The 42459-nt window shown below is 41.1% G+C and carries 47 protein-coding genes and 1 riboswitch; of the genes, 32 read left to right on the top strand and 15 right to left on the bottom strand.

The window, feature by feature from the left end:
* The first annotated feature begins 381 nt into the window (after positions 1–381).
* The 4 genes from ACRX5O_RS14865 (at position 382) to ACRX5O_RS14850 (ending at position 5610) form a co-directional block, all read left to right on the top strand.
* A complete protein-coding gene (locus ACRX5O_RS14865) occupies positions 382–1713 on the top strand; it encodes a hypothetical protein (RefSeq protein ID WP_433906645.1) in 1332 nt (443 codons plus the stop codon).
* 143 nt (positions 1714–1856) lie between these two features.
* Positions 1857–2624 (top strand): VOC family protein, encoded by a 768-nt coding sequence (locus ACRX5O_RS14860; protein ID WP_433906644.1) that lies wholly within the window; start codon positions 1857–1859, stop codon positions 2622–2624.
* A 22-nt stretch (positions 2625–2646) separates the two neighbouring features.
* The gene (locus tag ACRX5O_RS14855) at positions 2647–3813 is read left to right on the top strand and encodes an acyl-CoA dehydrogenase family protein (RefSeq protein WP_433906643.1); all 1167 of its coding nucleotides are present in this window, start codon (positions 2647–2649) and stop codon (positions 3811–3813) included.
* A 120-nt stretch (positions 3814–3933) separates the two neighbouring features.
* Positions 3934–5610, top strand: coding sequence for a glycoside hydrolase family 13 protein (locus tag ACRX5O_RS14850; protein ID WP_433906642.1), 1677 nt, complete (start codon positions 3934–3936; stop codon positions 5608–5610).
* Positions 5611–5637: 27 nt separating this feature from the next.
* Here ACRX5O_RS14850 and ACRX5O_RS14845 read toward each other — a convergent pair whose 3' ends face one another.
* A complete protein-coding gene (locus ACRX5O_RS14845) occupies positions 5638–7290 on the bottom strand; it encodes a M20/M25/M40 family metallo-hydrolase (RefSeq protein WP_433906641.1) in 1653 nt (550 codons plus the stop codon).
* Positions 7291–7459: 169 nt separating this feature from the next.
* Here ACRX5O_RS14845 and ACRX5O_RS14840 point away from each other — a divergent pair, with 169 nt between their 5' ends.
* Complete coding sequence (locus ACRX5O_RS14840; RefSeq protein ID WP_433906640.1) at positions 7460–8575, top strand: TIGR04053 family radical SAM/SPASM domain-containing protein; 1116 nt, start codon at positions 7460–7462, stop codon at positions 8573–8575.
* Between the two features lie 62 nt (positions 8576–8637).
* On the opposite strand, the gene ACRX5O_RS14835 is transcribed toward ACRX5O_RS14840, so the two are convergent.
* Positions 8638–8775: a hypothetical protein gene (locus ACRX5O_RS14835; protein ID WP_433906639.1), complete on the bottom strand. Its 138-nt coding sequence runs from the start codon at positions 8773–8775 to the stop codon at positions 8638–8640.
* Positions 8765–8950 carry a hypothetical protein gene (locus ACRX5O_RS14830; RefSeq protein WP_119710325.1) on the bottom strand — a complete coding sequence of 62 codons (186 nt, stop codon included), beginning with the start codon at positions 8948–8950 and terminating at the stop codon, positions 8765–8767. Before ACRX5O_RS14830 ends, ACRX5O_RS14835 begins: the two co-directional genes overlap by 11 nt.
* Before the next feature lie 189 nt (positions 8951–9139).
* Here ACRX5O_RS14830 and ACRX5O_RS14825 point away from each other — a divergent pair, with 189 nt between their 5' ends.
* From ACRX5O_RS14825 to ACRX5O_RS14810, 4 genes are all read left to right on the top strand, one after another.
* Positions 9140–9469 (top strand): MerR family transcriptional regulator, encoded by a 330-nt coding sequence (locus ACRX5O_RS14825; RefSeq protein WP_066057067.1) that lies wholly within the window; start codon positions 9140–9142, stop codon positions 9467–9469.
* 150 nt (positions 9470–9619) lie between these two features.
* Positions 9620–11350: an ABC transporter ATP-binding protein gene (locus ACRX5O_RS14820; protein ID WP_433906638.1), complete on the top strand. Its 1731-nt coding sequence runs from the start codon at positions 9620–9622 to the stop codon at positions 11348–11350.
* A 28-nt stretch (positions 11351–11378) separates the two neighbouring features.
* Positions 11379–13112 (top strand): ABC transporter ATP-binding protein, encoded by a 1734-nt coding sequence (locus ACRX5O_RS14815; RefSeq protein WP_433906658.1) that lies wholly within the window; start codon positions 11379–11381, stop codon positions 13110–13112.
* 93 nt (positions 13113–13205) lie between these two features.
* Positions 13206–14105 (top strand): NAD(P)/FAD-dependent oxidoreductase, encoded by a 900-nt coding sequence (locus ACRX5O_RS14810; protein ID WP_433906637.1) that lies wholly within the window; start codon positions 13206–13208, stop codon positions 14103–14105.
* Positions 14106–14419: 314 nt separating this feature from the next.
* Here the strand turns inward: ACRX5O_RS14810 and ACRX5O_RS14805 are convergent, their stop codons facing one another.
* Both ACRX5O_RS14805 and ACRX5O_RS14800 read right to left on the bottom strand, forming a co-directional pair.
* Positions 14420–14572 (bottom strand): hypothetical protein, encoded by a 153-nt coding sequence (locus ACRX5O_RS14805; RefSeq protein WP_433906636.1) that lies wholly within the window; start codon positions 14570–14572, stop codon positions 14420–14422.
* 79 nt (positions 14573–14651) lie between these two features.
* Positions 14652–15149 (bottom strand): class I SAM-dependent methyltransferase, encoded by a 498-nt coding sequence (locus ACRX5O_RS14800; RefSeq protein ID WP_433906635.1) that lies wholly within the window; start codon positions 15147–15149, stop codon positions 14652–14654.
* 226 nt (positions 15150–15375) lie between these two features.
* Between ACRX5O_RS14800 and ACRX5O_RS14795 the strand changes: the two genes are divergently transcribed.
* The 8 genes from ACRX5O_RS14795 to ACRX5O_RS14760 all read left to right on the top strand — a co-directional run bounded on the left by ACRX5O_RS14795 (position 15376) and on the right by ACRX5O_RS14760 (position 23129).
* The gene (locus ACRX5O_RS14795; RefSeq protein WP_433906634.1) at positions 15376–17040 is read left to right on the top strand and encodes an alpha-glucosidase; all 1665 of its coding nucleotides are present in this window, start codon (positions 15376–15378) and stop codon (positions 17038–17040) included.
* Between the two features lie 130 nt (positions 17041–17170).
* Positions 17171–18490 (top strand): UDP-glucose dehydrogenase family protein, encoded by a 1320-nt coding sequence (locus ACRX5O_RS14790; RefSeq protein ID WP_433906633.1) that lies wholly within the window; start codon positions 17171–17173, stop codon positions 18488–18490.
* A 75-nt stretch (positions 18491–18565) separates the two neighbouring features.
* Positions 18566–19048 carry a Cys-tRNA(Pro) deacylase gene (gene ybaK, locus ACRX5O_RS14785; protein WP_433906632.1) on the top strand — a complete coding sequence of 161 codons (483 nt, stop codon included), beginning with the start codon at positions 18566–18568 and terminating at the stop codon, positions 19046–19048.
* Between the two features lie 112 nt (positions 19049–19160).
* Entirely contained in the window at positions 19161–20255 is a 1095-nt protein-coding gene (locus tag ACRX5O_RS14780; RefSeq protein WP_433906631.1) for a PRK06851 family protein, read from the top strand.
* Between the two features lie 63 nt (positions 20256–20318).
* Positions 20319–20819: a hypothetical protein gene (locus ACRX5O_RS14775; RefSeq protein ID WP_433906630.1), complete on the top strand. Its 501-nt coding sequence runs from the start codon at positions 20319–20321 to the stop codon at positions 20817–20819.
* 107 nt (positions 20820–20926) lie between these two features.
* Positions 20927–21055, top strand: a complete 129-nt coding sequence (locus tag ACRX5O_RS14770) for a hypothetical protein (RefSeq protein ID WP_433906629.1) — start codon at positions 20927–20929, stop codon at positions 21053–21055.
* Between the two features lie 539 nt (positions 21056–21594).
* Positions 21595–22257, top strand: a complete 663-nt coding sequence (locus ACRX5O_RS14765; RefSeq protein ID WP_433906628.1) for a DNA alkylation repair protein — start codon at positions 21595–21597, stop codon at positions 22255–22257.
* 14 nt (positions 22258–22271) lie between these two features.
* Positions 22272–23129, top strand: a complete 858-nt coding sequence (locus tag ACRX5O_RS14760; protein WP_433906627.1) for a Cof-type HAD-IIB family hydrolase — start codon at positions 22272–22274, stop codon at positions 23127–23129.
* 27 nt (positions 23130–23156) lie between these two features.
* On the opposite strand, the gene ACRX5O_RS14755 is transcribed toward ACRX5O_RS14760, so the two are convergent.
* From ACRX5O_RS14755 to ACRX5O_RS14745, 3 genes are read right to left on the bottom strand one after another with little or no spacing between them, the layout of a single operon-like run.
* Positions 23157–23810, bottom strand: coding sequence for a TetR/AcrR family transcriptional regulator (locus ACRX5O_RS14755; RefSeq protein ID WP_433906626.1), 654 nt, complete (start codon positions 23808–23810; stop codon positions 23157–23159).
* Between the two features lie 12 nt (positions 23811–23822).
* Positions 23823–24851, bottom strand: a complete 1029-nt coding sequence (locus ACRX5O_RS14750; protein ID WP_433906625.1) for an ABC transporter permease — start codon at positions 24849–24851, stop codon at positions 23823–23825.
* Positions 24851–25576 (bottom strand): ABC transporter ATP-binding protein, encoded by a 726-nt coding sequence (locus tag ACRX5O_RS14745; RefSeq protein ID WP_433906657.1) that lies wholly within the window; start codon positions 25574–25576, stop codon positions 24851–24853. The genes ACRX5O_RS14750 and ACRX5O_RS14745 overlap by 1 nt, the downstream gene beginning before the upstream one ends.
* A 151-nt stretch (positions 25577–25727) precedes the next feature.
* Here ACRX5O_RS14745 and ACRX5O_RS14740 point away from each other — a divergent pair, with 151 nt between their 5' ends.
* Positions 25728–26177 (top strand): SRPBCC family protein, encoded by a 450-nt coding sequence (locus ACRX5O_RS14740; protein WP_433906624.1) that lies wholly within the window; start codon positions 25728–25730, stop codon positions 26175–26177.
* 40 nt (positions 26178–26217) lie between these two features.
* Here the strand turns inward: ACRX5O_RS14740 and bshB2 are convergent, their stop codons facing one another.
* Positions 26218–26883 (bottom strand): bacillithiol biosynthesis deacetylase BshB2, encoded by a 666-nt coding sequence (gene bshB2 / locus ACRX5O_RS14735; RefSeq protein WP_433906623.1) that lies wholly within the window; start codon positions 26881–26883, stop codon positions 26218–26220.
* A gap of 13 nt (positions 26884–26896) precedes the next feature.
* A complete protein-coding gene (locus tag ACRX5O_RS14730) occupies positions 26897–27244 on the bottom strand; it encodes a YojF family protein (RefSeq protein WP_119710310.1) in 348 nt (115 codons plus the stop codon).
* 166 nt (positions 27245–27410) lie between these two features.
* Positions 27411–27558, top strand: a riboswitch (FMN riboswitch).
* A 596-nt stretch (positions 27559–28154) separates the two neighbouring features.
* Here ACRX5O_RS14730 and ribE point away from each other — a divergent pair.
* Genes ribE through ribH form a run of 3 tightly spaced genes read left to right on the top strand, consistent with a single transcriptional unit; the run spans position 28155 to position 30498 of the window.
* Positions 28155–28811 (top strand): riboflavin synthase, encoded by a 657-nt coding sequence (gene ribE, locus ACRX5O_RS14725; RefSeq protein WP_433906622.1) that lies wholly within the window; start codon positions 28155–28157, stop codon positions 28809–28811.
* A gap of 13 nt (positions 28812–28824) precedes the next feature.
* Complete coding sequence (locus tag ACRX5O_RS14720) at positions 28825–30018, top strand: bifunctional 3,4-dihydroxy-2-butanone-4-phosphate synthase/GTP cyclohydrolase II (protein WP_433906621.1); 1194 nt, start codon at positions 28825–28827, stop codon at positions 30016–30018.
* A gap of 12 nt (positions 30019–30030) precedes the next feature.
* Positions 30031–30498, top strand: a complete 468-nt coding sequence (ribH, locus tag ACRX5O_RS14715; protein ID WP_433906620.1) for a 6,7-dimethyl-8-ribityllumazine synthase — start codon at positions 30031–30033, stop codon at positions 30496–30498.
* Between the two features lie 43 nt (positions 30499–30541).
* Here the strand turns inward: ribH and pdxK are convergent, their stop codons facing one another.
* Positions 30542–31363, bottom strand: coding sequence for a pyridoxine/pyridoxal/pyridoxamine kinase (gene pdxK, locus ACRX5O_RS14710; protein WP_433906619.1), 822 nt, complete (start codon positions 31361–31363; stop codon positions 30542–30544).
* Positions 31364–31554: 191 nt separating this feature from the next.
* Here pdxK and mobA point away from each other — a divergent pair, with 191 nt between their 5' ends.
* The 9 genes from mobA (at position 31555) to ACRX5O_RS14665 (ending at position 36993) form a co-directional block, all read left to right on the top strand.
* Positions 31555–32187 carry a molybdenum cofactor guanylyltransferase gene (gene mobA, locus ACRX5O_RS14705; RefSeq protein WP_433906618.1) on the top strand — a complete coding sequence of 211 codons (633 nt, stop codon included), beginning with the start codon at positions 31555–31557 and terminating at the stop codon, positions 32185–32187.
* A gap of 46 nt (positions 32188–32233) precedes the next feature.
* A complete protein-coding gene (locus ACRX5O_RS14700) occupies positions 32234–32698 on the top strand; it encodes a molybdenum cofactor biosynthesis protein MoaE (protein ID WP_433906617.1) in 465 nt (154 codons plus the stop codon).
* Positions 32691–32921, top strand: a complete 231-nt coding sequence (moaD, locus tag ACRX5O_RS14695; RefSeq protein ID WP_433906616.1) for a molybdopterin converting factor subunit 1 — start codon at positions 32691–32693, stop codon at positions 32919–32921. Before ACRX5O_RS14700 ends, moaD begins: the two co-directional genes overlap by 8 nt.
* A 135-nt stretch (positions 32922–33056) precedes the next feature.
* Complete coding sequence (locus tag ACRX5O_RS14690; protein WP_433906615.1) at positions 33057–34076, top strand: MoeB/ThiF family adenylyltransferase; 1020 nt, start codon at positions 33057–33059, stop codon at positions 34074–34076.
* A 598-nt stretch (positions 34077–34674) separates the two neighbouring features.
* Positions 34675–35409, top strand: a complete 735-nt coding sequence (locus ACRX5O_RS14685; RefSeq protein ID WP_433906614.1) for a DUF4230 domain-containing protein — start codon at positions 34675–34677, stop codon at positions 35407–35409.
* Positions 35399–36064, top strand: a complete 666-nt coding sequence (locus ACRX5O_RS14680; protein WP_433906613.1) for a uracil-DNA glycosylase — start codon at positions 35399–35401, stop codon at positions 36062–36064. Before ACRX5O_RS14685 ends, ACRX5O_RS14680 begins: the two co-directional genes overlap by 11 nt.
* A gap of 14 nt (positions 36065–36078) precedes the next feature.
* Complete coding sequence (locus tag ACRX5O_RS14675; RefSeq protein WP_391557972.1) at positions 36079–36246, top strand: uracil-DNA glycosylase; 168 nt, start codon at positions 36079–36081, stop codon at positions 36244–36246.
* A gap of 69 nt (positions 36247–36315) precedes the next feature.
* A complete protein-coding gene (locus ACRX5O_RS14670; protein ID WP_433906612.1) occupies positions 36316–36603 on the top strand; it encodes a YwdI family protein in 288 nt (95 codons plus the stop codon).
* An 18-nt stretch (positions 36604–36621) separates the two neighbouring features.
* Entirely contained in the window at positions 36622–36993 is a 372-nt protein-coding gene (locus tag ACRX5O_RS14665) for a DUF423 domain-containing protein (protein WP_433906611.1), read from the top strand.
* 149 nt (positions 36994–37142) lie between these two features.
* Here the strand turns inward: ACRX5O_RS14665 and gerQ are convergent, their stop codons facing one another.
* The 3 genes from gerQ to hemQ form a co-directional block, all read right to left on the bottom strand.
* A complete protein-coding gene (gerQ, locus tag ACRX5O_RS14660; RefSeq protein WP_433906610.1) occupies positions 37143–37685 on the bottom strand; it encodes a spore coat protein GerQ in 543 nt (180 codons plus the stop codon).
* A 30-nt stretch (positions 37686–37715) separates the two neighbouring features.
* Positions 37716–38138: a cell wall hydrolase gene (locus ACRX5O_RS14655; protein WP_433906609.1), complete on the bottom strand. Its 423-nt coding sequence runs from the start codon at positions 38136–38138 to the stop codon at positions 37716–37718.
* A gap of 156 nt (positions 38139–38294) precedes the next feature.
* Positions 38295–39041: a hydrogen peroxide-dependent heme synthase gene (gene hemQ, locus ACRX5O_RS14650; protein ID WP_433906608.1), complete on the bottom strand. Its 747-nt coding sequence runs from the start codon at positions 39039–39041 to the stop codon at positions 38295–38297.
* Between the two features lie 274 nt (positions 39042–39315).
* Between hemQ and pta the strand changes: the two genes are divergently transcribed.
* Together pta and lipL are read left to right on the top strand one after the other, a co-directional pair.
* On the top strand, positions 39316–40293 hold the full coding sequence (gene pta, locus ACRX5O_RS14645) for a phosphate acetyltransferase (RefSeq protein ID WP_433906607.1): 978 nt from the start codon (positions 39316–39318) through the stop codon (positions 40291–40293).
* 79 nt (positions 40294–40372) lie between these two features.
* The gene (lipL, locus tag ACRX5O_RS14640) at positions 40373–41221 is read left to right on the top strand and encodes an octanoyl-[GcvH]:protein N-octanoyltransferase (RefSeq protein WP_433906606.1); all 849 of its coding nucleotides are present in this window, start codon (positions 40373–40375) and stop codon (positions 41219–41221) included.
* Between the two features lie 267 nt (positions 41222–41488).
* Here the strand turns inward: lipL and ACRX5O_RS14635 are convergent, their stop codons facing one another.
* Positions 41489–42244, bottom strand: coding sequence for an RsfA family transcriptional regulator (locus ACRX5O_RS14635; protein WP_433906605.1), 756 nt, complete (start codon positions 42242–42244; stop codon positions 41489–41491).
* Positions 42245–42459 lie beyond the last annotated feature (215 nt).

Here is a 42459-nt window from a genome sequence, read left to right as displayed (position 1 = left end):
AGTAAATTTCTAGAATAGCAAATAAATTTTTATAATCGCAAGTAAATTTCTAGAATAGCAAATAAATTTTTATAATCGCAAGTAAATTTCTAGAATAGCAAATAAATTTTTATAATCGCAAGTAAATTTCTAGAATAGCAAATAAAATTTTATAATCGCAAACAAATCTCAGAAATAGCAAATTAATTTTTATAATCGCAAAAAAACCTCCAGAATCGCAAATAAGTCACGAGAAGATGCTTAGAAAGACCAGAAAGTTAGCCTAAATTAGAAAAATGGATTTAAATTGACACATTTTCTGTAGAAGAATCGAGTGAATCTATCGAATGATAGGAGTACGATGGAACCTAAGATTACTAGTTCATTAGGAGAAGTTGACCTATGCGAAGCTACCTCATTTTAGCGATGTGTGGCCTTTATTTGATTCAATATTTTGTAGAGCTTACCTGGCTTCGATATGTTGTGGTGGCTCTAGCTTTGATTGCGTTTGTCGGTAGTGCTCCGAAGGCAGACCCTCTACCAAGACTTCTTGGCTTTTTTATGATGGGACTTGGAATCATTCTTGAAATGGGGAAGGGGACAGGTGTCGAAGGAATAAGTGATGGCCTGTTTCTTATTTTCCCTCTTCTTTGTTTAATTACGTTAGCACCTCTATTATCCATTCCATTACGATTCGGAGGATACTTTGAGGCGGTAGCTCTTCTTCTAAAAAAGCTGATGCAGCAGCCAAAGAAACTATATGCCGGAATTACGGGTACTTTGTTTTTATTAAGTCCGGTCTTAAATCTTGGCTCCGTGCGGATTATCAATGAATTTTTAGATGAGTTAAAGCTTCCATCGATGATGTCCGCGAAAAGCTATCTCGTGGGCTTTACGACCGCCATTTATTGGTCGCCGTATTTTGCATCGGTTTCTTTAGTGCTTCATTATTTGCATGTTCCTTTCACTCAGTACATTGGATATGGAATGGCTCTGTCATCTTTGTCTTTACTAATCGGAAATGTTTTATTTGCCCTTTGGCAGAAGAGAAACCCTATGAATGTGGAATCAACACAATTTCATTTACTAGATAAGAAGATTCGTAATCAGCTTATTCGACTCGTTTTCTTCGTTGTTTTGTTAATGGGCTCTTGTCTTTTGATTGAGTTGGCTACCCACTGGTCGATGATCGTCATTGTTTGTCTGATCTCTGTTTTTGTTCCGGCAGCATTTGCGGTTCTCCCTCGCAACTGGGAGAAAATGCGTCCACTGTTAATTGATTATCGCGATCGTACTGTTCCGCTGATGAACAATGAAATGATGCTCTTTATGAGTGCAGGTATGCTTGCTTTTGCCATAAAAGGAACCGCGCTAGCAGAGGGAGTCAATTCTGTTCTTACTGGGTTTGCGAAGGAGTCCTTTATCCTCTTTGCATTAGCAGTCATTGTGATCGTACTTGTACTCACCTATATGGGAATTCACCAGATTGCTGTTGTGGGAGCACTAGCGATGCAGCTTCAGCCAGCTGAGCTCGGTATAACGAGTATTTCTCTGGCGTTATTATTGTTACTCACCTGGGCGATGTCAACGGCGCTTAGTCCGTTCTCAGGCTTAAATTTAATGGTTAGCCGATTTGCAGGGATTTCTGGTGTTCAGGTGGGATTGCGAGCGAATGGCATGCATATGTCCCTCGTTGCGATCGTAGGAGTCACAATTATTTCATTTGTTAGTTAACTAGTCATCAATTTTAGCTTAAGTAATTAAGAGGCTAAATTGATGACCTAACCTCTTAGATATTCTAAGGGGTTCTTTTTTTACAAGGAAAGAGCCGTACCGTTATACTTATATAAAAAGCAGGAACGATAGGAGAGTTGAATGTGGCCAACTTAAGCTGGGATCATACCGTTCATTATGTGAGAAACCTAGATGCAGCAGTGGAGATCTTTACAAATAAACACCTTCACGCCTTTAGAGGGGGATCTCATACAACATGGGGAACGTACAATGCTTTAAGCTACTTCGGACTGTGTTATCTTGAATTTCTAGCGATTGAAGATGCCAAACTTGTTGAGAAGAATAAGAATGTAAATGCGGTTGTTCATGATGCGGCAAGACTTTTACCTGAAAAAGAAGTGATTGCACGATTGGCCATTCGTACAGATCATATCGAAGAAACGGTCCATTCCTTGAAAGAGAAGGGATTGAAGCTGTCACCCATTGTAGAGGGAAGCCGAATCAACCATTTAGGGAAAAAGATTGAGTGGAAAATGGCGTCCGTTGAGGGAGACTTTGAAGGAGTGGTTTATCCGTTTTTCATACATTGGAAGGAATCTGATGAGGAACGATTTCGATCTTTAAAAGATTCTGGAGCCATTCAACCTCATCGTGCCGGGAAGGTTACTTTACACGAAGCCATTATTTATTGCGATGATCCACATAAAACAGCCTCCCATTGGTGTGAGGTATTTGGGTTGAAAATGGAAGAAACGGGTAAAGACTTTATTAAAATTCGTATACAAGAACAATTTTTCACGTTTCAAAAAGGTTCGGTTGATCAATCTATGAAGCTTGTTTTCCATACAGATAGGGTTGAAGTAAAAGGAACAACCTTCTTCATTGGTGAAGGAGAGTATGTGTTTCAATAGGCAGGGAAGGGAGTTTTTTTAAATGGGTTATCATGAGCAATATTTTCTAAGAACAAACCGTCACAAAGAGCTCTATAGCATGGTGAGTAAGCTAGCTGATTCCTTTCAAGAAAGATCAGAACAATATGACCGGGAGGGGAGCTTCCCCTATGAAAATATCGAAGAGTTAAAGAAAAGTGGCTACACGAAGCTTTCTGTACCAAAAGAATTGGGAGGGGAAGGGATTTCACTTTATGAGCTTGTGCTTCTACAGGAAAGACTCGCCCAGGGAGATGCCTCGACTGCTCTTTCTATCGGCTGGCATTTAGGAATTGTCATGGATACCGCAGAAAAGAAGTTATGGAAAAATGGCGCTTTTGAGAAAATCGCAAAAGACATCGTACATAATGGAGCGTTATTAAACAGTGCCGTATCCGAGGCAGCAACAGGGAGTCCAACAAGAGGAGGCAGACCGCAAACTCTTGCCATACAAGAAGGAGAGCATTGGGTATTGAACGGTCGAAAAACGTTTACGACGATGTCTCCTGTACTTGATTATTTTATTGTCGTTGCAGCGGTGGAGAAAAATGGGGAAATTGCTCAGTTTATTGTTCCACGTGAAACAAAAGGGTTGGAAATCGTCGAAACATGGGACACCATGGCGATGCGTGGAACAGGAAGTCATGACATTCTTTTACAAGATGTGAGAGTTCCTCACGATGCACTTGTACAAGTTCTTGATCAGGAATCAAAGAAGAAGGCGACTGGTTGGCTTTTGCATATACCGGCCTGTTATATGGGAATTGCCTTAGCAGCAAGAAATTATGCGGTGAAATATGCAAACAATTACAAACCAAACTCTATAAAAGGTCCCATCAGTGAGCTTCCTAATATTCGTCAGCTTATCGGGGATATGGAGCTTAAGTTAATGAGTGCAAGAACCTTTCTTTATTCCGTAGCGGAAAGATGGGATCAAGATGTTGAACATCGCTATGAACTACATGCGGAGCTTGCAGCAGTGAAACATGTGGTTACCAATGCAGCAATGGAGATTGTTGACAAAGCCATGCGCATCGTAGGAGCGCAAAGCCTTTATCATAAAAGTCCACTGCAAAGATATTACCGAGATGTTCGGGCCGGCCTTCATAATCCGCCAATGGATGATGCGGTTGTTTCGCTGCTTGCACAAAGAGCGAGTAATGAGAAATAGATATGTCAAAAAATAGCCTTTCTTTCTTGCGAAAGGTTATTTTTTTTCGAGCCATTTAATGCTATCCTAGTAAAAAGCAAACGTTTGCACAAATCAGTGCATATGAGAGGAGATATACATATGGATCAATCATGGTGGAAAGAGAGTGTCGTTTATCAAATCTATCCTCGAAGCTTTAAGGATAGCAATGGAGATGGAATTGGTGACCTTCAAGGTATTATTGAAAAGCTTGATTATTTAAAGGAGCTCGGTGTTGATATCATTTGGCTGTCTCCTGTATATAAGTCACCAAACGACGATAATGGGTATGATGTAAGCGATTACCAAGATATTATGGATGAGTTTGGAACGATAACAGATTGGGAGCATTTGATTCAGGAGATGCATGACCGTGAAATGAAGCTCATGATGGACCTAGTAGTAAACCACTCATCAGATGAGCATCATTGGTTCCTTGAAGCGAAAAAGTCCCAGGACAATCCATACCGGAATTATTATATTTGGCGTAAGGGAAAGGATGGCAAAGAGCCGACGAACTGGGAATCATTCTTTAGCGGTTCGGCATGGGAGTATGATGAAACGACCGATGAATACTTTCTCCATCTTTTTAGCAAGAAACAACCTGATTTAAATTGGGAAAATCCAAAGCTTCGTAGAGAAGTGTACGATATGATGAATTGGTGGATTGACAAGGGTGTTGATGGCTTCCGAATGGATGTGATCAATCTAATTTCTAAGGCAGGATACCAGAATGCACCAAATTTAGAAGGGAAAAAGTATGTTTCAGGTGCAGAGTATTTCTTCAACGGTCCTAAAATACATGAATACTTACAGGAAATGAATAAAGAGGTGCTTTCAAGAGGTGTTGTTACGGTAGGTGAGACGCCAGGTGTAGACGTGGAGCAGGCAAAGCTTTATACAGGTTCAGATCGAAACGAGCTGAATATGGTGTTCCAATTTGAACATATGGATCTTGATTCAGGGCCAGGTGGGAAATGGGATTTGCGTCCGTTAAAGCTAAAAGACTTGAGAGACAATTTTACAAAATGGCAAAAGGGACTTGAAGGGGAAGGCTGGAATAGCTTGTACTTAAACAATCATGACCAGCCTCGTATGGTTTCTCGATTTGGAAATGACGGGAAGTATCGAGTAGAATCGGCAAAAATGCTTGCTACCTTCCTTCACACTTTACAAGGAACTCCTTATATTTATCAAGGTGAAGAAATTGGCATGACGAATGTCAAATTTGACTCCATTGAAGAGTATAAAGATATTGAAACACTGAATATGTACAACGAAAAGGTCAAAGAAAATAGCGAAGATGAAGCAAAAGTAATGGAATCAATTTATGTGAAAGGGCGAGACAATGCACGAACACCAGTACAGTGGAATGCTAGTGAACATGCTGGTTTTACAACAGGAACGCCATGGATCACCGTAAATCCAAATTATAAAGAAGTGAATGTAGAACAAGCAGTGGCTGATCCGGATTCTATTTTCCATTATTACAAAAAGCTGATCAAGTTAAGAAAAGAGAATGATGTTATCGTGTATGGGACATATGATTTACTTCTTGATGATCATGAACAAATCTATGCCTATACGAGAACGCTTAAGAAAGAAAAGTTACTGGTTATCCTGAATTTCTCTGATCATCGACCAGAGTTTAGACTTCCAGAGGATATGATTTGCCGTGATGTAGAAGTATTAATCAGCAATTACGAGCAGCCAGGTGAACCAGATGTTTCTTCGATCAAGCTTCGTCCATACGAGGCAGTGGTGTATAAATACAGATAAGAAAACAGGCGAGGGATGAACCCTCGCCTATTTTAATACACGCTCAATCACTTGTTTGGTAAGTGTAGGAACTACTTCTAAGGAGTATGTCATTTCTAGTCTTTCTAAGCGCTTATGTGCGTCAATTCCGTATGGTCCAATATTGACGACAGGAACATTGATATCTCGTATATCTTGGAAATTGATAAAGTGCTTCCGTCCCCAGCTTGGATTGTTATTTGTGACTGCTTGAAGCCCTGCATCATCATCGCTTAATGCAACAAAGCTCATATCAGATATATACGGGAAAAAGTTACGTGTGACGATCGGATATGGGTAGTCTGGCTGTACTTCAGCAACGGCTTCATCGAGTGCATGAATAAGGGTTGATTCATCAGATGTTTTCCCTGTTAGTTCAATTCTTGGTGAATACAAAGATGAATAAAACAAAATCATGGCAGGGCTCTTGTCCTTCATCCATTTCCATGTTTCCTCAACCACACGCGCAGCATACATCCGGCTATCCAATGATTTGTCTTGCTGCAGTTGATCTTTAAATTGGTTCATATGTTCTTTGTATGTGTCACCATGTTCAGCAAGCAGCTTTTCTTCCATCTGTTCATAAGTAAATACTCTTGTTTTCCACGGAATCGGTCGGTATGCTTCTCCGCTAATTTTACAATAATTTTTATAGCGCTCTTCATATGTTCGTAAGGCACGATCGAAAGCAATTGTCGCTTGTTCGGTAAGCTTGTCGATGACATCCTTTGGAGTCCACGAATGAATAAAAAAGTTATAGTACACATAAGCAGCTAAGGCGGTTTGTACGTCATACGAAGGCTTCATATCCATTTGTTTTAGCGATACGGGAGGTACGGTTGTTTCCCCTAATGCCTCGTTGCAAAGCTCCGGATTATAATTGATTTGCTGAGTTAATTCTGCTGCTAAAAAATTGGGGTCTAATCCTTCAAAGCAAGAGCCGACATGTGTTTCCGCACCGGTGATGAAAAAGGAAGGCAGGAGCTTTCCGACGGTTCCTTTGTATATGTATCGATTTTGATCTCCTTTGAACCGGGGAGCTACGAAATCAGCGTTGATCGCCGCAACATAGTCGAAGTGATGCTCAGTCTTCCATCTTTTTAATGTTTTTAACGACGATAGAATTCCGTTTGAACTGTCCTCCTCGTCACATTCTGCCAAGAAGACAAGATTTCCATCAAGTTCGTCAGGATGTTCTGAGTAATATTTTAGTAGATAAAGGTGGCTGGCAAGTCCGCTCTTCATATCAAGGGTGCCTCTGCCGAAGAGCCAGTCGCCAGATTCAAGCTGTTCCTTTACCTCTTCTGCTAGGTCTTCTTTCTTCAAAGCTTCAGCTAGCTCGTCCGGATAACAAGCAAGGCTTTTTAATTGATTGAAATCGTCTATCCCAACGGTATCCACATGACCCATCAGAATGACGGTGCGGTTACTTGTGCCTTTTGTTCCTTTTACATAGGCAAGAACATTATATCTTTCGTAATCGTCATCAATGGTTGGTTCGATTACGAGGTGTGAAGGGTTTTCTTGAAAATAAGGAAATGAATTCAGGAGTGTATGCAATGAATGAGAGATAACTTTTTCTCCATCTGTATTGACGACACTTTCAATATGAACGAGCTGTTTGGTGAAAGCTAACACATCTGTGCGACAAGGTAATAGCATGGGTTTTCTCCTTTTTCCTTGAAATAATCATCTACTTTCACTATACGACAATGAATTCTCATTAGAAAGTAGCAAGTGTAAGAGGATTGTAACAATATGGATGATTCATTGAGTTTGTTAACTCCTATAATGAGAACATTGAAAAATTAAAAGATAGTTAGGTGATACGATGCATGGGAAACATGTTCCTGTTGATTACAGCCAAAATCCGTTTATTGTCATCTGGGAAGTAACGAGAGCTTGTCAGCTTAAATGTGTGCACTGTCGAGCGGACGCACAGCTGACGCCAGACCCAAATGAGCTAACCCATGAGGAAGGGATCGCTTTAATCGATGAAATTTATGAAATGAATAACCCGATGCTAGTTTTTAGTGGTGGTGATTGCATGATGCGTGACGATCTACTGGAGCTAGCAGATTATGCGGTTAAAAAAGGAATGCGTGTTTCTATGACTCCTAGTGCAACAGCCAATGTGACAAAGGAGAAGATGAGACTAGCAAAGCAGGTGGGGTTATCAAGGTGGGGATTTAGCTTGGATGGACCGACTGCTGATATCCATGACCAATTTCGTGGCATCCCCGGTTCATTTGACTTAACGCTTGAGAAGGTTGCGTACTTGCGTGAGTTAAACATGCCGCTTCAAATCAACACAGTGATATCGCGTTACAATTACGACCATCTCGAGCAAATGGCCAAGCTAATGGAAGAGCTCGATGTGGTAATGTGGTATATTTTTTTACTCGTACCCACGGGAAGAGGCCAAGTGGATGATTGTTTAACGCCGCTTGAACACGAAAAGGTATTTAGGTGGCTGTACGACTTAAGTAAAAAAGTCCCTTATGATATTAAAACAACGGCAGCGCAGCATTATCGACGTGTGGTTCTTCAGCAAAAAGTGAAAGAGCATAAAGTAGAAACAGGTCATATTCGCTACGAAGATACCATGACGATGGATCAGGACAGAATCCGGGATGGTTTAAAGCGAGCACCAAAGGGTGTGAATGATGGAAATGGTTTTATCTTTGTTTCTCATACGGGAGATGTGTTTCCAAGTGGATTGCTGCCAATAAAAGTCGGTAATATCCGTGAGAATCGGTTAGATCATATTTACCGAACATCACCAGTCTTAAAGGAACTTCGTAATCCAGACCTCTACAAAGGAAAATGTGGGATGTGTGAGTATCGTCAAATTTGTGGAGGTTCCCGTTCTAGGGCATATGCTATGACAGGGGACTACTTAGCGAGTGAACCGTTTTGCGTATATGTACCACAAAGCTTACGATAGCTGCTTGTATAGAGTAAGAAAAAAGGAAAGCCTGCTGATTCATGACAGCAGGCTTTCCTGAGTTAACTATTTTGAACGTATCGAAGAATTTCAAATGCTTTATCACCGGCTTCACTTGTTAGACTCTCCCAGATTTCGTCTCGAAGTAGATCTAGTTCAATAATCATCTTGGCTAAGGTAATCGCATCTTCATTTTTCATCATCATTCTTCCTTTCCTTTTCCTTTCTTGATGCTACCCATTTTCTATAGACCTCTTCCATTTCGGTAAGAGTGAAATCAGCTGAGTCTTTACGAACTGTGAGGGCACCGGCTTTTGTTAGGAGACTCTCATACTCTTTTCGCCTTTTCTCAACCATTTCTCTTAGAAGCGCCATGGGGAGTTCATCCTTTCTGATTGGTATTAACGTAATTGTAAGCGGGTTGGAAGTAATTATCACTTCAACTGTTAGTTTAATTAACATCATTTTTTAAACTTGTCAGAAAATCTTACAAGTTAGACGTCTATTGTGTAAGGTAATGGTATAATCTAGAAGCAAACGGTGTGGGAAACGGAGGAATAAACCATGGGGGAAGATACATCATATAAAAGCCGAAAAGTCATAACGATTGGTGTAGTTAGTGAATTAACAGGCCTTTCCGAGAGGCAAATCCGTTATTACGAGGAAAGAAAGCTCATTTTCCCTGAGCGGTCTGAACGAGGAAACCGAAAATATTCATTCTCTGATGTAGAAACGCTAATAGAAATAGCTAATAAGCGCGAAGAAGGCGTTCGAACGTACGAAATTAGGCAGGATATGATTAAGAAAAATAATTTAGCAAAAGATGAAAAACTCCGTAACAAAATGCTTCGTGGTCAAATTAATGCTAGGTTTGGAATTCAAAAAAATCAATAACCCTACATGAAGAGCCTGCATAAGGCTTTTTTGTTTGCCATGAAAGATGACTGAATATTTTGTACACTCTATTAATATGTTACAATTAATATATTAAGGGTGACTAAATAATTTGTAGATTTTTCTGTAATGGAAACGGAGGGATCCACCATGAAGAAGCTTTTTAAATACATATTTCCCTATAAATACGCCACGATTATTGCTTTATCACTTACTGGCTTTGAGCTGGTGGTTGAGCTGATACAGCCTGTACTCATGGCCAAAATCATAGATGAGGGCATCACAAACGGAGACATGAATCCCGTCTACCTATGGGGAGGCATTCTCCTACTTCTTTCTTTTATCGCCTTTGTTGCAGGAATTGTAAACTCCTTTTATTCCTCCCAAGTAGGTCAAGGGGTCGGTTACGATCTTAGGAGAGACCTGTTTGGAAAGATCCAGCAATTTGCCTTTAAGGATTTTCAGGATATTCCCACCTCTTCCTTAATTACGAGGCTCACAAATGATGTGACTCAAATACAAAACTTCCTATTTATGAGCCTGCGTATTGCACTCCGAGCCCCTTTATTTATATTGGGTGGAATGATTATGGCGTTCACGGTAAACGTGAAGCTAGCTACGATTCTTCTTATTTCCGTTCCTCTTTTAATGGTGATTGTTTTAACTCTTATTCGAAAGGGAGTCACTCTTTTTCAGCTTGTTCAAAAAAAGATTGATACAGTGAACGGTATCATCCAGGAAAATTTAGTAGGTATTCGGCTTATTAAAGCATTTACAAGAGGTAACCATGAGCAGGGAAGGTTTGAAAAAGTAAACAAGCTGCTAAGAGAAGACAATAAGAAAGCCCTTCAAATAATGGAGATGACGATGCCCATTCTTATGTTCGGAATGAATGTTGCGATGGTTATCATTCTTTGGTTTGGCTCTCTTCATCTGGATATGGGTGGGGCACAAGCGGGAGAAATCGTCGCTGTGCTTAATTACGGAACGAAAATTATGTTTGCTTTTACCGTTTTTTCATTTGTTATGATGAATTACTCAAGAGCACAGGCTTCTTCAGGAAGGCTTGTTGAAATACTTGAGCAAGAGACAGATGCTGAACAGATGAAGACTCCTTCAACAACAGGAAAAATCATAGACGGACGAGTGGAGTTCCAGCACGTGAGTTTCCGCTATCCACAATCGGTCAAGCCAACACTGAGAGACATCAGCTTTACCGCCGAGGCAGGTCAAAGAATCGGAATCTTAGGGGAAACAGGGTCAGGAAAAACATCATTATTTCAGTTAATCCCTCGTTTGTTTGAGGCAACTGAAGGACATATAACGATTGATGACGAGAATATCAAGAAATATGAAAAGGAAGAACTAAGAAAGCAAATTGGAATGGTCCCTCAAGAAGCACATTTATTTACGGGGACAGTAAAAGAGAATATTGGCTGGGGGAAGGAGAATGCCACTTTTGATGAGATCATAGAAGCTGCGAAAAAGGCGGAAATTCATAACTTCATCATGACTCTCCCGAATCAATACGAAACCATGGTAGGACAGCGTGGGGTAAATTTATCAGGTGGTCAAAAACAACGTCTCTCCATCGCACGGGCAATTGTAAGACAGCCAAGCATCTTGTTAATGGATGATAGTACGAGTGCGCTTGATGCCAAAACAGAGGCAAATATACTAGCTTCGATTAAGGACCAAGCATGTACCACTTTTATCATAGCTCAAAAAATTAGCTCGGTTATAAAAGCAGACCAAATCCTTCTCCTCGAAGAAGGCCGATTAGTCGCAAAAGGGACGCATGAACAATTGCTGAAAGAAAGCGACAGCTACCGTAGAATATACAAGTCCCAGATGCAAAAGGAGTTGGAGCAGCTTGCATAAACCTCAAACAAAGCCAAAAGCAAAGAATATGAAGGGAACACTGCTTAGAGTTCTTGGCTACGCAAACAAAGAAAAGACACTGCTATCTTGGGTTCTTTTTATGGTGATTGCAAGCTCTGTTTTTTCCTTGATTGGTCCTTATTTATTAGGAGTTGCGGTTGACGATGTTATTGCAGGAACCAATAAAGAACGATTTTTGTTATTGTTATTTGGAGTCATCATCGTCTTTCTTTTACAATCAGGGGCCCTATTTTTCCAGAACTATTGGATGATTGGAATCGCTCAAGAAATTGTTTTTCGAATGAGAAACCAGCTTTTCAAAAAGCTGCATATGCTCCCCATTTCCTTTTTTCAAAAGCGACAGCATGGTGAGCTTATGAGCCGCTTAACAAACGATATGGAAAATGTCAGTCGAACATTAAACTCAGCTATTATACAAGTCGTTACAAGTACATTAACGATTGTAGGAACCGTTGCCATGATGCTATGGCTGAGCCCATTGTTAACGGTATTAACATTAACGATCGTCCCAGTCATGTTTGCTGGACTGAAATGGATTACGAACCGAACAGGAAAGTTTTTTAAGGAGCAGCAAAAAACACTCGGAGACATGAACGGCTTCATTGAGGAAACACTGTCGGGTCAAAAAATTGTGAAAATGTACTCGCAGGAACGGAAAGTGATCCAACAGTTTGCGGAGAAAAACGATGCATTAAAAGAATCAAATTATTGGGCTCAAACCTACTCGGGCTTTATTCCGAAACTGATGAATATGCTAAACAACGTCAGCTTTGCGATCATTGTTGGGATTGGTGGAATTCTTGCCATCAAGGGATCCGTTTCAATCGGTATCATTGTTACTTTCACTACATACTCTAGGCAGTTCACGAGACCATTAAATGATCTCGCTAACCAGTTCAACATGATCTTATCAGCTGTAGCTGGTGCAGAGCGTGTGTTTCAAATTGTGGATGAAAAAGAAGAACAGGATGATGAAGGGAAAGCAAACTCCATTGAACATTTGTGTGGAGAGATTGTATTTGATCAGGTTGGTTTTTCCTATGATAAGGGCCTTGCTACATTAAGGGATGTCAGTTTTCAAGCAAGAGCTGGTGAGACGGTTGCTCTAGTTGGACCAACGGGAGCGGGGAAAACGACGGTGATCTCCTTGCTTGCTCGTTTTTACGACAGTGATCAGGGTACGGTTTGGATTGATGGAAGAGATAGCAAGGAAATTACACGAGACAGCTTAAGAAAGCAAATGGGTTTTGTTTTACAGGACTCTATTTTATTTGAATCAACCGTTCGGGAAAATATTCGGTTTGGCCGTCTAGATGCTACTGACGAAGAAGTTCTTCAGGCAGCGAAAGAGGCAAACGCGCATGATTTTATCATGAAGCTTCCAAATGGTTATGATACCGTGCTAAATGGGGAGGGTGCCGGAATTAGTCACGGACAGCGGCAATTGTTATCCATTGCTCGTGCGTTACTAGCAGACCCTGCTCTGTTGATTTTAGACGAGGCGACAAGCAGTATTGATACGATTACGGAAATGAAAATTATTGAGGCGTTAGAAAGGCTGATGAAGGGCCGAACCACCTTTGTGATTGCCCACCGCCTAAACACGATTCAAAATGCAGACTTAATCGTTGTGTTAAAGGATGGTCAAGTCATTGAAAAAGGCTCAAACAAAGAACTCCTAAAGCAAAATGGATTTTATGCAGACTTAGTTCGTACACAGCAACAAAAGGCAATCATGTGAGAGTTGGCCCTTAGTGGGTCAGCTTTTTCTTTTTTATAGAAAAAAATACGAGTTAGTTGGGCAAGGTAAGGAGGTAGAAAGGAGCGGAAAACAGTGGTGTATGATTGCGTGATTATTGGTGGAGGAATTGCTGGATTACAGTGTGCGATTCAGTTAGGAAGATATATGTATAAGGTGCTTGTGATTGATTCAGGTGACGGAAGGTCTACTCTGTGCCGAAGTTATCACAATGTGCTTGGCTATCCATCCGGAGTGAGCGGTGAGTATTTACGTTCGATTGGGGAGAAACAGGCTAAGCAGTATGGAGTCGAGTTTTTACTAGAAAAAGTTGAAAAAGTAGAGAAGAAAAAAGAGATATTTCATGTAACCACTTATCATGGGGATGAGAAAAAGGCAAAGAGATTGTTAATTGCAACCGGGGTAATGGACCGGATTCCGCCTATCCCTGAGCTGTACCCATGCCTAGGGAAGAGTGTGTATATTTGCCCTGATTGTGATGGATACGAAATCAAAGACGAGGAATGTATCGTGATTGGCTCTGGTAATGTCGGAGCAAATGCGGCATTAACTTTAATGTTTTGGTCGAAAAAGCTTATTTATGTGAATCACGAGCGAAAAGCAGTGGATGAGAAACTCCTTAAAAAGCTTAAAAAGGAGAATATTGAGTACTATGAACAGTCGATTGAACAGGTACAGGCGAAGGACGGTCAGTTTCAAGGGGTCACTTTGGCAGATGGAACTCAGTTAGTTTCGAACCACGGATTTGTCGCATTTGGAAACAATGAGGTTCGTTCCGAACTTGCTGCTCAGCTCGGAGTGGAACGCATGGAAAATAAACATATTCTTGTTGATCCTCGTTCAAAAATGACGAATATCAAACATGTATGGGCAGCAGGGGATGTGGTCGCTCATTCCGAGCAAGTGACTGTTGCAATGGGAGAAGGGCTTCAAGCGGCGATTTTTATTCATAAATCATTGATGAGTGAATCCTGAATGGGAAACTGGCCGTTTTTTAGAACGGCCAGAAGATTTTTGGGGTTATATGGCTGGATTTTAAGTCATTTAGCTTTAATCTTGTTCATTTTTCTGGTTAAGTTGGTTGGTTATTTGCGATTCCTGTGAATTACTTGCGATGTTAAAAATATATTTGCTATTTTAGAAATTTGTTTGCGATTTTAAAATTTTGTTTGCGATTTAAAAACTTTTTTTGCGATTCACCAAATATACTTGCGGCCCTGAAGACTTACTTGCGATTCTCCCACTTTACTTGCGATTAGATTAACGAAATTCCAGCAAAAAACCCACATTCACTTCAAACAACGAAACACTCGGTATCCTAGCCGATCTCCATAAAACCCGAGCAGCTGTTGATGGGCTGCCATGACTTGATCGTATACCGGGTGACTACCTGCTGTCATTGAAGGAGGGGCTTCGGATATTGCCCCTTCACCGCTTAGCATTTCTTCCCAAGCTGTACGGCGGAGAAGCACCTGCAGAGAGTGAAAGCCTGTCTTTTTAAATAATTGAGCCCATTGTTGTTCAGAATATATATTTGAGATGCCATACACCGATTGAATTTTTTCGTCGATCATTCGGAGTAAGAGAGTTTTCACCGCTCATTTCAATAGTTAAGATGACACCATTATTTTTAAGCACTCTGTGCAGTTCCTTAAGTGATTTTTCCACACTTGTAAACGTCAGAACCGATTCAGCTAAAATAAGGTCAAAGCTTTCATCAGTAAAAGGGAGGCTTTCCAGACTAGCTTGCATAACGGTAACAGGCAATTGTTGAGAGGTAACACGCTCGCGAGCCTTTTCGACCATCTCTGGAAGAAGGTCGATGCCTGTAACTTGTGCACCGAACCTTTTAGCTACGTAGGAAGAGGTTAATCCTACTCCACAACCTGCATCTAGAACGGTTGTATCTTTTGTAATGTGTTCCCGTTTTAACATCTTTTTTGTTAGTGAATGTCCACCAGGATGGGCTCCAGCAATGCCGTAATACGCTAAAGCTTGTTGATATGTTTTATCCATCATGTATTCCTCCCTCATCTATGCATAACATAGCGTATGGTGCGTAACGGATAGAGGACACTGCACAGCAAAAAAGGAAATCGGTATTGCGTAAAATTCATGTAAGCGTTAAACTATTAACAACAGTGCAACCTTAAAAAGGTTATTTTTTTATCCATTTATGCAAACGGTTGCGCTCCCTAAAAAGCAGTTTACAGCATGAAAAAATAGAAAGTCAGAGGGGTAATGTATGAAGAAGATATGGTGGAAGGAAGCCGTGGCCTATCAGATTTATCCAAGAAGCTTCCAGGATTCAAATGGAGATGGAATTGGCGATTTACAGGGAATGATACAACGACTTGATTATATAAAAGATCTTGGGATTGATGTGATTTGGATTTGTCCCATGTATAAATCACCGAATGACGATAATGGATACGATATATCCGATTACGAAGACATTATGGAAGACTTCGGGACGATGGAGGACTTTGATGCTCTTTTAGCAGCGGTTCATGATCGTGGAATGAAGCTGATTATTGATTTGGTCCCTAATCACACAAGTGATGAGCATCAATGGTTTATTGAATCACGTCAATCAAAGGTCAATCCGAAGCGAGATTGGTATATTTGGCGTGACGGGAAAGATGGAGCAGAGCCGAATAACTGGGAAAGTATTTTCGGAGGTTCTGCTTGGCAATACGATGAACAAACAAAACAATACTATTTGCATGTGTTTTCAACCAAACAGCCTGACTTGAATTGGGAAAACCCTGAGGTTCGAGAAGCTGTCTATAGTATGATGAATTACTGGTTGGATAAAGGCATAGACGGGTTCCGAATTGATGCGATTAGTCATATTAAAAAGCGTCCAGGATTCCCGGATATGCCAAACCCAGAAAATAAGAAATACGTTTCTTCTTTTGACATGCATATGAATCAGGAAGGAATTCATGAGTTCCTATCTGAAATGCAAGAAAAGACTTATGGAAAATATGATGTGATGACTGTAGGAGAAGCGAATGGGGTGTCAGTAGACGAAGCGCATCTTTGGGTAGGGGAAGAAGAAGGTAAAATGAACATGGTATTCCAGTTTGAGCATCTGGATCTTTGGGATACCGATCCTGCCAAAGGACTTGATATTTTAGGCTTGAAAAAAGTGCTCACACGCTGGCAAAAGGGATTAGAAAAGGACGGCTGGAATGCGTTATTTATTGAAAATCACGATAAGCCACGAATTGTCTCTACATGGGGGAACGACAAAGAATACTGGTACGAAAGTGCAACAAGCATGGCAGCGATGTATTTCCTGATGCAGGGGACACCATTTATTTATCAAGGTCAGGAAATTGGAATGACAAATGTCCACTTCCCAAGTATTGATGATTATGATGATGTGGCTGTAAAGAATATGTATCGTTTGAAGCGTGAAGAAGGGGTTTCACATGAGGACATTATGGAGATCATTTGGGCCACTTCAAGAGACAACAGCCGTACTCCTATGCAATGGTCGGATGATCACGAAGCTGGATTTACAACAGGAACACCTTGGATGAAGGTGAATCCTAACTATAAAGAAATCAATGTGAAAAAGCAGCTAGAAGACGAACACTCAATCCTCTCTTTTTATAAAAAAATGATTAATCTGAAAAAGAACAATGAAGTGTTTACGTACGGTAAATATGAGCTTCTATTAGAAGAAGATCCGCAAATTTACTTGTACACACGAGAAAGTGAAAACGATAAGGTCGTTGTTCTATCGAATCTAACAGGGGAAGCGGCAATATTTGCTGTAGACGGGTTAGAATTAAAACACAATCAGTTGTTATTAGCGAATTATGAGATTGATCAACATGAAAACATAAACGGATTTACATTAAAACCGTTTGAAACAAGAGTGTATCGTTTGATATAATATTGCTCGAAAAGGCCATATCCACTCGATATGGTCTTTTCAATTTCTTAACATGATCTTAGCAATTCTCTCCATTCATATAAACTATACTGATAGTAAGACAGGGGAGAAATCAGTGGGGAGGGTCTGGATGAAAATTACCGTTTGCGGGACAGGGTATGTTGGATTGGTAACTGGTGTTTGCTTAGCTGAAATTGGGCATGAGGTGGTTTGTTTTGATACAGATGAACAAAAAATCAATATGCTCAAAGCGGGGATATGTCCGATTTATGAACCAGGTTTAGAAGAGTTACTGTTAAAGCAGCTTCTCGCAAAAAGGCTCCACTTTTCTACAGATGCAAAGCAAGCTTACAAAGAATCCGAAGTAATTTTTCTAGCAGTTGGAACCCCTGAAAAAGAAGCTGGAGCGGCAGACCTAACTTTCATAGAACAAGCTGTAGAAACCATAGCGCAACATATCACTTCACATAAAATCATCGTAACAAAAAGCACCGTTCCCATTGGTACAAATGACCGGCTCCAAGCCAGGTTTGACGGTAAAGGTGTTTCTGTCGATGTAGTCTCTAATCCAGAATTCCTGCGGGAAGGTTCGGGCATCTATGATACGTTTCACGGTGATCGGATTGTGATTGGTTCCAATCACAAAGAAGCCAAGGAAAAAGTGGAGAAAATCTTTCAACCTCTTCAAATTCCCATTGTTCATATGAGTAGACGAAGTGCGGAAATGGTTAAGTACGCATCCAATACCTTTTTAGCGACAAAGATTTCGTTCATTAATGAAATAGCGAAGCTTTGTGAATATACGGGTGCAAATGTAGAGGATGTAGCACTTGGAATGGGGATGGACAGTCGAATTGGAACGCCTTTTTTAAAGGCAGGAATCGGTTTTGGCGGGTCCTGTTTTCCGAAGGATACGAAAGCGTTAGAAAATGTGGCAAGTCTGTACGGATATGAGTTTCAAATTCTGCAATCCGTTATAAAGGTGAATGAAAATCAAAAGTCACTTCTTTTTAAAAAAGCAATGGATCGTATGGGGACGGTTGAAGGAAAAACAGTTGCTGTTTTGGGTCTTTCCTTTAAACCAAACACAGATGATATAAGGGATGCTCCCTCTATTCCGCTGATGGATGATTTAATAGAAGCAGGGGCCTGTGTCCGTGCGTATGACCCGGTTGCTCATAATCATGTCAAAAAGAGATATCAGAATACAATCCACTATTCGGAAACGATAGAGCACGCTATAAACCAAGCTGATTTAGTTTGTATCGTGACGGAATGGGGAGAAATTAAGGATTTTCCACTCGACAAGTATAAACGAATGATGCGAGAACCACTCCTTATTGATGGTCGAAATTGTTATAAGCTAGAAGATGCGAAACAAGCTGATATCACGTATATCTCAATCGGTCGTGAAGTAGTAGAGAGGAAGACACCTATTTTCCGCTATTAAATATACCTTCAGTGGGCAGGGAATTGTATCTCCCTGCCTTTTTTCGTATCATAAAAAATAAAAAGGGTGGGGTGTATGGCTAAGCAGGCAAAAACAAATGCGATGCGAATTCTAGATAGTAAAAAAATCGACTATGAATTAATCACGTACGATTCACATGATGGGAAAATTGATGGAGTGTCTGTGGCAGAAAAGATAGGAAAGGACCCAAAGCAGGTGTATAAAACGCTTGTTGCACAAGGTGCGAGCAAGCAACTGTATGTTTTTATCGTTCCTGTTGAGAAGGAGCTAAACCTGAAAAAAGGGGCGCAAGCATGTGGTGAGAAAAAAATAGAGATGATTCCCGTCAAGGATATTCAAAAATGGACAGGCTATATTCGTGGCGGATGCTCTCCCGTAGGGATGAAAAAACAGTACCCAACCGTAATCGACGAGAGTGCAGAAGAGTTATCTTCCATCATCGTGAGCGGTGGGAAAATCGGAGTCCAAATGGAGCTGAAGCTGCAAGACTTACTTTCTGTTACAGGTGGGAAATTAGCGGAACTCGCGAATGAATAAGTAAAAATTATATTTGGTCATCCTCTATGTTAGATCATGTGCTAAGACAAGGAGAGAAACGCATATATTTCTAATGCTCCACGTATGAATTTTCAGCAAAGGATGTGTGCGAATGGCTGGGAGTGTTAGAAACTACTATGCTGGCGGAAATACAGCTAAGGGTTTTCATAGTTTATTTGATGACTGTTTAAAAGATTTACAGAAGGTTTTTATATTGCAAGGGGCACCAGGAACGGGAAAATCAACACTTATGAAGAAAGTGGGAGAATACTGGGCAGGAAGAAATTATCAGGTGGAATACATGCATTGTCCTCTAGATACTTCCTCTGTTGATGGAGTGATCATTCCAGAGCTCAAGGTGGGAATCGTAAACGGTTCGAGTTTCTATACGATCACCCCAAGGGCACTTGGTGCAATAGAGGAATACGTAAACTTAGGAGAAGGCTGGGACTCAAACGAACTAACAGAACAAACGGATCAAATTCTGAGATTGTCCATGCTAGCAGGTAACGCCAAACAAAAAGCGTATGAGCACTTTGCCGAAGCGTTAAGCATTCATGACAATTGGGAAAAAATCTATATTGAAGCGATGGATTTCCAGAAAGCAGATGATTTAACTAGAAAATTAGTATCACAGTTTTATGGAAATATGACCTTAAATAAAGAATCAACGGTAAAGCACCGTTTTTTAGGTGCAGCTACTCCGGATGGAGCGGTTGACCATGTACCTAATTTAACAGAGGATGTTGCCAAAAGGTATTTTATTAAAGGAAGACCAGGCTCCGGGAAATCAACGATGCTAAGAAAAATTGCTGAGGAAGCACAAGTTCGTGGATTAGATGTAGAAGTGTATCATTGTGGATTTGATCCAAATAGTTTGGATATGGTCATTGTTAGAGAGCTGGGGATTGCCATCTTTGATAGTACGGCACCACATGAATATTTTCCAAGCCGAGATGGAGACGAGATTGTTGATATGTACGGCTCCGTCATTGCTAGTGGAACCGATGAAATTTTCGAAGAAGAAATTTCAAACCATAAAGCAGCCTATAAAAATATGATGGATCAAGCGATCGGCTTTTTAAAGGAATCAAGTGAGTACAATCAAGAACTAGAACAAATTTATACAGGTGCTATGGACTTTGAAAAGGTCAATGAACTGACAGAACGGGTTCAAGATAGGATTCATCAGCTCGAAGAAATATAAATGACAACTCACCCCTCGTAGGCGTTTTGCATACATTACAACGAGATGTATGTAGAGAGGGGTATGTATGTGAACTATTATCATCCAAATCATTTTTTAGATGACCGACAGCAGCCAACAACTGGAGGCTTCCCGGGCGGATTTCCTGGAGGGGGCTTCCCGGGTGGTGGTTTTCCAGGAGGAGGATTCCCTGGAGGGGGCTTCCCAGGCGGCGGATTTCCAGGTTTTCCAGGAGGGGATGACGACTTTCCAGGAGGAGGATTCCCACCACCATTTGGAGGCGGAGGTGACCAATACGGTCCACCATCAGGCCCACCACCTTCTTACGCACCACAACAAGGTTTTTCCCCTTTTGCGGTTGACCCTGGTGCCATTAGAAGATGCCGGTTCCGCTTCACGTATATTTGGTTAAATAACGGTCGAAGCTTCTGGTTCTATCCAACGTTTGTGGGAAGAGATTCCATTGCCGGTTACCGTTGGAGAAACAGACGTTGGGTTTATTATGGTACTGATTTAAGAAGAATCAGGTCCTTCCAATGCGGTGGAGGTTATGGAGGGTATTAACTCCTAAGAAAGGCATGAACTCATCTGGGTTCGTGCCTTTTTCTATGAACAGAAAAATCTCAAGAAGAATATCGTAATAGGTGTCAGACCTTATGAGGAGGAAAATCATGTACCCTGTATACCTATATTATGGAATGATGAAAGAAACAAAGAATGTTCCCATTGCCTTCCCACCCCAGGAGCAACCGCGTCAGCCTGGTTTTGAATATAAGATGAATCCACTTCTGATTCCTTAATTAAAAAACACCCATTAAGTTTGACACATCAATTGACATCATTATAAAGATGGACAATAAGTATTGTACAATTAAAAAAGAGGGTTAAGCACCCGAACTATAAATAGATGGAGAAATTCCGCTTAATTAGTAATGATTATTTAAAAAAGCTTAAATAGACGGAGAGATACCGCCTATTGGCTCGAAAACTTCGAAAAGGGGAGATTTTGCTTTGCATAAGCGGAAAATCTCCCCTTATTTATCCCGAAACGTGCTCCATTCTGCATCTAACCGGAAATTCTCCGCTTATTTTACTTTTGTTGATTACTCGATTAAGGACAAGTCATCTTATTTAAAAGGGAGTGAGTTTTACTTTTTCTATATACCAATAACGATGCCCATACGACTGTCATTTCAGCACATATTTTAAGAAAAGCACTTCAAAACGGGACCCCCTACTTTTGTGGGTATCACCTTTAATAAATTTTTACAGTTGCATCGTTGGAAAATTTACAAAAAAACTCTTACAATAAAGCTATGTCACTATAAAGGAGCACTGTATGAAAGAAATCCTTATCCTAACAAAATTATTTCGAGCGAATAGTAATCGCGAGAATGCTTATTATATGGAAAAATATATGCGAAACCAGTTTCCTTTTCTAGGAATCAAAACCCCATTAAGACGTGAGCTCATGAAGCCGTTTTTTGAGGAAACCGGTATATTAAAACAGCCATATAATGAGAAATTTGTCGAAGAGGTATGGGCCCTTCCAGAAAGGGAGTTTCAAGCAGCTGCACTTGATTATATGGAAAAATCGTTGGAAAAACTGGAGAAAAAGCATTTGCCTGGGATTGAAAAGCTCATTACAACCAAGTCGTGGTGGGATACAGTTGATGTGCTCGGTCCCAAAGCAGTCGGGAAAATAGCAGCAGATCATCCTGAAGTAATTAAGGAAACGATTGATAATTGGGCGTATGGTGATGATTTATGGTTAAGGCGCGCAGCGATTCTTTTTCAGTTAAAATATAAAAAGGATACTAATGAAGAGCTGTTGTATCGTTATTGTAGAGAAAACGCCGACAGCAAGGAGTTTTTTATACAAAAAGGGATTGGCTGGGCATTGCGTGAATACTCAAAAACGAATCCGAGCAGTGTAAAGAATTTTATTGAGCGCACATCTTTATCTAAGCTCAGTATTCGTGAAGGCAGTAAATACATATAGAGGTGGAACTGATTATGATAAAATGCATCGCTAGTGATATGGATGGAACATTATTAAACTCAAAGCAGGAAGTATCCGAAAAGAACCGCGAGGCGATTCAAAAGGCATTGAATTCAGGAGTAGAAGTTGTTATTGCAACAGGTCGTTCCTATGAAGAGGCTATGTCAGTTTTACAGGAGTCTGGCTTACACCTACCGATTATTTGTGCCAATGGGGCAGAGATACGAACAAAAGAGGGTGAAGTAGTCAAAGCTCATCCGTTAAATCACAAGATAGCGAAACAAGCAGCAGACGTGTTAAATCAAGTGGGCATTTACTACGAAATTTATACAAGTGAAGGTACTTACACAGTCGATTACGATAAGGGAGTTGAAATCATTATCGATATCTTTACGACTGCGAATCCTGAGCTTTCAAGAGAGCTTGTGCAGGAAGAAGCTCATCACCGTTATGAAAAAGGACTCATTCATAAAGTTGATAGCTATGAGCCGATTTTAAACGGAGAAAAAACCATTTATAAGCTATTAGTATTCCATATGGATCACAGCTTCTTAGATGAGGTCGAGGAAAAACTAAAGCAAATTGATAATCTAGAAGTGACCTCTTCAGCATTTGGTAACCTAGAGCTGATGAACACACAAGCACAAAAGGGAATTGCATTAGCTGAATTCGTGGAAGAAAAGGGAATTGCCTTACAGGATACGATGGCGGTTGGCGATAATTATAATGACCTATCCATGTTCCAGGTTGTTGGCCGATCAGTAGCCATGGGCAACGCAAACGACGATATTAAAGAACGATGCACTCACGTGACATTGAGAAATGACGAAAGCGGTGTAGGAGAAGCGATCCTACAAGCGTTAGCTGAGTAAAATAGAAAGGCTTGAGGTATGAAACCCTCAAGCCTTTTCTTTCGGTGCTAATCCATGCAAAATAAATTGAATCGTTGCTTCGATTTCTTGTTCATCGTCCCAATCTAGCTCGGGAAATAGAAGATAGCGACCGATAAGGAATCCGAAAATACTGGAAGCTGTCATCCGAACCACCTGATAAGGAGGAAGGTCAATCAGTTGGCCGGCCTCTTGATAATGCTTGATGATCGCTGCCATTCTTTCGTATACCTTAATTGCAATATGCTCCTTGAATTGCTTTTGAAGTTCAGGTTGAAAAGGAAGTTCCTGAAGGATAATTTTGAATAAGGGAATGTTTGCATTTAGAAACTCGGCCCGATTCTGAATCATTGCCCGTAAAAAATCTTCTAAGCTCTCAAAATCCTGGTTCAACACCTTGTTTAAGTCTTTTATCACAAACGGTGCAATCAGCTTTGCCATCATAGGAGCAACAATGGATAACAAGAGATCCTTTTTCGTTTTATAATGGCGAAAAATGGTTCCTTCAGCTACACCCGCTTTCTTTGCGATTTCACTCGTGGAGGTAGCGGCGTAGCCTTTTTCAGCAAAGGATTCTATAGCAGCTTCAAGAATGAGCTTTTGCTTTTCGGTAAGATTTTCGTTTTTATCAATAATTTCATCAATAATATGATTATCTGACATATAAACTCCTCGTTAAATGGAACGATATTTTTTTAGGGCAAGGATGTTTAGAATCATGAACAGAAGTGAAAATCCTGATAACATAAGCAAATCAAATGAAATCTCACCCCACCCATACCCTCTTATCATAACATTTCTTAATGCATTTGCTCCATAGTACAAGGGAGTAAGTGGACCAACCCAGCTGACATAATCAGAAATTGTCTCTAGATTAAATAATCCGGAGAAAAATATCTGTGGAACGATCACAAGCGGAATAAACTGAATCATTTGCAACTCATTGTTAGCGAATGCGGACAGCAGTACCCCGAGCGTTAAGGCGGTCAGAGATAAAAGTAAGGTAATGAAAAGGACATAAATAAATGCTCCCTCCATCATCATTCCAAGAACATAGATCGCATACGAGGCAATAATGGTGGCTTGTATCATCGTGAAAATGCCAAATCCAATCACATAGCCAACCACGATTTCCCATTTTCGAAGAGGACTACAAAGCAGCCTTTCAAGCGTTCCGGTCGTTCTTTCTCGTAAAAAGGAAACTCCAGCAATAAGGAATACGAAAAAGAAGATGAAAAATCCTAGCAACACGGGTCCAAACGAGTCAAACTGGCTCATCTCGCTTGAACCGTGAAGATAGTTGACCTCAAGCATGGTAGCGGAAGAGTCAGGCTTTATAGACTCCAGTGACTCCTGTAACCACTTCATCGTCGCTCCATTGATGGTGGGGTCACTACCTTCTAACGTCAGCTGAAGAGAGGTACCTGACATATTCACATATCCATCAATGTCTCGTTCCTTTAAGGCAGTCTTTGCTTCGTCGGTTGTTTCGTATAGGTTTATGGTTGCTTCATCATCATCGAGCTGTTCTACAAGGGGAGTGGGAAGGTCAACAAAACCAACCTTAGTTGTATAGCTTTCTCCATTAAAGACGAGATGAAGCATTGTTAAAACAAGGATTGGAGCCATAATGAGCAAGACAAGCGTTCGTTTATCACGAATAATTTGTTTTAATATTCTCCTTACAAGGGCCATGACGCGCATTAGTTACCACCTCCATAGCTCAAAAAGGCATCTTCAAGATTCGTACTGTTCATGTTTTCTTTTAGTACTTGAGGAGTACCGACAGCGATTAAGTGTCCGTCTCGTATCATACCTAGTCGATCGCATTTATCTGCTTCATCCATGACATGTGTGGTGACAATAATCGTTACTCCTTGCTTTTTTAGTTCATAAAAGGAATCCCAAATGCTTTTCCGAAGCACAGGGTCAATCCCGACCGTAGGCTCATCTAAAATTAATAGCTTTGGTTCATGGAGGAGAGCGATTGCCAGTGAGAGGCGGCGCTTCATTCCTCCTGAGTAATTGGAAACTTGTTTATCGGTATGGTCATTTAGCTGAACAATCTCCATACAAGCTTGAATTCTTTCTTTTTGACGTACTCCGTTTAGTCCATATAAAGAAGCAAAGAATTGAAGGTTTTCTCTTGCCGTTAGTTCCCCGTATAAAGCATCCGATTGAGCCATATAACCGATTTTTGAGATCACATCAAGTGAGGGCATCACGATGCTAAATACTTTGTTTTTTCCAGTTGAAGGAAGCTCAAGACCCACCAGCTGCTTCACGAGTGTCGTTTTCCCTGCGCCGGATGGACCAAGTAACCCAAAGATTTCTCCTTCGTTAATTTCTAAACTAATACCTTTTAATACTTCTTGCTTTCCAAAGTGCTTTGTCACCTGTTCAATTTGGACAATTGGATTCAATTGAATCCCTCCTTAAAATAAAAGTGAGTAATCACTCACTACTATCATAAGCGAAACTTTTTCAAATGAAAAGGGAGATTTTGTGAATATTTTCGACAGAGGTTTTACGGGATTTTAGTATAATAAGGACAAACAATCGTCCCGAGGTGCATAATATATGGCTGATTTTCGAGTAAGTGAGATGATTCACCGACCGATCGAAGAAGTATTTAGTTATCTATCAAACCTAGAAAATGCCACAAACCTATTGCCGTTTGTGACTGATATGGAAAAATTGTCTAATGGACCAGTTGGACATGGAAGCCGATTCTTGGAAACAAGGCTAGTCAGAAGAAGACGTATTCAAGCGGAAGTCCACATTACCGAGTTCAATCGACCAACCGCCTTTACCTCAAAAAGCGTATCCAATGGAGTAGAAATCCTTTATCACTATACATTTTCGGCGATTGAGGAAGGTACCCAGGTCGAGATGGAGGCCGAAGTCAAAACAGGAGGATTTTTAAGCTTCCTTACGAAAAAACAGCTAGTCAAAATTATTAAAAATGAAGATGGCGGACAGCTACAGAAGCTAAAAGAAGTACTCGAGGCGGAGGAAGTTCGTAGATAAAGAAAGAGCCCACAGGATATGAATCCTGTGGGCGTTGTTCTTAAAATTTATACGTCCAAAAACGTTCGTTATTTACCCAAGCAATCATGCCGGGATCATTCGCTTTAAGCTTTTCGGCCATATTTTGAATCATTAATTGCGTTTGTGACGCATGAGCCTTGATGGTGGCAATTTTTTGGTCAGATACAGCAGTAACATCATTTACGTTGTCTGGTGCTCCGAGCTCATCCAATGAGTTTTTTGAAAAAGCCACACAGTGCAGCTTTGGTCTTTTTTCTGGAGCTAATCGACCGACGGCTTTTACAACCGCAGCCCCCGTTGCATCGTGGTCAGGGTGTACGGAATATCCTGGGTAAAACGTGATGATTAAGGACGGGTTCACATCGGCAATGATTTCTCCCATATGATCCGCTAATTTTTCAGGATCCTCAAACTCTACCGTTTTATCGCGATATCCAAGCATACGTAAATCTTGAATTCCAATTGATTTTGCTGCGTTTTGAAGTTCCACTTTACGAATATGCGGGAGCGATTCTCTTGTTGCAAACGGTGGATTCCCTAAGTTCCGCCCCATTTCACCAAGCGTTAAGCAAGCATATGTGACAGGTGTCCCGTTCTGGATGTGCAAAGCAAGGGTGCCTGAAACACCGAATGCCTCGTCATCAGGATGAGGGAAAATGACTAAAATTTGACGTTCTTTTTCCATGATGCGCTCCTTTCTACTCAAATGGTGTTGGACTGATTTGGAAGGCAACTGCTAGTTTTCCTTGATAATCGTGTCCAGCCATTAATAATCTATTTTGGTCATCTACTTCAAAATGAGTAATTCCTTCAGCATAAACCCAACCAATGTTCAGCTTCAAGCCAATGCGGTAAGGACCATTTCCTTTGATTTGACCAATCTCGTATTTCACCAGTGCATTGCGAATAAATGCCCCTGAGGAAAAAAAGGATTCATCATTATGAGTCGCATACGCTCCATTTGTCGTTTCTAAATGTATATACACATCTTGGTTCGCAAGACGGTTTAGCTCTTTTTGAACTTCTTCCACTATGACGAGCTCCATGTTATTTCCTCCTTCACTTCTTTAACGCATAATAATTTATATTTTACTAAAAACGTGATGGAAAAGCGAAAAGTAGGATTGGTTGATATTACAACAAAATTGTGTCGGTAATAGTTTTAGGTTTCCTTTTGCGAAAAGTTTATGTATAATGAGAGCAATTTAAATAGTATTCCTTCGGGGTCGGGTGCAATTCCCAACCGGCGGTGATGAAGCAAGAGCTTCTTAGTCCGTGACCCGTTTGAGTGTTCATTCAAACGGTGGATCTGGTGAAACTCCAGAGCCGACAGTTAAAGTCTGGATGGGAGAAGGAAAAAAATTCTGGTTTATGTTTATGGGTGAAGTGTACCCATTTTTAGACCTTTATTTGACATTACATTTTTCTGACCCCGTTCCTTTATAGGTGCGGGGTTTTGTTTTTGTTTATTACCGTAGGCGGGTGTAAAAAAGCTGAAGTGGTAATCAAAGTGGATGTTAGGTTCCCAGAGGCGCTAGAAAAAGTCTTAAGCGGTAACCAAAGTGGGTGTTAGGTTCCCAAAGAGGCGAGAAAAAGACCTTAGCGGTAACCAAAGTGGATGTTAGGTTCCCAAAGAGGCGAGAAAAAGTCCTTAGCGGTAACCAAAGTGGATGTTAGGTTCCCAAAGAGGCGAGAAAAAGACCTTAGCGGTAACCAAAGTGGATGTTAGGTTCCCAAAGAGGCGAGAAAAAGTCCTTAGCGGTAACCAAAGTGATAGTTAGGTTCCCAAGAGTGAAAGAAAAAAATTATCACGGTAACCAAAAAGTCCAGGATATCATCTTTTAGTCCCTTACCTGAAGGAAAACGAGAGAATCGCGAGGTTTTCGGAGATGCTACAAGTAGGAAACGGCAACAAGAGCGGCATAAGTAACTAAACCATGGAAGGAGGCAAGAAAAATGTTTACAGGGATTATTGAGGAAATTGGATTTGTAACCAATACAAAGAATACAGGGCAATCTTCAGTGTTAACGATTGAGGCCAATCATATTCTAACGGATGTAAAGCTCGGCGATAGTATTGCCGTGAATGGAGTTTGTTTAACCGTCACTTCTTTCACGTCTAACGCATTCACAGTAGATGTGATGCCGGAGACGATCAAGGCAACCAGCTTACGAGATGTGGAACCAGGGTCCCATGTGAATCTGGAAAGGGCGATGGCAGCTGGCGGACGGTTTGGTGGTCATTTCGTGTCGGGGCATGTCGATGGCCTCGGGGTGATTAAAGAAAAGAGAGAGGTTGCCAATGCCGTGTACTACGAGATAGAAGCAGCAAGCGATCTCTTACACTACATTATAGAAAAAGGGTCCGTTACAGTGGACGGAACTAGTTTAACGGTTTTTGGTGTGTCAGAGACGAGTTTCCTTCTTTCGCTGATCCCACACACGTTATCGGAAACGATTATCGGGCGAAAAGGGGCTGGAGATATTGTGAATATTGAGTGCGATATGATTGGCAAGTACATTTCACACTTTTTATCCAAACAAGCAACTCAAACCATTCAAAAGGGTTCTTCTCTTAGCGCTCAATTTCTTGAGGAAAATGGGTTTAAATAAGGAGGAAAGAGACATGTTTAATTCGATTGAAGAAGCATTGGAAGACTTAAAGAATGGAAAAGTGATAATCGTTTGTGACGATGAAGATCGAGAAAACGAAGGGGATTTCATTTCGTTGGCGGAAAAAGCAACCCCTGAGGTAATCAATTTAATGGCCACACATGGGAGAGGGCTGATTTGTGTTCCGATTGAAGAGGAGCTAGCTCAGAAGCTTGAGCTTATGCCTATGGTAGTTAGAAATACGGATCCGCATGGGACAGCCTTTACCGTAAGTATTGATCATAAAAACTCTACGACTGGAATATCAGCCTTTGAGCGTTCTGATACGATTTTACAAATGCTAAACCCAGAATCAAAGGCAGCTGATTTTAAACGCCCAGGTCATATTTTTCCGTTAATTGCGAAAAAAGGTGGGGTACTTAAGCGTGCGGGTCATACGGAGGCTGCTGTTGACTTGGCCTTGCTATCAGGCACAAAACCAGCAGGGGTTATTTGCGAAATCATGAATGAAGATGGCAGTATGGCACGTGTGCCACAGTTAAAAGAGATTGCCGAAAAGCTGAATGTCAAAATGATTACAATTAAAGATTTGATTGAGTATCGTAATCGCGAGGATCGCTTAATTCAACGAGAAGTGGAAATTGAGCTTCCTACCGAGTTTGGCCAATTCCGAGCCGTTGGATATTCCAATGTAATAGATGGCAAAGAGCATGTGGCTTTAGTAAAAGGAACCATTGACCCTAGCAAACCAGTTCTTGTTCGCGTTCACTCAGAATGCTTAACGGGTGATGTGTTCGGATCGTATCGATGTGACTGTGGGCCGCAGCTACATTCGGCTTTAAGTCAAATCGAGCAAGAAGGCACAGGAGTATTACTGTATTTGCGCCAAGAAGGTCGCGGACTTGGACTGTTGAACAAGCTAAGAGCGTATAAGCTTCAAGAGGAAGGTTACGATACGGTTGAAGCAAATGAAAAGCTTGGCTTTGGTGCCGATTTACGAGAATACGGAATTGGTGCTCAAATTTTAAAAGATTTAGGGATTAGCCAAATCCGACTGTTAACGAACAATCCTCGAAAAATCAAAGGATTAAAGGGGTATGGATTGGAAATTGTTGATCGTGTGCCGATCCAAATGCAATCACGAGAAGAAAACGAAAAATATTTAAAAACAAAACAAAGTAAGCTAGGACATTTACTACATTTTTAGGAGGAATTGATTATGGGAAAAAGCTTTGAAGGAAATTTAGTTGGCAGTGGGTTAAAGGTTGGAATTGTTGTAGGTCGTTTCAATGAGTTTATTACAAGCAAGTTACTTAGCGGAGCACACGATGCTCTAAAAAGACATGGAGTGGCTGACGAAGACGTAGACGTGGCTTGGGTACCAGGTGCATTTGAAATTCCGTTAATTGCTCAAAAAATGGCACAAAGCAAAAAATATGATGCGGTAATCACGTTAGGAACGGTTATTCGTGGATCCACTCCACACTTCGATTATGTATGTAATGAAGCAGCCAAAGGTGTACAGGCAACCACATTAAACACAGGAGTTCCCGTTATTTTCGGTGTGTTAACAACCAATACGATTGAACAAGCGATTGAAAGAGCAGGAACAAAGGCTGGAAACAAAGGCTGGGAATCTGCGGTTTCAGCGATTGAAATGGCGAATTTATCTCGTATGTTTGAATAATAGAAAAAGGCCGCTGGAGTCTACTCCAGCGGCTCTCTCTATTTTATGCATTCACTTTTGCACCAAATGTACGGTACGCTCCGTGCATCGTTGGTCCAACATATTCATTTAACTTAAATCCATGTGCGATAGCAGCTGTAATGAAGTCCTTCGCTGTAGCAACAGCGTCCTTCACGGATGCTCCTTTTGCAAGCTCTGCCGTAATAGCTGAAGAGTAGGTACAGCCTGCACCATGAATGTAAGTTGTATCAATTTTTTCACTTTCTAGTAGAGTAAATTCCTCACCATCAAACAGAAGATCAACTGCTTTTTCGTGATTTAACTTACTTCCACCCTTAATTAATACATACTTGGCACCAAGTGCATGAATTTTTACCGCTGCTTGCTTCATATCTTCAATCGTACGAAGAGGAGCGGTTTGTGCAAGCTGACTTGCTTCAAATAGATTTGGAGTGACAACTGTTGCACGTGGCACTAGGATTTCACGAAGGGCATCCGTAGTCTCTGGGTGCAATACTTCGTCTTCCCCTTTACACACCATAACTGGATCAATAACGACGGTTTGAAGCTGGTTCTCATCGATTACTTTTGCAGCTAGCTCAATGATTTCCACCGTTCCTAACATGCCTGTCTTCATCGCATCGATTCCTACAGAAAGAATCGTTTCAAGCTGTGCTTCTAGCGTTTCAATCGCAATGGGAAACACATTGTGATGCCAATGATTTTTAGGATCCATCGTTACAATCGTTGTTAGAGCGGTCATTCCATAAACGCCAAGCTCCTGGAATGTTTTTAAATCTGCTTGAATGCCAGCGCCTCCGCTTGTGTCAGAACCAGCAATGGTCATTACCTTTTTCAATGTCATTGTGTTGAACCTCCTATGAGCTTTATTTTTCTAATCATAGTCTAGTTTCCCAGATGTTTCTAGTATTTTCTTTCGGTTACCTAAATTAGTGAAAATCTGTGCTGAATTTGTAGATAAAGGCGAACGTACGTGATAGTCTTTCTCCTCTTTCCATATTAAAATAGAGCAATATATCATTTGAAAGGTGGACGATGAGCCTGAGCAGAACAGGGATTATTTTAGCAGGTGGACAATCAAGTCGTATGGGACAAAACAAGGCATTGATGATGATTGACGGTGTACCAGTCATCGAAAGAATTGCAAACGAACTCGAAAAAATCTCGGATGAACTTCTCATCGTCACTAACACGTTTCATACTTATGAATATTTGAACATACCGATGGTTGAAGACGAGCAAAAGGGGAAAGGTCCCATTGCAGGCATACAAGCAGGGCTTAAAGCTTCTCGATCAGAAAAAAACTTAATAGTGGCCTGTGATATGCCGTTTATCTCCTTAAGCCTGGGGGAATTTTTACTAGAGGAGTTAGAAGGCTACCAGGCAGCAATTCCAAAACTTGACGGTCGGATACATCCTTTATTTGGTGCATATCGAAAGGATGCATTACAAGCTGTTTCACAGTCTTTAGAGAGAAACGAGCTTCGTATCATGTGCCTGCTTCAGAACCTCCATGTGAGGTATATTTCAGAAGATATCTTGAGAAGAAAAGGCATCGTTGTGAAGGATACCGCTGTTTTTAATATGAATGATCAGATAGAGTATGAAAAAGCGTTAAAGCTAGATTGTGATGGAAACTCGTTTTGTGAGAAGAGTGAGGGAATATGATACAATCGAGTCAGTTTAAGACAAGAGAACGGAATGAGGTGCAGACATGAATTTTGAAATATCTAAAGAGCCCCTTGATACGCAAGCGATTATTGATAAAGTCGTTCAAAGGGAAGCGGGAGCCATTACAACGTTTATTGGAACGGTAAGAGAGTTAACCGCTGGGAAAAAGACTTTATACTTAATATACGAAGCATATGAGTCCATGGCTGTTAAAAAACTTGAGCAAATTGGACGTGAAATCGAAGAGCGCTGGCCGGGGGCAAAGGTGGCGATTTCGCACCGAGTGGGTAAGCTTGAAATTACGGATATAGCCGTTGTCATTGCTGTATCTACACCACATCGTGCTGATGCATACGAAGCTAATCGTTACGCAATCGAGCGAATCAAGGAAATTGTTCCCATTTGGAAAAAAGAGCACTGGGAAGACGGAGAAGAATGGATCGGAAATCAACTTGAAACGGTTGCTTATCCAAAAGGAAAACCAGAGGAGAGTGATCTAAATGAATAAAGTAATGTTTTTCGCTCATCTGCGCGATGCGGTTGGAGAAGAATCAGTATCGTTAGACCTTACAGGAAAAACTGTTGCAAAAGTAAAGGCAATTTTAAGCGAGCAGTATGGAGTGAATTTGGATACGGTTATGGCAGCTGTAAATGAAGAATTTGCTGGTGACGAAGAGGTATTGAGTGATGGAGATGTGGTTGCATTTATACCTCCTGTTAGTGGAGGGTGAGTAGAAAAGCGGAAACGCCTTGTTCAGGGGCGACAGGCATAAGACGGCCATCGCAGGAAATCCTGATTTCTGTAGGGGGCTGGCTTATGTCCCGAGCCCTAGGCGTTGGAGCTAGACAGGAAGGAAGTATTTAGCATGGATGATCGGTATTCGAGGCAAATTCTTTTTTCACCGATTGGAAAAAGTGGACAGGACAAGCTAGGATCTAAGCATGTGCTGATGATTGGCGCCGGTGCACTTGGATCGGGAAATGGTGAAGTACTTACGCGCGCGGGTGTTGGGAAACTAACGATTGTGGATAGAGATTATGTGGAAGCAAGCAATCTGCAAAGACAGCAGCTGTACACAGAAGAAGATGTTCGAGAGAAGCTTCCGAAGGCGATTGCAGCTGAAAAGAGATTGAGGGCCATTAACAGCGATGTTGAGATTGTGCCGGTTGTTGGAGATGCATCACCTGAGATGCTTGAGGAGCTTGTCGTGGATGTGGACTTGATTTTGGATGCGACTGATAATTTTGAAACTCGAATGGCCATTAACGATATATCGCAAAAATACAAAATCCCTTGGATCTATGGTGCTTGTGTAGGGAGCTTTGGCATGAGCTTTACGATTATTCCAGGCAAAACTCCTTGCTTAAATTGTTTGCTGAAAAGAATCCCTATTCAAGGAATGACCTGTGATACAGGGGGAATCATCGGTCCGGCTGTGCAGATGGTCATTGCTCATCAATCAGCAGAGGTACTGAAGATTCTTGTAGAGGATTGGGAGGCGGTTCGTGATTCGTTTGCGAGCTTTGATTTATGGCGAAATCAATACACGAGCATGAAAATGGGAAAAGCAAAGGACCCAGGCTGCTTGTCATGTGGAGAACTTCGGGAGTATCCGTATTTGGATAAGGAAAATCTTTCGCGTTCAACGGTACTCTGTGGCCGTGATACGGTGCAAATTCGGCCACCAAGACAAAGTGAGCTTGATTTAGGGGACTTAGCGAGTCGACTAGATAAGTTGGGCTACGTGGTGAAGGCAAATCCGTATTTGCTTTCAGTAGAAATGGACGAGCAACGTGTCGTTATTTTTAAAGATGGACGGGGACTGGTTCATGGGACGAAGGATATGAGTCAGGCACGATCGATTTATCAGAGATTGTTGGGGTAGTTTGGTTTTTGTTGTTGGGGAAACGCAAGTATATTGGGAGAATCGCAAATAAGTATTCCAGATCGCAAATAAAATCAGAGGATCGCAAATAAATTTTCAGGATCGCAAATAAAATCTGAGGATCGCAAATAAATTTTCAGGATCGCAAATAAAATCTGAGGATCGCAAATAAATTTTCAGGATCGCAAATAAAATCTGAGGATCGCAAATAAATTTTCAGGATCGCAAATAAAATCTGAGGATCGCAAATAAATTTTCAGGATCGCAAATAAAATCAGAGAATCGCAAATAAGTTTTCAGGATCGCAAATAAAATCAGAGAATCGCAAATAAACTTCTGAAATCATGTAAAACTTAATAGAATCCTCGTGATTCTTCTCCCAAACCGTACTTGTAAACTCAATTTTTAGCTCAAATCTGTTAAAGCTCCCCAAAAATTGCCCAAAACTCTAAAAAAACAAGCTGGCCGCAACCATTGCGACCAGCTTTTTCATGAGTAAATCTACTAATATCTTCTATACGACTTCTTTCTGCAAAATTCTACAAATTCCCCTGGCAACCGTTATAATAAATTCTAGAAGTTTGTAAGGAGGGTGAAGATGAACGAGAAAGATGTACAGACGCAATTAGAGGCATTGCAGAAGGAACTTACGGAAGCGAAGCAGCAAATGGCGGCCTCGATTGCATTCAACGGGATGCACCATCACAATCAATCAAAAGCGAGAGTGATTCCGATATCATTAGCATGGAAGCTAGTAGGGATAGCCTTATTCATTCTAGTCATAATCGGAGCCATTTTTACGATAAAAGGCACATATCAAGCTACCGTACAAACGGGTAGTTTCATAGAGCAAATAAAAGACTTATCGTCTCTTGCCTCATCACAGGCGTACGTGAAGGCGGTTATTGAAAAAGAGGACAATCAGCTGTTTGGGAAGGAAATTAGTACGAATCTTCCAGGAACAAAAAGAAAGTTACTTCTTATTATCCCGGGTACGGTTACGGCGGGAGTAGACTTAACTGGAATCACTGAATCAAATCTCTACGTAAATGAAGAAGAGAAGACAATAGAAATCAAGCTTCCACAAGCTTCTATTATCCAAGAGCCAACACTAGATTTTGACCAAGCTCAGGTGTTTTCCGTGGAAGGAATCTTTCGGGACGAAGTGAATTGGAATGAGGCTTACGAGCTCGCAGAGGAGGCCAAGGGGCTCGTAAAGGAAGAGGCACTATCTCAAGGGCTAATTGAGGTGGCAGAACAAAATGCAGAGAAAACATTAAAGGAGTTTTTCTCAGTACTTGGATATCGCGCGGTGATCACATATGAAGAGTAATTTGAACGGCTGGGAGTCTTACATCGGGGACGAGTTTAATCAGGAATACTTCACAAAGCTCGATAGCATCATTGAAGAGGAGTATGAACGGTATACGGTCTATCCGAAAAGAGAGCATATCTTTTCTGCACTACAGTACACATCGTATGAGCAGGTGAAGGTCGTCATACTCGGTCAGGATCCTTATCATGGTCCAGAGCAAGCTCATGGCCTGAGCTTCTCGGTCCTACCAGGTGTTCCTACGCCTCCATCGTTAAAAAATATTTTCAAAGAGTTACAGAGTGATATAGGCATTCCCGTACCAAACCACGGATATTTAAAAAAATGGGCGGATGAAGGGGTTCTTCTGTTAAACACCGTTTTAACGGTTCGAGCGGGGCAGGCACATTCTCATAAAAAAATAGGCTGGGAAATTTTCACGGATGCAGTGATTACGAAGCTTAGTATGAGAGAGAAACCGATGGTGTTTGTGTTATGGGGGAAACCTGCCCAAGAGAAAAAGAAATTGATTTCCGACCACCATCATATAATTGAAGCTCCTCATCCAAGCCCACTTTCTGCTCATCGCGGCTTCTTTGGGAGCAGACCGTTTTCAAAGGCAAATGACTGGCTGAAAGAGAATGGCTACACAGAGATTGATTGGACAATTAAATGAAAAAGGTGGATCACATGAAGGTGGAAAAAAAGGACTGCTTTAAGTGCCAGTATTTCTACGTGACCTGGGACCCTCATTTTCCAAAGGGATGCAAAGCATTTGGATTTAAAACAAGGCAGCTTCCGTCAGTTGAGGTAATGAAGGCTTCGGGACAGGCTTGCCTGCGTTTTGAGAAAAAGTAACTCTATCCTTTGGAAAATTTAGTGACAGGTCGTATACTATAGGGTAGACAAGGGTATGAGGTGAATGAATTGGATATTAGTGTGCAAAAGCTACTTTTAAAAATGGAACAGGAGCTGCAGGCAGCCAAATCAAGTGGGACAAACTCACAAGTGAGAGAACGAGTTCAATCCATTAAAACGTTATGCGAGCTTGTGCTTGAAAGTCAAACGGGTGAGGCAACACGTGAAATAACGCGAAGTCAGCCTGTGATTCCAACCATACGCGAGCAGATTCTGACTCCTTCACCCCTTCAAACACAGCCGAAAAAGCTGAAAATAGACGATGAAAGCAATGGAGATTCACTGTTTGATTTTTAACATAATGGGGTGGAGAGGTTGAAAACGTTTATTATTATTGGAGCCATTAATGCTTTTTTAGCAGTGGCACTAGGGGCCTTTGGAGCACATGGTCTTGAAGGTCGAGTGGAGCAAAAATACTTGGAGATTTGGAAAACAGGAGTAACGTATCAAATGTTTCATGCTACTGGCTTACTGATTGTAGGTGTGTTGCTTGGACGCTTGCCGGCCAATGCGCTTTTATCATGGTCAGGCTGGATGATGTTAATTGGTATCATTCTTTTTTCAGGTAGCTTGTACGTCATGACGTTAACGAAAATCAGCATCCTTGGGGCGATTACACCATTAGGGGGCTTGTCGTTTTTAGCTGCTTGGATATTAATCGTGGTAGCAGCAGTAAAATATTTGTAAACAACAAGGAGCATCCTGCTAAGAAGGATGCTCCTATTTTTTTAGCCTAGCTCCTCGAGTCATAAGCCATTCCACTCCAGAAATCAGGATTTCTTGCATGGACGGTCTTATGCTTGTCAGAGCTAACCAAGGCGCATTTGCTTTTCAATTTAACGCGGAGGATAGGTAGCTAATCCAGGAGTGAAACCAGGATAGTCATACTCAAGTTCCTCATCAAAGGTTGCGTATGCGAAGTATACCATTGGAATTAAGAATCTCATGCCGGTTTGCGGATCGCTTAGGATTAAGTGGTCACGTCCAGCTGCTTCTATAATTCCCTTAAAGGTTCTGGATAAACCTTCATCGTTTCCGTCAAAATTGGTGTACACAGTGGTTAGCTTTCCTTTGTTTAGGCGGAAGATGTTTTCGATATATGATTCCTCAAGCGGTAGCATACCTGGTACTTGAGGACCAGCTGATGGCGCGTTAAAGGCACCTGTGTAACCAGGAACAGCTCCTGTTGGTGGAATCGTTGATCCCGCTGGCATAGTAGGATAGGCTGGTGCACCGTATGTAGGCGCCCCGGTTCCGGCACCAGCTACTTGGCCAGCTGTCGGGTATTTTGGTGCACTTGGCTGGACAGGGGCTCCGAAATAAGGTTGTTGATACCCTGTTTGTCTGTAGAAAGCATTTGGATCATAATTTTGTGACAAAGAAAATCCCTCCTAGAAAAAGTGATCATTTTAATAGACTTTCGGACAATTCTGCTGTGTTGGACTGAAGAAACAGTGTGCCTTAAAGCGGCCTGTGTTCCACTGGTTATACCACTGAGCGGGACAGGCACCAGTTGGTCTAAAAAACCAAAGAGCATTTGAACCGGGGTGAAATCGCTCCCCTTTTATAACACGTCTTGCAAGCTTTATCTCATTTTCTCTTGGGGCTTGGTAAAAGTATCCTTTGACGGTTGCTTCAAATCCACCAGGACGCTGAAAGACCATTTTTCGTAAGTCACGAATGTCTTTAAAATCCAGACATTGTCCTCTTACTCTGTTCACACCAACATTTCCAACTAACAGCATACCTAAATTTCCATCGCCTTCAGCTTCTGCTCGAATTAATCGGGCCAAAAGCTTAACATGCTCTTCTGTGTAAGGGATCACACCCATAAATTTCACCTCTCTTCGTGTTGTACCTTCTGTGGTGAGATGAAAGGGTCAAATAAAAGAAGAAAGCTCACTAATTCATTCGTATGTGAAGGGAAATTCTTTTATTCCTAGGTGATAGAAAAAACCCCCTAGCAAAGCTAGAGGGTTTATACATGATTAGTTTACGTGTAAGAAGCTATGTAGACGATCAATTTCTAGTAAATTTCCTACAAAGAAGGCACCAAATTCACCGTAACGTGCACTAACTTCATCAAAGCGCATTTCGTATACGAGTTTTTTAAATTGTAAAACATCATCTGAGAAGAGTGTTACTCCCCATTCGTAATCGTCAAAGCCAACAGAACCCGTAATAATCTGCTTCACTTTTCCTGCATACTGTCTACCGATCATACCGTGGCTGCGCATCATCGAACGGCGCTCCTCCATCGGCAGCATGTACCAGTTATCATTTCCTTGGCGACGCTTGTCCATTGGATAGAAGCACACATGCTTTGCTTTTGGTAGAGTTGGATACAATCGAGCAAGGATTTCAGGGCTTTGATAAGGATCCTGATCAGCTGGAAGATAGTTGCTTAACTCAACTACTGACACATATGAATGAGCTGGAATGGTATATTCAGCAAGCATGGTCTTATTGAATTCTGTTTCGATTTCATTTAACTCTTCCATCGTAGGACGTAAAATCATCATCATAAAATCAGCTTTTTGACCAACAATTGTATATAAAGCATGGCTGCCTTTCTTCTTATCTTGTGTGGCATTCCATTTTTCTACTAAACCTAAAAATTCATGAATAGCGGTTTGTCTGTCGTCACTTGATAGTAATTTCCAAGCGGTCCAATTAATTGTACGGAAGTCATGTAGACAATACCAGCCATCAAGGGTTTGTGCTGCTTCTGCCATTTGTTTCACTCCTCATTAGAATTATTATAATGTACAAAACATACTATACCATAGTTTCACCATGAAACGTGTGAATAAAACCTGAATTTTCACGTTGGTAGTATTAAAAAAGGATATTTTGAGTGAGAATTGCAGATAGTAAGGAAGATGAGGATTTTGTAATTATTCAGAATACAAAAACTTTTTTGATGGAAACGGTAACAATCTGTGAAACGGTTGAAATTTTATGTGGTAAGCGTATGCTAAAGATATAGTACATAAGGGAGGATTCGTCATGAGCGACCTATTTACAGGACTGAAGGAAAAAGTAAGTGGACAAAACATTAAGATCGTTTTTCCTGAAGGTCTAGACGAAAGAATTATTAGTGCAGCAGGACGTTTAGCTGAAGAGAATGTATTAACGCCTATTTTAATAGGAAATATAGAAGCAATTGAAACAAAGGCAAAAGAATTAGGCGTGTCATTAGAGAAAGCTGAAATCTACGACCCAAGTCAATTTGCGATGATGGATGAGTTAGTGGCATCCTTTATCGAAAGAAGAAAAGGGAAAGTAACGGAAGAGGATGCACGCAAGATTTTACTTGATGAAAATTACTTTGGAACCATGCTTGTTTATTCAAACAAAGCGGACGGACTAGTAAGTGGTGCAGCCCATTCAACAGCTGATACGGTAAGACCTGCGCTTCAAATCATCAAAACAAAAGAAGGCGTTCGTAAAACTTCAGGTGTATTTGTTATGGTACGCGAAGATGAAAAGTATGTGTTTGCAGATTGCGCGATCAACATTGCGCCAGATGCACAAGACTTAGCTGAAATCGCAGTAGAAAGTGCAAAAACAGCAAGAATGTTTGATATCGAACCAAGAGTAGCGATGCTTAGCTTCTCAACAAAGGGTTCTGCGAAATCTCCAGAAACGGAAAAAGTATCTGCTGCTGTTCAAGAAGCAAAGCTAAGAGATCCTCTTCTAATATTAGATGGAGAGTTCCAATTTGACGCTGCATTTGTTCCTTCTGTAGCAAAGAAAAAAGCTCCAGACTCAGTGATTCAAGGAGATGCGAACGTATTTGTGTTCCCAAGCCTAGAAGCTGGTAATATCGGGTACAAAATTGCTCAGCGTTTAGGAAACTTTGAAGCGGTTGGACCTATTTTACAAGGCTTAAACCGCCCAGTAAACGATCTTTCTCGCGGTTGTAACGAAGAAGATGTATACAAGCTGTCACTAATCACAGCTGCCCAAGCATTAAGCCAATAATGACAAGTGAGCCAGTTCTCTTTAGCTGGCTCTTTTCTATGGTAAAATAAAGGCAAGAAAACAAGAGGTGACAGATAAGATGGAAGAAGCGCAGAAACTATTAAACCAGCCTACATGGCGAATTATTGATCAATCTAGTACGGGACTTCATATGAGTGCTCTTCATTCGTTTGGGTATGATGATACGCTCTGCGCCTCGATAGGTACAAAGGGAGCACCTGCGACGGTTCGGGCATGGGTTCATGCCGATACAATTGTACTCGGAATCCAAGATACTAGATTGCCTTTTATAGGTGATGGACTGGAGTACTTGAAAGACCAAAGCTACGAGTATATCGTTCGTAATTCAGGTGGATTAGCCGTCGTTTTAGACGAGGGAGTTCTAAATCTATCAATTATTCTCCCGGAACAGGAGAAGGGAATCGATATCAATCGCGGATACGATGCGATGTGGCAATTAATTCAAGAGATGTTTGCTGATTTTGATCATGTGATTGAGGCTCGCGAAATTGTAGGATCCTACTGTCCAGGAAGCTATGACTTAAGTATTCATGGAAAAAAGTTTGCTGGAATCTCACAGCGGCGCTTGCGAGGCGGAGTGGCGGTTCAAATCTACCTTTGCGTAACGGGAAGTGGGAGCGAACGTGCCAAGGTCATACAAGGGTTTTACGATCAAGCGATTAAGGGGGAGGAGACGAAGTTCTCTTATCCCAAAATAGAGCCAAGGGTCATGGCTTCTTTGTCTGAGTTATTTGGTGTTCCACTTACGGTTCAAGATGTGATGCTAAGGCTATTGCTCACCTTGAAAAAGAAGGCAGGGCACTTGCAGGCGGGTGTGTTAACGGAAGAAGAATTGCAAATGCTTGATTCGTATGTCTTAAGAGTTGTGGAGCGGAATGATAAATTTTTAGTTGAGGCGAATGAATAAAGAGAAGTACAAAAGCCGTACCTAATGCAGGTACGGCTTTTCAACTAAGAGATATTATTGCCTACTCTCCCAAATTATATCTATATGTTAAAAAGAAAATAAATTTTTGAACTTTGAACAGTGTCTAGCTCCAGCGCCTAGCTCCTCGGTGGAATAATCTAAAGCCATTATTCCTAGGTCATAAGCCAAAGCCCTACAGAGGTCAGGACCTCTTACGGTCTTCGTCTTATGCCTGTCGGAGCTTACCAAGGCGCTTCCGCTTTTCTATTACTCAGCGATTTTTTCGAGATTTCCGTTTCGGTCCATCTTGAATTTAGTGGCAGGACGGTCTTCTTCTTCCTCTAACACCACTAGTTTACGAGCACGATTCATAATTTTCATTAATGTCTCGTAATCTTCTTGGATAATTTCCGTATTTTGCTCAAGATGATCGATTTTTCCTTCTAGCTCTTCATTACGTCTTTTCAATGTAGCAATTTCACGCTTCAGTCTCTCATTCTCACTTTTTAAAATATCCACTTGAATATTGGAGCCACCTAGTGATCGTAGATAAGAGATTACGGTTTCCATATTCATCTCTCTTGGAGCTTGCGTTTGTGACGCCGTAGCGCTTGGTAAGGCTACTTGTGTGACGCTTTGAGCCATTACTGCAGGTTCGATGGCCATTTCTTCAGAGAAGTTTGGTACTTCGTAAGTTTCTACTTCAGCTGCTGCAATTGGGCCAACCTCTTCTAGTGTTGGAACTGGTGGTGAGTATAATAGTTTCTTTTTCCCACCTTGGTCTTTTCCTAGTATTCTTTGACGCTGCTTTCGTTGCTTTTTCGCTAATTGTAACGCTTTTTCGTAGCGATGTCTTACAACTGCATTCCAGCGGAAACCACATGCTGCAGAGGTACGATTAAGCTTGTCCCCAACCTCTTCAAATGCATTTAGCTGTGTGCTACCTTCTCTAACATGTCGTAAAACCGTTTCTGCTAGTAATAAATCATTTTCATCTGTCCATGCGTCTTGTCTAACTTTCATTCTACTCAACTCCCTAACGATAATTACATTTTCAAGTTCTTAGTTAAAGCATGACCACATGTTGCCGGTTTTATACCAATTGATTGCAAGGATAGTAGAGTTTTTTTTATGCTCCTTTTCAAAAGTGTCGTTATTCAATGCAAAGTAATAAGATACTATACTCATTTTTTGATAAATCCTCCTTATATCAGCTTGAAAAGAGCAATGGATACAAG

The sequence above is a fragment of the Robertmurraya mesotrionivorans genome (assembly GCF_050971805.1).
Taxonomy (GTDB): domain Bacteria; phylum Bacillota; class Bacilli; order Bacillales; family Cytobacillaceae; genus Robertmurraya_A.
The sequence above is the reverse complement of the archived record's forward strand: the minus strand, read 5'-3'. Positions and strand labels throughout refer to the sequence as shown.

Coding starts and splice junctions, on each gene's coding strand:
- ACRX5O_RS14865 (WP_433906645.1), top strand. CDS start 382: ATGCGAAGCTACCTCATTTTAGCGATGTGTGGCCTTTATTTGATTCAA.
- ACRX5O_RS14855 (WP_433906643.1), top strand. CDS start 2,647: ATGGGTTATCATGAGCAATATTTTCTAAGAACAAACCGTCACAAAGAG.
- ACRX5O_RS14850 (WP_433906642.1), top strand. CDS start 3,934: ATGGATCAATCATGGTGGAAAGAGAGTGTCGTTTATCAAATCTATCCT.
- ACRX5O_RS14845 (WP_433906641.1), bottom strand. CDS start 7,290: ATGCTATTACCTTGTCGCACAGATGTGTTAGCTTTCACCAAACAGCTC.
- ACRX5O_RS14840 (WP_433906640.1), top strand. CDS start 7,460: ATGCATGGGAAACATGTTCCTGTTGATTACAGCCAAAATCCGTTTATT.
- ACRX5O_RS14835 (WP_433906639.1), bottom strand. CDS start 8,775: ATGAAAAATGAAGATGCGATTACCTTAGCCAAGATGATTATTGAACTA.
- ACRX5O_RS14830 (WP_119710325.1), bottom strand. CDS start 8,950: ATGGCGCTTCTAAGAGAAATGGTTGAGAAAAGGCGAAAAGAGTATGAG.
- ACRX5O_RS14825 (WP_066057067.1), top strand. CDS start 9,140: ATGGGGGAAGATACATCATATAAAAGCCGAAAAGTCATAACGATTGGT.
- ACRX5O_RS14820 (WP_433906638.1), top strand. CDS start 9,620: ATGAAGAAGCTTTTTAAATACATATTTCCCTATAAATACGCCACGATT.
- ACRX5O_RS14815 (WP_433906658.1), top strand. CDS start 11,379: ATGAAGGGAACACTGCTTAGAGTTCTTGGCTACGCAAACAAAGAAAAG.
- ACRX5O_RS14805 (WP_433906636.1), bottom strand. CDS start 14,572: ATGCTAAGCGGTGAAGGGGCAATATCCGAAGCCCCTCCTTCAATGACA.
- ACRX5O_RS14800 (WP_433906635.1), bottom strand. CDS start 15,149: ATGATGGATAAAACATATCAACAAGCTTTAGCGTATTACGGCATTGCT.
- ACRX5O_RS14795 (WP_433906634.1), top strand. CDS start 15,376: ATGAAGAAGATATGGTGGAAGGAAGCCGTGGCCTATCAGATTTATCCA.
- ACRX5O_RS14790 (WP_433906633.1), top strand. CDS start 17,171: ATGAAAATTACCGTTTGCGGGACAGGGTATGTTGGATTGGTAACTGGT.
- ybaK (WP_433906632.1), top strand. CDS start 18,566: ATGGCTAAGCAGGCAAAAACAAATGCGATGCGAATTCTAGATAGTAAA.
- ACRX5O_RS14780 (WP_433906631.1), top strand. CDS start 19,161: ATGGCTGGGAGTGTTAGAAACTACTATGCTGGCGGAAATACAGCTAAG.
- ACRX5O_RS14775 (WP_433906630.1), top strand. CDS start 20,319: ATGTATGTGAACTATTATCATCCAAATCATTTTTTAGATGACCGACAG.
- ACRX5O_RS14770 (WP_433906629.1), top strand. CDS start 20,927: ATGTACCCTGTATACCTATATTATGGAATGATGAAAGAAACAAAGAAT.
- ACRX5O_RS14765 (WP_433906628.1), top strand. CDS start 21,595: ATGAAAGAAATCCTTATCCTAACAAAATTATTTCGAGCGAATAGTAAT.
- ACRX5O_RS14760 (WP_433906627.1), top strand. CDS start 22,272: ATGATAAAATGCATCGCTAGTGATATGGATGGAACATTATTAAACTCA.
- ACRX5O_RS14755 (WP_433906626.1), bottom strand. CDS start 23,810: ATGTCAGATAATCATATTATTGATGAAATTATTGATAAAAACGAAAAT.
- ACRX5O_RS14750 (WP_433906625.1), bottom strand. CDS start 24,851: ATGCGCGTCATGGCCCTTGTAAGGAGAATATTAAAACAAATTATTCGT.
- ACRX5O_RS14740 (WP_433906624.1), top strand. CDS start 25,728: ATGGCTGATTTTCGAGTAAGTGAGATGATTCACCGACCGATCGAAGAA.
- bshB2 (WP_433906623.1), bottom strand. CDS start 26,883: ATGGAAAAAGAACGTCAAATTTTAGTCATTTTCCCTCATCCTGATGAC.
- ACRX5O_RS14730 (WP_119710310.1), bottom strand. CDS start 27,244: ATGGAGCTCGTCATAGTGGAAGAAGTTCAAAAAGAGCTAAACCGTCTT.
- ribE (WP_433906622.1), top strand. CDS start 28,155: ATGTTTACAGGGATTATTGAGGAAATTGGATTTGTAACCAATACAAAG.
- ACRX5O_RS14720 (WP_433906621.1), top strand. CDS start 28,825: ATGTTTAATTCGATTGAAGAAGCATTGGAAGACTTAAAGAATGGAAAA.
- ribH (WP_433906620.1), top strand. CDS start 30,031: ATGGGAAAAAGCTTTGAAGGAAATTTAGTTGGCAGTGGGTTAAAGGTT.
- pdxK (WP_433906619.1), bottom strand. CDS start 31,363: ATGACATTGAAAAAGGTAATGACCATTGCTGGTTCTGACACAAGCGGA.
- mobA (WP_433906618.1), top strand. CDS start 31,555: ATGAGCCTGAGCAGAACAGGGATTATTTTAGCAGGTGGACAATCAAGT.
- ACRX5O_RS14700 (WP_433906617.1), top strand. CDS start 32,234: ATGAATTTTGAAATATCTAAAGAGCCCCTTGATACGCAAGCGATTATT.
- moaD (WP_433906616.1), top strand. CDS start 32,691: ATGAATAAAGTAATGTTTTTCGCTCATCTGCGCGATGCGGTTGGAGAA.
- ACRX5O_RS14690 (WP_433906615.1), top strand. CDS start 33,057: ATGGATGATCGGTATTCGAGGCAAATTCTTTTTTCACCGATTGGAAAA.
- ACRX5O_RS14685 (WP_433906614.1), top strand. CDS start 34,675: ATGAACGAGAAAGATGTACAGACGCAATTAGAGGCATTGCAGAAGGAA.
- ACRX5O_RS14680 (WP_433906613.1), top strand. CDS start 35,399: ATGAAGAGTAATTTGAACGGCTGGGAGTCTTACATCGGGGACGAGTTT.
- ACRX5O_RS14675 (WP_391557972.1), top strand. CDS start 36,079: ATGAAGGTGGAAAAAAAGGACTGCTTTAAGTGCCAGTATTTCTACGTG.
- ACRX5O_RS14655 (WP_433906609.1), bottom strand. CDS start 38,138: ATGGGTGTGATCCCTTACACAGAAGAGCATGTTAAGCTTTTGGCCCGA.
- hemQ (WP_433906608.1), bottom strand. CDS start 39,041: ATGGCAGAAGCAGCACAAACCCTTGATGGCTGGTATTGTCTACATGAC.
- pta (WP_433906607.1), top strand. CDS start 39,316: ATGAGCGACCTATTTACAGGACTGAAGGAAAAAGTAAGTGGACAAAAC.
- lipL (WP_433906606.1), top strand. CDS start 40,373: ATGGAAGAAGCGCAGAAACTATTAAACCAGCCTACATGGCGAATTATT.
- ACRX5O_RS14635 (WP_433906605.1), bottom strand. CDS start 42,244: ATGAAAGTTAGACAAGACGCATGGACAGATGAAAATGATTTATTACTA.